The organism is Dactylosporangium salmoneum (assembly GCF_039532525.1).
Lineage (GTDB): Bacteria > Actinomycetota > Actinomycetes > Mycobacteriales > Micromonosporaceae > Dactylosporangium > Dactylosporangium salmoneum.
Genome location: NZ_BAAARV010000073.1, coordinates 56616 through 104245, shown reverse-complemented (window position 1 = coordinate 104245; position 47630 = coordinate 56616). Strand labels below are relative to the sequence as shown.

At 71.6% G+C, this 47630-nt stretch carries 27 protein-coding genes, 1 tRNA gene and 1 pseudogene (1 of these 29 only partly in view); 7 read left to right on the top strand and 22 right to left on the bottom strand.

The annotated features are described in order from the left end of the window. Positions 1-92 precede the first annotated feature (92 nt). A complete protein-coding gene (locus tag ABD352_RS37645) occupies positions 93-1091 on the top strand; it encodes a diguanylate cyclase domain-containing protein (RefSeq protein WP_344617334.1) in 999 nt (332 codons plus the stop codon). Between the two features lie 12 nt (positions 1092-1103). Here ABD352_RS37645 and ABD352_RS37640 read toward each other — a convergent pair whose 3' ends face one another. The 5 genes from ABD352_RS37640 to ABD352_RS37620 all read right to left on the bottom strand — a co-directional run bounded on the left by ABD352_RS37640 (position 1104) and on the right by ABD352_RS37620 (position 3634). Then, positions 1104-1556, bottom strand: coding sequence for a response regulator transcription factor (locus ABD352_RS37640; protein WP_344617333.1), 453 nt, complete (start codon positions 1554-1556; stop codon positions 1104-1106). A gap of 27 nt (positions 1557-1583) precedes the next feature. Continuing rightward, the gene (locus tag ABD352_RS37635; RefSeq protein WP_344617332.1) at positions 1584-2027 is read right to left on the bottom strand and encodes a hypothetical protein; all 444 of its coding nucleotides are present in this window, start codon (positions 2025-2027) and stop codon (positions 1584-1586) included. Then, positions 2024-2833 carry a hypothetical protein gene (locus ABD352_RS37630; protein WP_344617331.1) on the bottom strand — a complete coding sequence of 270 codons (810 nt, stop codon included), beginning with the start codon at positions 2831-2833 and terminating at the stop codon, positions 2024-2026. Before ABD352_RS37630 ends, ABD352_RS37635 begins: the two co-directional genes overlap by 4 nt. Next, the gene (locus tag ABD352_RS37625; protein ID WP_344617330.1) at positions 2830-3156 is read right to left on the bottom strand and encodes a hypothetical protein; all 327 of its coding nucleotides are present in this window, start codon (positions 3154-3156) and stop codon (positions 2830-2832) included. The genes ABD352_RS37630 and ABD352_RS37625 overlap by 4 nt, the downstream gene beginning before the upstream one ends. 82 nt (positions 3157-3238) lie before the next feature. Continuing rightward, on the bottom strand, positions 3239-3634 hold the full coding sequence (locus tag ABD352_RS37620; RefSeq protein WP_344617329.1) for a VOC family protein: 396 nt from the start codon (positions 3632-3634) through the stop codon (positions 3239-3241). Between the two features lie 85 nt (positions 3635-3719). Here ABD352_RS37620 and ABD352_RS37615 point away from each other — a divergent pair. Beyond that, positions 3720-3793 (top strand) — tRNA-Pro (locus ABD352_RS37615). A gap of 450 nt (positions 3794-4243) precedes the next feature. Here ABD352_RS37615 and ABD352_RS37605 read toward each other — a convergent pair. Together ABD352_RS37605 and ABD352_RS37600 are read right to left on the bottom strand one after the other, a co-directional pair. Beyond that, positions 4244-5395: a WD40 repeat domain-containing protein gene (locus tag ABD352_RS37605; protein ID WP_344617328.1), complete on the bottom strand. Its 1152-nt coding sequence runs from the start codon at positions 5393-5395 to the stop codon at positions 4244-4246. A gap of 540 nt (positions 5396-5935) precedes the next feature. Further along, positions 5936-6157, bottom strand: coding sequence for a hypothetical protein (locus ABD352_RS37600; protein WP_344617327.1), 222 nt, complete (start codon positions 6155-6157; stop codon positions 5936-5938). A 44-nt stretch (positions 6158-6201) separates the two neighbouring features. On the opposite strand from ABD352_RS37600, the gene ABD352_RS37595 reads away from it, so the two are divergent. Then, positions 6202-6549: a hypothetical protein gene (locus ABD352_RS37595; protein ID WP_344617326.1), complete on the top strand. Its 348-nt coding sequence runs from the start codon at positions 6202-6204 to the stop codon at positions 6547-6549. Positions 6550-6733: 184 nt separating this feature from the next. On the opposite strand, the pseudogene ABD352_RS37590 reads toward ABD352_RS37595, so the two are convergent. Together ABD352_RS37590 and ABD352_RS37585 are read right to left on the bottom strand one after the other, a co-directional pair. After that, positions 6734-6925: pseudogene (locus tag ABD352_RS37590) on the bottom strand (IS1380 family transposase); the annotation flags it as partial. 21 nt (positions 6926-6946) lie between these two features. Then, entirely contained in the window at positions 6947-13273 is a 6327-nt protein-coding gene (locus tag ABD352_RS37585) for an RHS repeat-associated core domain-containing protein (RefSeq protein ID WP_344617325.1), read from the bottom strand. A gap of 396 nt (positions 13274-13669) precedes the next feature. Between ABD352_RS37585 and ABD352_RS37580 the strand changes: the two genes are divergently transcribed. Then, positions 13670-14467, top strand: coding sequence for a hypothetical protein (locus ABD352_RS37580; protein ID WP_344617324.1), 798 nt, complete (start codon positions 13670-13672; stop codon positions 14465-14467). Between the two features lie 17 nt (positions 14468-14484). On the opposite strand, the gene atzF is transcribed toward ABD352_RS37580, so the two are convergent. The 5 genes from atzF to ABD352_RS37555 are packed head-to-tail and all read right to left on the bottom strand — an operon-like array spanning position 14485 to position 22669. Further along, positions 14485-16155, bottom strand: a complete 1671-nt coding sequence (gene atzF / locus ABD352_RS37575) for an allophanate hydrolase (RefSeq protein ID WP_344617323.1) — start codon at positions 16153-16155, stop codon at positions 14485-14487. Beyond that, positions 16152-19646 (bottom strand): 5-oxoprolinase/urea amidolyase family protein, encoded by a 3495-nt coding sequence (locus tag ABD352_RS37570; RefSeq protein WP_344617322.1) that lies wholly within the window; start codon positions 19644-19646, stop codon positions 16152-16154. The genes atzF and ABD352_RS37570 overlap by 4 nt, the downstream gene beginning before the upstream one ends. A gap of 4 nt (positions 19647-19650) precedes the next feature. Continuing rightward, complete coding sequence (locus tag ABD352_RS37565) at positions 19651-20289, bottom strand: urea amidolyase associated protein UAAP2 (protein WP_344617321.1); 639 nt, start codon at positions 20287-20289, stop codon at positions 19651-19653. Next, a complete protein-coding gene (locus tag ABD352_RS37560; RefSeq protein ID WP_344617320.1) occupies positions 20286-21083 on the bottom strand; it encodes an urea amidolyase associated protein UAAP1 in 798 nt (265 codons plus the stop codon). Before ABD352_RS37560 ends, ABD352_RS37565 begins: the two co-directional genes overlap by 4 nt. Continuing rightward, positions 21080-22669 (bottom strand): amino acid permease, encoded by a 1590-nt coding sequence (locus ABD352_RS37555; protein WP_344617319.1) that lies wholly within the window; start codon positions 22667-22669, stop codon positions 21080-21082. Before ABD352_RS37555 ends, ABD352_RS37560 begins: the two co-directional genes overlap by 4 nt. A gap of 191 nt (positions 22670-22860) precedes the next feature. Here ABD352_RS37555 and ABD352_RS37550 point away from each other — a divergent pair, with 191 nt between their 5' ends. Continuing rightward, a complete protein-coding gene (locus ABD352_RS37550) occupies positions 22861-23475 on the top strand; it encodes a TetR/AcrR family transcriptional regulator (protein WP_344617318.1) in 615 nt (204 codons plus the stop codon). 340 nt (positions 23476-23815) lie between these two features. Here the strand turns inward: ABD352_RS37550 and ABD352_RS37545 are convergent, their stop codons facing one another. From ABD352_RS37545 to ABD352_RS37530, 4 genes are all read right to left on the bottom strand, one after another. Beyond that, a complete protein-coding gene (locus tag ABD352_RS37545) occupies positions 23816-24061 on the bottom strand; it encodes a hypothetical protein (RefSeq protein ID WP_344617317.1) in 246 nt (81 codons plus the stop codon). Between the two features lie 395 nt (positions 24062-24456). Further along, complete coding sequence (locus ABD352_RS37540) at positions 24457-26568, bottom strand: MBL fold metallo-hydrolase (protein ID WP_344617316.1); 2112 nt, start codon at positions 26566-26568, stop codon at positions 24457-24459. Continuing rightward, a complete protein-coding gene (locus ABD352_RS37535) occupies positions 26561-32710 on the bottom strand; it encodes a hypothetical protein (protein WP_344617315.1) in 6150 nt (2049 codons plus the stop codon). The genes ABD352_RS37540 and ABD352_RS37535 overlap by 8 nt, the downstream gene beginning before the upstream one ends. A gap of 612 nt (positions 32711-33322) precedes the next feature. Then, a complete protein-coding gene (locus tag ABD352_RS37530) occupies positions 33323-34438 on the bottom strand; it encodes a hypothetical protein (RefSeq protein ID WP_344617314.1) in 1116 nt (371 codons plus the stop codon). 647 nt (positions 34439-35085) lie between these two features. Here ABD352_RS37530 and ABD352_RS37525 point away from each other — a divergent pair. Further along, positions 35086-36876: an MOSC domain-containing protein gene (locus ABD352_RS37525; RefSeq protein WP_344617313.1), complete on the top strand. Its 1791-nt coding sequence runs from the start codon at positions 35086-35088 to the stop codon at positions 36874-36876. Positions 36877-36990: 114 nt separating this feature from the next. On the opposite strand, the gene ABD352_RS37520 is transcribed toward ABD352_RS37525, so the two are convergent. Beyond that, the gene (locus tag ABD352_RS37520) at positions 36991-37206 is read right to left on the bottom strand and encodes a hypothetical protein (protein WP_344617312.1); all 216 of its coding nucleotides are present in this window, start codon (positions 37204-37206) and stop codon (positions 36991-36993) included. A 50-nt stretch (positions 37207-37256) separates the two neighbouring features. On the opposite strand from ABD352_RS37520, the gene ABD352_RS37515 reads away from it, so the two are divergent. Next, positions 37257-38024, top strand: a complete 768-nt coding sequence (locus ABD352_RS37515) for an SDR family oxidoreductase (RefSeq protein ID WP_344617311.1) — start codon at positions 37257-37259, stop codon at positions 38022-38024. Positions 38025-38215: 191 nt separating this feature from the next. On the opposite strand, the gene ABD352_RS37510 is transcribed toward ABD352_RS37515, so the two are convergent. The 3 genes in view from ABD352_RS37510 to ABD352_RS37500 are tightly spaced (each overlapping or abutting the next) and all read right to left on the bottom strand, a layout consistent with a single transcriptional unit that may run on beyond the window. Beyond that, positions 38216-43483, bottom strand: coding sequence for a non-ribosomal peptide synthetase/MFS transporter (locus ABD352_RS37510; protein ID WP_344617310.1), 5268 nt, complete (start codon positions 43481-43483; stop codon positions 38216-38218). Further along, the gene (locus ABD352_RS37505; protein ID WP_344617309.1) at positions 43480-46668 is read right to left on the bottom strand and encodes a non-ribosomal peptide synthetase; all 3189 of its coding nucleotides are present in this window, start codon (positions 46666-46668) and stop codon (positions 43480-43482) included. The genes ABD352_RS37510 and ABD352_RS37505 overlap by 4 nt, the downstream gene beginning before the upstream one ends. After that, positions 46665-47630 carry the end of an amino acid adenylation domain-containing protein gene (locus ABD352_RS37500; protein WP_344617308.1) on the bottom strand. 3786 nt of this gene lie beyond the right edge of the window, so the window shows 966 of its 4752 coding nt (coding positions 3787-4752); the start codon falls outside the window, past its right edge; the stop codon is at positions 46665-46667. The genes ABD352_RS37505 and ABD352_RS37500 overlap by 4 nt, the downstream gene beginning before the upstream one ends.

The window sequence follows — 47630 nt, the reverse complement described above, 5'->3', positions numbered from 1 at the left end:
CCCGACGCCTCAACGACGAACTCAACCAGGACCAGAAGTAGTCCTTCAGTTACCCAACACTCTCTAAGGCGCTCGGCGGGCGGATCCGCTGGTTGTTCCTGCTCTTCGGGGTGTTCAACCTGGTCATGGTGTTCCCCCGGCTCATCGTCGGGCACGAGGCGTCGCCCGAGACCCGCGCGGGTGCGGGGGCGGCCGGGGCGGCCCTGCTGGCGTGGTGGCTGGTGCGGTACCGCCAGGGCTCGTTCCCCGTGTGGGCCGCCCCGCTCGAGGCCGTCGCGCTCGCCCTCGTCGGCATCGGCGCGCACGACTGGGTGGAGACGCTCGGGCTCACGTTCGCCTTCGTCGCCTTCCGGGGGCTCTACGGCACCTGGCGCCACGGACTGGTCTACACCGTGATCATCTTCGCGGCGGCGCTGGGCGCGGTCGCGCTGACCGAGCCCGTGCACATCCCGGCGATGCTCAAGCAGGCTCCCGGGGTACCGATGCTGGCGATCTTCACCGCCGTGGTGGCTGAGGCGACCGCGCGGCAGGAGCGGGCCGCGGCCCGGGAGCGGGTCTTCGCGCGCCTCGGCGCCTCGCTGGCCACGACCACCGACGCGGCCGTCGTGGCCCAGCACACCGCCGAGGCGGCCGTGCGGCTGCTGACCGGGCTGCCGGGCGCCTGGGCGGCGACGATCCGCGCCCGCCCGGACGGCGAGGAGGTGGCCGCGGTCGACGGCCCGGCCCCCGGCACGCTCTTCGCGAGCGGCGGCCCGGCCCCTGGCGCGCTCCCCACGGGCGGCCCGGCCCACGGCACGCTCCCCACGGGCGGCCCGGCCCACGGCACGCTCCTCGGCCTCGACGCCCCGGACGACGCCCCGCTGGTCGCCGAGCGGATGCTCGCCGCGATCCGCGCCCCCGTGCACGCCTGCGGCGTGGAGCTGACGGCGAGCGTCAGCATCGGCCTGGCCACCTGGCGCAACCACGCCGAGATCGACCAGCTGCTGCACGACGCCGACGCCGCGATGTACGCGGCCAAGCAGGCCGGCAAGAACCGCATCGCGACCATGGCCGACGGCGTCGTGAAACTGCTCAGTCCAGTCGGCGCCTGACCGCCGTCGCTGTCACCACTGGAAGCTCCGGCCCAGGTCGCTGCCGGTGTTCGGGTCCACGGGCGTCGGGTGCACCCGCAGCAGCGACTCCACGCTGCCCAGCAGCGCGTCGAGGCTGAACGGCTTCACCATGTGGTGCACCGCGCCCGCCATCACCCCGCTGCGCACGACGTCGGGCTGCGAGAGCGCGGAGAGCAGCATGACCGGAATCTGCGCCGTCTCCGGGTCGGCCTGCAACTGCTCGCACGCGGTGAGCCCGTCCTGCCCCGGCATCATGATGTCGAGGATGACCAGGTTGGGCAGGCAGGCCACGGCGGCGTCCACGGCGGACACCCCGTTGTCGGTCTCGATGACCTCGAAGCCGGCCTTGACCAGCTTGTACGCCACCATGCCACGCAGATCCGGATCGTCGTCGACGATGAGGATGCGTGCCTTTTGCTTCTCGGATGCGACGGCCGTGCTCATCAGCGCCTCCACTTGGGGGATGTCCCATCAAGCTTCGGCTCCGGTTCGTGCGGCCTGAGTGCCGCCCGGTTGCCAGATCGTGCGTTTCAACGCCCGCAGCTTTCGCCGGTGCTCCCGCAGCAGCGCGTCCGCGGCCTCTTCGACCCTTGCGATATGTCCGTTTCCCGCGATGCTTACCCGCCAGTACCGCATCCCACGAACGGATATCGTCACGCTGCCGTCTTCCGATCGGCCGGTGGCGGTGATACGTCCGCGTTGCGCGACATATCGCTCGGCCCGCCACCCGATCGGCGCCGGCTCGGCGTTGAGCCCCGCGGCGTCGAGCACGGCCCGGGCGTGCGCGGCCCAGAGCGCCCGCCCGAGCGACTCCAGATCCCGCTCCAGGTTGCCCGCGTCGCGTACCGCGATGCGAACTCGTTCGAGCCCGAACAGTTCCCCGGCCACCCCGCCGGCCGCGGCCCGCACCTTCATTGCCATCCGAACAGTTCCGGCCGGTCGCTGACGGTTCTCGACGTGTCCCCCAGCGCCCCCGCCACCGCGTCGAGCCGCTCCCGCACGTGCCCGAGCAGCATCCGGATCGCCTCCCGCACCCGCTCGACCACCTCGAAGGGATCGTCGGCGCTGAACGAGGTCTGCGGCGCCTCCCCCGGCGGCGTCGCCGCGAGCACCTGCGCGACCGCCGCCACCCCGCTGGCCGCGAGCGAGGCCCCACCGGTGAGCGGCACCGCGACGACCGCCGCCACCGAGGCCATCACGGTGAACGTGACTGTCCACTCGGTACGCGTGCACTCCTTGCAGGCCGCCAGCGCCTGCAACGCCCGCTCGGCGATCTGCTCCGCGTCGTCCCGGGCCCGTGCCCAGATCTCGGCCTGCGCCACGACCGCCCGGTGCAGCACCACCCCGACCGCATACTGGTTGCGCACGAACGCCGGCCACGGCTCGAGGAAGTTCTGCCGGAACCGCTCGGCCGCCGAGCCGGTCCAGAGATGCAAGGACGCAGCGGTACCGCCGATCCGCGCGAGCTCCACATTGGCCGGACGGTCGACCCCGTCCCCTGTGGACAGTCCACGAAGGACACAGTCGACCTCCGCGGCGAGACTGGCAAACCGGCCCGGATCGGGGAACCCGCCGATGGCCCGGAACGCGTCGGGAACATCGGCGAACTCCCGCTCGACCGCGGCCCGCCGCGCGGCGTCCGTCCCGAGCCCCGCCTGCGCCACGGCGACCGCCATGCGCTGGACCTCACGGGCGCGCTCCATGAGCCCCTCGTACGTCACCGCGGCCCCTCCGCGTTCCCGCCCCGAAGCCGGTCGAACTCGGCCCCGGCCGCCGCGTCGGCCCGCGCGTACTCCGCGGCGGCGACGCACACGGCCGCGGCCGCCTCCTCGATCTGCCCCTCGGCCGCCGCCAGCACGCTGACCAGCTGCGCCCGCAGCACACACCAGTGCCGATCGTCGTGCCGTACGCCCCCGAATCCGTCCGCCGCCCGCCGGTACACCCCGGCAAGCGCCGGCAGGTCGACCCGCCCGGCCCGCCAAAGCCGATAGATCTCCACCCCGAGCACGTCGTCCCCGCCCCCTGTCGCTTGCCCTCTGCGCATGCCCTCTGTCGCTTCGCGCGACGGAGGCTAGGGTCACGGGCCGCCTCATGGCGAGTCTGTTTTGTACGGATTTGTCACGATTCTAAGCAGGTCCGAGCAGGTCCCACCGGTTCCCAGCGATATCCCGGAAGACGACGATCCGCCCGTACGCCTCCACGCGCGGTAACCCCTCGAACGTCACCCCGTGTTCAACCATCCGCGCGTAGGTAGCGTCGAAGTCCTCCACCCGAAGAAAGAACCCAACCCGCCCGGCCGCCTGCTCCCCCACCCCGGCCAACTGCCGCTCCCCGTCGGCCTGCGCGAGCAGCAGCCCAGTCCCCCCGCCGGGCGGCCGCACCACCACCCACCGCTTCGCCCGCCCCCCGACCGACGTGACCGAGGGCGAGTCCTCAACCAGCTCAAACCCGAGCACCCGGACAAAGAACTCAATAGCCGGGTCGTACGCCTCCACCACGATCGCCACAAGATCAAGCTGCATCCCCGAAGCCTACGGGGATACTGCGTGGGCACCCGCCTGAGGCATGCGCTAAGCTGTACCGGCTGCGGGCGAGAGCAAGCAGCACCGGGACATAGCGCAGTTTGGTAGCGCACTTGACTGGGGGTCAAGGGGTCGTGGGTTCAAATCCCGCTGTCCCGACGCAGGTCAGAGGGCTGATCCACTTCTTGGGTCGGCCCTTTTCGGCATCCTGGGGACCAGATCGGTCAAGTTCGGCTCGTGTAGCTCACTTTGACCGCCGGTCAAGTTTGAGCGGGCAGAGTTTGTTTGCTTGCCGAAACGTTCTCTGTCTGGATCAAGGCGCCGCTGACGCGGCGCACGGCGGCGCCAGGGGCCGCTCCGCGCGTAGCGCAACCGGTCCGCCCGCACCCGCATCCCGGTGACGGGCACTAACGACCACCGCTTCCTGCTCGAGGGCGGCGTGTTCACCCAGGACCTGGGTGGACATCTGGATCTCCTACAAGCGCGCCAACGAGGTCGACGCGGTGCGCCTGCGCCCGACCCCACACGAGTGCGCCATGTACTACGACGTGTGATCTCGACTCGTCCGCGGCGGCCCGCTCCCCTTGGGGGGCCGTTGCGTTGACGGGATCAACGCGACGGGGTGGTCGAGGGCAGGGCCCGGTCGGTGACGCTCCACAGCTTGGCCGTGTCATCCCAGCTGGCGGTCGCCAGGGTCAGCCCGTCGGGGCTAAACACCACGCCCGCCACAGCTTCGGTGTGGCCCGTGAGGGTGGCGATCGGCGTGGGGTGGGCCGGATCGGCGATGTTCCACAGCTTCGCCGTGTGGTCTCCGGCGGCGGTAGCCAGGATGCGGCCGTCGGGGCTGAAGGCCACGGCGTGCACGAAGTGGGGTTGCTCGGGGAGCGTGGCGATCGGTGCCGGGTGGGCCGGATCGGTGACGCTCCACAGCTTCGCTTTGAAGTCCGTGCTGGCGGCCACGATGCGTCCGTCGGGGCTGAACGCCACCGTTTTCGAGTACTCCGGGCCGGTCTGGCCGGTGAGGGCGACGGTGGGGTGGGCCGGATCGGCGAGACTCCAGAGCCTGACGGGGTCGGCGCCGCTGGCGGTGGCCAGGGTGCGTCCGTCGGGGCTGAACGCCACCGAGCTCACGGGCTCGGTGGCGACGGCGAGGGTGGTGGTGAGCGTGGGGTGGGCCGGATCGGCGAGGCTCCACAGCCGGACCGTGGTGTCCCCGCTGCCGACGGCCAGGGTGCGCCCATCGGGGCTGAACGCCACCGACCACTCGGTGGTGCCGTGGTCATGGGTAAAGGTGGCGGCGGCGGTCGGGTGGGCCGGGTCGGTGACGTCCCACAACCGGACCGTGGTGTCCCCGCCGGCGACGGCCAGGGTGCGCCCATCGGGGCTGAACGCCACCGAGCTCACGGTTCGGGTGTTGCCGAAGAACGTGGCGGCGAAGGTGGGATGGGCAGGGTCGGCGAGGTTCCACAGCCTGACCGTGCTGTCGTGGCCGGCGGTGGCCAGGGTGCGTCCATCGGGGCTGAACGCCACCGTGAGCACGTCCTGAGTGTGACCCGTGAGAGTGGCGATGGGCTGCCGGACGGGCGGGCGGGCGGCCTCACCAGGGCGGTTCGGGCGAGACCGGCCGGCGACAGCGAAGGCGCCAGCGCCCGCGGCCAGGACGACGACGGCCAGGCCGGCGGCAAGCCAGCGACGCGAGCGCCGTGGCCCAGGGACGGGGGACGGCGGTGCGGACGGTGTCGGGAGCCCGGCGCTGGCCATGCGCGAATCATAAATCGACAGCGGTGAGGCAGGCGGCCCGCAACTCATCGAAGGCGAACACCCGGTCAGGGAACCCTGCGGTCACTTCGTCGCTGCGGGCCAGTTTAGCCTCGACGTTCGGGGCGTCGGTCTCCTTCCGCGTCTTCGTCCGCTGGAAGGTGATGTCGTGCTGGTGCAGGAACGCACGCAGCCGTCCCCGACCAGCACACGCCGCGGGCCGCGGTTACAGGCCAAGTAGTCGGCGGTCTTGCGCCAAGCCGGCTTGCGGAGCCAGATACTTGGGGACCGCCGGGGGACCACACGTGGTGCACGGTTGCGGGCGACATGCTTACAGCCGCACATCTTCATCACGCGTATACCGTGCCTGACGTGCGGAATTGCTAACTCCAATGGCCTGGGGGTCAAGGGGTCGTGGGTTCAAATCCCGCTGTCCCGACAAAAGAATACGCAGGTCAGAGCCGATTTCTTGGAGACAGGACATCGACTCTTGTCGTCTCCGGCCTCCGTTGGGGAGAATCCTGGAAGACGATCTTGTTACGGTCATCCCTTCCCCTCTCCGGTGAGCAACCGGTCCAGCACCTGCACGGGTGATCGAGGGTTCAGCGCCCGACGGGCCGCAAGGGCCTCCCACACGCCCGTCAGGGTTTCCAGCAGCCGCGTGACCATCTCCGGCGTGACGTGCTCGTACGCCTCCTGCACGGTGTGCCTCGCATGCCCCATGTGCAGGTCCATCAGCGGCGCGGGTGTGCCGCAGCTCACCATGAGCGTCTTGTACGAGTGGCGCAGCCCGTGCGGTGTCAGCCCCGGTGCGATCGGCTCAGCTGGCCGTGACGAACGCGTTCGTCCTGCTGCGCCTGCTGCCGATGAGCGACCGGGACAAGAATGTGGAAATCCTGGCGTTGCGCCATCAGGTCGCCGTGTTCGAGCGGCAACTCGGCAACGCCAGACCCCGGTTCGACCCGATCGATCGGGCGTTCCTGGCGGCGCTCCTGCACCGGCTTCCGCGCAGCGTGCTTTGTCGGTTGCGGCTGCTGGTGCGCCCAGACACGGTCCTGCGGTGGCACCGGGACCTGCTCGCACGCCGCCACGCGGCCCGGTCCCGGCCCAAGCGGCCGGGCCGGCCGCGGACCGCGCCTTCGATCTTGGCCTTCTAACTGGCGACGATCGATGGTCTGACCCGTTCCAGGTGTCCCACGCGGTGGCATCAGCGCTCGTCGTTGCTGTGGACCATGCGCATTGCCTCCGCCGCTCGATCGAGGGCTGCGCGAAATGTGCCCCGAGCGAACTGACACTTCTGCCAGCCCTCATAAACACCCCCGACCCACGCTCGCAGGAGACCGCAGAGCCGTGCAGCAGCCGGTAGCGCAGCTTCGTGGGCTCGGCGGTGGCGAGGTCGCCGGCCAGGAGCAGCATCTGGGTTTAGGCGATCAGGTCGATGGCGGTGAGGGCGAGGTGCAGCCAGGCGGCGTTGATGGTGAAGACGCGGAACGGGAACCGGCCGAAGCCGGTGTCCTTGCCGCATCTGATGCGGCAAGGACACCGGCGCGCTGGTCAGAGGCTACAGGTCAGGTCGATTTCCACACGGCCGGCGACTTGCATGCTGCCGGGCAGCGCCGGGTTTGTCGACGTTCCCAAATATATGAATTCCAAATGTACGTTCATCTGGATTCCGGAAAGACCGGACGTTAGATGACCGGCGGGCGCGGAGACTCGCAGAAGGGAACCGGGGAGCAGGTCGGCGCTGTTGCCTGATCTGTTGAGGCCAATGCCGCGTGCCTGGACCGAGTAGTCGCCGCCAAACCAAGCCAAATTTGCACCCGCTCCCTGGTGCGGATTCGGAACCGCTGAGATTCCGATCAGCAATGATCCCGATGGCGTCGATCCCAACTGAATTTCAACGTCACCGTTGGCGAGATGGTGTATCCCTGCGCAGGCTGCCTTGCCCGAGAGGTCGCTGCTGTTGATCGGGTCTCCGTAGACATAGACGTAGCTGTTGGCGCAGCCGCCGGCGACGGGGTCGACGCTGAGGAAGCGGCCCTCGGATGCCTGGTAGGCGCGGGCGCCCAGGATGGTGATGCCGAGGGCGTCGTCGGTGAGCTTGCCGTTGGCGCCGAAGGCGCCCAGGGTATTGCCGCCGTTGGCGTTGCCGGTCGGCGGGCCGGCGATGCGCTGGCCCCATGGGTCGTAGCTGACCGGCCCGGTGACGCGGACGCCGGAGGTGCTGGCGGTCGCGGTGACGTGGCCGTGGAGGTCCGGGTACGACCATACGTTGCCGCTGGACTGCACTGTGACGGTCACGCCGCCCGGCAGGGCGACGAGCTGCTGGACCACGGTGTTGGAGGCGTCGAGGGTGGCCGCGGACCGGTCGGTGAAGCCGGCGTAGGCGTAGCGGACGGTAGTGCCGCCCGCGGTGTGGGCGATGACCCGGTCGAGCGCGTCGTAGGTGTAGCCGCTGCCGCCGGCGGCGGTCATGCGGTCCGCGGCGTCCCAGGTGAGGGTGGTGCCGTGGTCGTTGGTCTGGTTGCCGTGCGCGTCGTAGGCGTACTGACTGTTGGTGCCGGCCGAGGTGATCGACGCGACGAGCTGGTCGGCGCCGTTGTAGCAGTAGTGCGTGCTGCTCGCCGAGCCGCCGGTCGGCGTGGTCGTCACGCTGGTCCGGTTGGTGTTGGCGCCCTGGCCGGGAGAGGTGCAGTTGTCGCCGGCGGGGTTGGTGCCGTACCCGTAGGTGGCCTGCGCGCCGGGCAGGTAGGCGCTGGCCAGCCGGCCCGCGCTGTCGTAGGTGTAGTCGGTCGCGCTCGCCCCGGCGGGGTTGGCGTTGGTGAGGCTGGTGCCGTCGATGTTCTGCAGCTCGCTGGTGATGCGGCCGGCCGCCGAGCGGACGATCTGGTTGCCGGTGATCAGCGCGCCGGACGAGGTGTTGTTGAAGGTCAGGCCGCTCTGGTTGCCGTAGACGTCGTACGTCAGGAAGCCCGTCGTGCCGTTGCCGTAGGTCACGGAGGACAGGCGGCCGTTGCCGGCGTCGTAGTGGTTGGCGGCCTGCTGGGTCCCGTTGACGGTGACGGTGTTGACGTTGCCGCTGTTCGGGTCGTAGGCGGTGACGATCGAGCCGCCCGGCCCCGAGATCGCGGTGTTCTGGCCCGCCTGGTTGAACGTGGTGGTGCTGGTCTTGCCGTTGGCGTCGGTGTAGCTCACCCACCGCCCGAGCAGGTCCACGGTGGACGTCACCGTGCCGTTGCCGTCGGAGACGCTGGAGACGAGCGGGTTGCCGCCCACGGCGTAGGTGTAGGTGACGGTGCGGGCGGGGGCGCCGTTGAACGCCGGCCAGGTCTGGCTGGTGATGCGGCCGCCCGCGTCGTACGTGGTGCACTGCCACGACACCGTGCCGATGCTCGTCGACGGCCCGACGCGGCGGCCGGCCTTGCGCCCGTTGGCGTCGTAGACGAACTGCTGGACCCGGGCCGGCGCGCCGGCGCTGGGCGCCGGGTCTGTCTGCGTCTGCAGCAGGCCGCCCTGCGGCGTGCTGGCGGATACCCCGCAGACCGCGGCGAGCGGGCCTGCGCTACCGCTGTAGTACGTGTAGGTGGTGGCGGTGCCGGCCGGCAGCGTGTTGGAGGTCTTGCGCAGGTATGTCGACGCGCTCGGCGTCTCGTAGGTGTTGGTGGTGGTGAGCCCACCGACGGTGGTCGAGGTGGCCAGGCCGTACTGCGGGCCTAGGTTCGCGTTGCTGTAGCTGGTCGTGGTGGTCACGCCGTCGGAGTCGACGGTGCTCGTCGTGAGCCGGTAGCCCGGGCCGAGGTCCGAGGCGGGCACCACGTGCCAGCCCGGGTCACTCTGTGACTCGAACACGATGGCGAACTCGTTGAGCTGGGTCGCCGAGCCCTGGAAGTCCACCTGGATGGAGTGCACGCCGCCGGCGGCCCCGGTTCCGCCGTCGAGGTCGTCCTGGCGGAGCTGGCCGGGGACGAAGCCGAAGGTGTCCGTGCCGGCGTGCATCACGACGTGCCCGTCGAGGGAGAAGGTGAACGGCTGGCTGGTCATGGTCGAGACGTTGTAGGCGCCGCCGGCGAGGGTGATGTTGCCGGTGAGGCGCAGGCTCCAGTGGCCCGAGGCGTCGGAGCCGACCGGCGGTGCGCCGGCGTCCCAGTGCGCGCACAGCCCGGGGTTCGGCCGCGGCCCGCACAGCGATTGCGGCTTGGCGCCGCCGACGCCGGTGGTGTGCAGCGCCGCGGTGCCGGCCCCCTGCCCGTTGGCCCAGTAGGTCGCGGCGAGGCCGGTCATGCCCTCGTCGTAGCCGTTGTGGGTGTGCGGTACGGCCGGGATGCCGCAACCGGCGGTGCCCTGCGGGTTGGCCACCGGCAGGTACCCCTGGATCGGCGCGATCGGGATGATGCGGGAGTCGGGCCAGCCGCCGCTGAAGCAGGCCAGTGGTGCAGGCCCGTAGGTGTCGGTGACGTCGCCGCGCGTGTTGTACACCACGCTGGTCTGCTCGCCCGCCGCGTCGACCGAGGCGATCTGCTGGTCGGCCCCACACGCGCCGAAGAAGCACGTCTGATTGGGCGCGATCGCGTTCATCCAGACGGCGGCCGTCGAGCGTCCTGACGAGTCGTACTGCTTGATGATCCGGCCGTGCGAGTCCCACATGGTGCGCTGCGCGTAGCCCGACGACGGGGTGAACCCGGCGATGGCCACGTCGGTGTGGTCGCTGGCGTAGGTGTAGGTGCGGGCGGGCCGGGGTGCGCCGGTCGTCGGGGCGGGCTGGATGACCTTGGCGACCCGGCCGCTGCTGTCGTAGCAGATCTGCGTGTCCACCGGGGTGACGGCCAGGCCCGTGGTGCCGGCCGGGCAGTTGACCGCCGTGCCGGGCGCACCGCCGGCGGCGACGTAGCTGTAGGCCAGCGCGTCGCGGATGTCGGCGAGCTTGTTGTCACTGTCGTAAGCCAGCGTGGTGGTCTGGCTGCCCGGGTGGTTCACCGCGGCGATCTGGCCGTTGCTGTTGTACCCGAAGGTCGTGGCGGTGCCGTCGAAGTAGCCGACCTTGCACAGCAGGCCCGCGGGGGCCGGGTTGACGCCCGGGCAGGACGGGTCGCCGCCGTAGGTCAGGTTGACGGATCGCCCGGAGACCGGGTCGGTGATGGTGCGCAGCAGGGCCGGGGTACCGCTGTAGGTGTAGCGCAGCGCGGCCGGGTGCAGGTCGTCGGCGACGGTGACCATCGAGGCGAGGCTGCCGTCGGCGTTGAACGTGTACAGCAGGCCACCAGAGGTCAGCTGGAGGTGCCCGTTGCCGTCGACGTTGAGCAGGTCGTGGCTGCCGGGCACGGTCTCGTAGACGTTGAGCGAGCTCCGCACGAACGTCGCGGTCTGACCGTCGGCGGACTGCAGCACGACCTGGCCGCCCTGGTCGTCGGCGTGGACCCAGGTGACCTTGGACGGGTTGGCGAGCATGGTCCAGCCCGGCGGGAGGCCGGTCGCGGCCGGGGTGAGCCAGCCGCTGGGCACCACGAACGCCGACGGCGTGTTCGGGTCGGTGATGGCGGTGTTCTTCGCCCACAGCTGCGCGGTGCCGAACCCGTAGTGGTTGGTGTCCCAGTCGTCGACCTCGATCTGGAACTGGCCGGGCCCGTTGAGCACGGTCGAGCCGTACGACGCTCCGGTGGTGCCGGCCGTGCCGGCCCAGTTGTCGTACGTGGGTGTGGACGAGTTGTTGAGGTAGACGCGCATGCCGCCGGTGGTCAGGCCGCCCAGTTTCCACGTTCCGGACGGCAGGGTCAGCACCCCCGTCCAGCGCGCCGCGAACGGCGTCGTGGCGCCGAGCCCGCCGACCGGTGGGGTGCCGCTCCACGTCGCGTTGACCCCGGCCTCGGTCCGCTCCGCGAGGGCCGCGCCGGTGACGGCGTGGCTGCCGCTGTCGGCGTAGTAGTGCGCGGTGATGCCGTAGTTACCGCCCTTGGCTACCGACGCCTCCGCCGAGTCATAGCTCAGGGCGAGCCCGGCCGACCCGGAGACGGTCTGCATACCGGGCGTGCCGACCGTCACGGCAAGGTTGCCGGTGAGCAGGTTGACGGTCTCGCTGGCCGGCGCCGTGTGCGGCGACGGCGAACCCTTGCTCGGGCTGGGAGAGCCGGCCGGCGGGCTGCCGACGGTGTCGGTCGGCGACGGGCCGCCGCCGGCGAGACGCTGCCGGATCTGGAAGTTCACGGACCAGCCCGCGGCGGCCGGCGGCACGTAGCTGAAGTCGGTGGTGTCCCACTGCTGGGTGATCGCGTTCTGGACCCGCGCGTAGTAGGTCACGCCGTCGTGGAGGCTGCCCGGCGGCACCCTCCAGCTGGTCTGGTTGTCCAGCCAGCCGGAGTCGACGATGATGCCGGTGCCGTCCGGCGAGGTCGAGATCTGGAAGTCGTAGGCGACGTACGACTCGTTCGCCACGGGCGCCGCGGTCAGCGTCGGCGTGGTGCTCGACAGCACGCTGCCGGTCGCGGGCGAGGTGACGGTGGTGGGGGGCGGCTGCTGCACGTAGGAGAACACCGCGTACGTCCGGGCCGGGTCGAAGGTGGCCAGGCTGCTGCCGCCGGCCAGGACGTGGTCGGCCGAGATCCCGAACCACCATCCGTCGGTCCGGCCCTTCATGTAGGCCAGGAGCTGCGGATTCGCGGTGACCCCGGCGAAGAAGCCCTCGTCCATGTCCGCCGGGTCCTGCATCACCAGCTGACCGGCGCCCATCCAGTAGTAGTTCGGGGTGTCCGATGCCGACAGCGGCATGCCGTACACGGTCTCGCCGAACAGCATGCAGGCGACCGTGCAGTACGACAGGAAGCTCGCCAGCGACAGCTGCCACGGCCGCCCGCCCGGCCGGACCGGCGGCAGGGTCGGGGCGGGAAAGTACACGCCGCCACGCCACACGGTCGAGGTGCCCTCCCGGCCGACCTTCATGACGTTGTTCTGGACGGCGCCGAGGTTGCTGGCACTCACCATCCGCGTCGCGTCGATCGTGCCCCCGAAGGTCGGGTCGACGACGACCGGGAACGCCGAGGCCGGCAGCCCGGCCAGCCAGCTCTGCGACACCGACACGCGCACCACGTCGCCGGCGACGCTCAGCCGCACCTTCGACTCCGCGGTCCGGTCCTCCCGGGTGGCGGTCGGGGACGTCTTGCGTTCCGGGTCCTTGTACCGCGGCAACGCGACCGTCGTCGTCGGCGCCGGGAGTGACCCGACCACCTTGCCGCCCGCGACGATGTCCACGCCGCCGGAGCGGTTCGCGACGGGCTTGCCGCCGGAGACCTTGAACGCGAAGCTCGCCGGGGCCTGCGGTCCACCGAGGACCAGATCCTCCTTGACCCCGCTCGACGTGACCTGGTCCCTGAGGTCGACCAGCGGCCAGATGCCCCGGTACGTCGCCGTGTCACCGGACACCGACGGCTGCAGGCCGGGGTCGCTGACCTTCTGCGGGGCGAAGCCGATGGTGTGCTCGCCGAGCGTGACCTGCTCGGCGCCGCCCGCGGCGCCGGCCGGGCCGAGCGTGACCTGCCAGCTGTTCGCGGTCGCCTGCCACCACCCGGGCTTGCCCGGCACGGGCGAGAGGGTCGAGTCGATCGGCGACCACACGCCGGATGCGGTCTCGTAGAACTGCGGCGTCAGGTACTGGCGCACCGACAGGCTGCCGTCGACGTTGCGCCACGTCGACGAGTACGTGGTGCGCTGGGTCAGCAGCTCGCCCTCGGGCGTCGGCTGCTTGTGCCGCGCCACGTCCGTCGCGGAGCGCCCAGCCGGCGCCTTCACCACCGGCTTGGCCAGCGGCGCGGACGGCAGCAGCCCCTGCGGGGCCTTCTGCTTGGCGGGCGCGGCGACGGCCTGGGATGCGCCCGGGACCAGGGTCAGCGGCACGGCTAGGGCCGCTAGGACAGCAAGAACCGACAATCGTTTCGTCGTTCGCACGATGAACTCCCCGTGGTGGGCGATATGCGGCGCAGCTTTGCACAGATATTGATCTCTAGCCGATGATCCAAGGCGGCATTCAATCGACGTTCATCTGTCGTGCGCCCGCCGTCGGCACCATCGGTGACAACTCCCGACATTGCGGGCACCGGCTAGCGGGCCAAGATCACCTCAACGCCGGGAATGACGAGGCGGCGGCGGCCCCTTTGCCACTCCCGAGCACCTATGCATCCATTGTGGACAGCTGCGTGGAAGATTTGCCGCCCGTACTGAGTCGCGTTTCCGCGCACATGTGAGTATTCGTACTCAGGCGGCCGGCCCGGACCGGTCAGTAGCGTCCCCTCCATGCACATGCTCATCGCCGGGTGGCGTCGATGCGGAGCGCGACGGACGGCGGTCGTGCGGCTGGTCGGCGCGCTGACCGCGGCCGCGGTCGCGCTGGCGGGCTGCGCGACCGGGCCCGTCGACGGCAACACGTTGGCGCGCGACGCCGCTGAGTGGACGGCGAAGCAGCTCAACGACAAGTTCGGCCGGCGCATGCGGGCCCGTGACGCCGAGTACATCGCCGCCACCGAGATCCCGGCCGAGCCTCAGGACGTCGGGGAGGTCCGGGTGACACCGCTGGCCTGGTCCGGGCGGACCAGCGGGGACGAGACGGCCACCATCGACGTCCGGTTCGCGGCGACGGTGCCGAGCCGGGAACCGGCCTCGTTCGGCGATCGCGGCAACACCGCCGGCAGCGCCACCCGCTGCTACCGCTACGAACTGCAGCTGTACCGCGACACCGGCTACCACGAGATCCGGTGCCCGCAGGGCGTGACGCCGCCGGCGCCCTCGGCCTCGCCGGTCCTGACGCTGCCGCCGGACGCCAATGACCGTCTCACCGCGGCGCTGCGCAGCGCCACGCCGGACACGCTCGCCAACGTGGTGCGGGCCGCGTTCCCGCAGGACGGTATCCGCGTCGACACCGTCATCTACCAGGACACCATGGTGGCCGCGGTCGGGGTACCGGCCGAACGGGACTGCCTCGTGATGATCCGCACCCCCGACGGGATGCTCAAGCAGGTCTCCTACGATCGCATCCAGCTCGAGCCGGGCGAGACCGGCTGCAACACCCGCCTGTACACCAACCCGCCCCGGTAAACACCGCCGACCCCGCGTCAGGTCTGCGGATGGGACGCCATGTAGGCGAGCCAGCCGCCGTATGCGGTGATGTCGGGGGCCTGCTCGACAGCCACGGCCTCACACAGGAAGCCGGTGACGGTCGAGCCGTCCTCGAGCTGCACCTGGCCCAGCGCCATGGGGGTGGGCAGCGCGGCCAGGAACGGGCCGACCGCGGCCTGTGGCAGCTCCCACAGCTCGCCTTCGATGGCGCCGCCACCGTCGGTGACGCGGACCAGTCCCGGTTTCGGTGGTGCGGTGGCCAGGGCGTGCAGCCGGTACTGCGGTGCGGTGCGGACCGGGCGGAGCAGGCGGCCACCCGCCCCGGTGAGCTGATGGTTGAGCGGCTGTCCGCTCAGGTGCGCGCCGACCACCATCACCGGCAGTCCTCGGCCGCCCCTGCCCGCCGGGGCCTCGCCGGTCAGCAGTGCGGCGATGTCGCCGGCGACCGCGTCGGCGAAGCCGCGCGCGACGACCTGGACGCCGAAGTTGGTGCCGCCGGCCTCGCCGGCCGGCACGGCGACGGCGCTGAGGCCGAAGAGGTTGCAGAAGTTGGTGTAGGTGCCGACGGCGGCGTTGACACCGATCGGGTCGGCGTCGACCTCGGCAATCGTCGGGTGGATCGGGGCGGTCGGCAGCAGCAGCGCGTCCGCGTCGCCCCAGGCGGTCATGGCCTCACGGCGCAGGTGCGCCAGCCGTTCGGTGTCGGCGACGAGCACGTGGGCGGGGATGTCGCGCGCGGCACCGATGATCGCCCGGACGGTCGGGTCGATCTCGTCGGGGTGCCCGTCGATGAAGTCGCCGACGGCGGCGTACCGTTCGGCGACGAACCCGCCGTTGTAGAGCAGTTTCGCCGCGGCGAGGAACGGTGCCAGCCGGATCGGGCGCAGTCGGGCGCCGCGGGTCTGCAGGGACGTCGCGGCCTGCTCGAACGCGTCGAGCCACGCCGGTGCCATGCCGGTCAGCTCGCCGCGGTCCGGCACCGCGACGATCGGGTGCGGCGGCGCGGCCAGCGGTGCGTCCGCCGGGAACACCGGATCGCTCATGATGGCCATGGCCTCCGTGCCTTCGGTGACGGTGCGGGCGAAGACGGTGACGCAGTCGAAGCTGCGGCAGGCCGGCACCACCCCGTCGGTGGGGACGAGCCCCGGTGTGGGCTTGACACCGACGATGCCCTGGAACGCGGCGGGCACCCGGCCGGAGCCGGCGGTGTCGGTGCCGACGGCCAGGTCGGCGATGCCGAGCGCGACGGCGACGGCGGAGCCGGAGCTGGACCCGCCGGCGACCCGGGCGGGGTCGCGGGCGTGCCGGACCGCGCCGTACGGGCTGCGTGTGCCGACGAGGCCGGTGGCGAACTGGTCCAGGTTTGTCTTGCCGAGGATCAGTGCGCCGGCGTCGACGAGGCGCTGCACGGCGGGGGCGCTTCGTCCGGGCCGGTAGGCGTACGCCGGGCAGGCCGCCGTGGTGGGCAGGCCCGCGACGTCGATGTTGTCCTTGACCGCGAGCAGCCGCCCGGCCAGCGGCAGGTGTTCTCCGGCGGCGAGGCGGGCTTCCACGGCAGCGGCGTCGGCGAGCACGTCACGCTCCGGGCGCAGCATGATCCACGCTTCGGGTCGTTCGCCGAGGGCGAGCCGGGCGTAGGCGGCGCGGACGCGGTCGGTCGGTGTCATGCCAGCACCACCAAAGGGCTGCCCGGTGCGACCTGGGTGCCGGGAGTGACGAGGATGTCGATGACCGTACCGTCGCGCGGTGCGGTGACGACGCTCTCCAGTTTCATCGCCTCGAGGGCCAGCAGCGGCTGCCCGGCGGCCACGCGGTCGCCGGGGCGGACGTCGACCCGCCACACGCTGGCGACGAACGGGGCCTCCACCAGTGCGCCGCCGTCCGGCACGGACACTGTTGCGGCGGCGGGCGGCGCCTGCGGTTCGGGGCGGGGGTCGAACTCGCCGGCCGCGGCCCAGGCTTCGCGTTCGGTGCCGAACGCGGCGGCCTGCTTCGCCCGGAAGGCGGCGATGGAGGCGGCGTTGTCGGCCAGGAAGGCTTCGTGATCGGCGAGGCGGAAGGTACCGTCGTCGATGCGCAGCCGGTGCCGCCCGGCGGCGACGTCGGCGCGCAGGTCGAGCAGTTCCTCGGCGCCGACCGGGTACCACTGGATGCGGTCGAAGTGGCGCAGCAGCCACGGGTCACCGGTTGCGCGCTGCCAGCGGGACCAGACCTGCACGGTACGGCCGACGAACTGGTAGCCGCCGGGGCCTTCCATGCCGTAGATGCACAGGTAGGCACCGCCGATGCCGACGGCGTTCTCCGGGGTCCAGGTCCGGGCCGGGTTGTACTTGGTCGTGACGAGCCGGTGCCGCGGGTCGAGCGGGGTCGCGACCGGTGCGCCGAGGTAGACGTCACCGAGGCCGAGGACCAGGTAGCTGGCGTCGTAGACGGTGCGGTAGACGTCGTCGACCGACGCCAGGCCGTTGACCCGGCGGATGAACTCGATGTTCCACGGGCACCACGGGGCGTCGTCGCGGACACCGTTGATGTAGCGGGCGATGGCCTCCCGGGTGGCCGGGTCGTCCCAGGACAGCGGCAGGTGCACGGTCCGGCTGGGCACGGCCAGGTCGCGGGTGGCGGGCAGGTCGGCCTTCAGCGCGCGGACCAGTCCGAGCAGCTTGCGCACCGGCAGCCGGGCCGGGTCGACGTGGACCTGCAGCGAGCGGATGCCCGGGGTGAGGTCGACGACGCCGCCCAGGCCCTCGGCACGCAGCCGGTCCATCAGGGCGTGGGCGCGCATCCGCAGGCCGAGGTCGAGGGTCATCGGGCCGTACTCGATGAGCAGGTTGTCGTCGCCGGAGCGCCGGTAGGTGACATCCTCGTCGCGGGCCAGGATGCCGTCGTCGGCCGGCTGCAGCAGCGGTGTGCAGTCGAGGTCGGAGACGGGCACGAACCGCACGGTGTCGCCGGGGGCGAGCTGGCCGAGCTTCCACCGGTCGGCGGTGATGACGGTGGCCGGGCAGACGAACCCGCCGAGGCTGGGTCCGTCCGGGCCGAGCAGGATCGGTACGTCGCCGGTGAAGTCGACGGCGCCGACCGAGTACGGGGTGTCGTGGATGTTCGACGGGTGCAGCCCCGCCTCGCCGCCGTCGGTGCGCGCCCAGCGCGGCTTCGGGCCGATCAGCCGGACGCCGGTGCGGGCGGAGTTGAAGTGCACCTGCCACTGCGCGGCGTAGAACGCGTCGATGTCCTCGCGGGTGAAGAACTCGGGGGCCGCGTGCGGCCCTTCGGTTACTCTGAGCCGCCAGTCACCGCCGATCACCGGTCGCTGCGCCACCGGTACGGCAGCGGTGGCTGCTCCGGTCGGTGCTGCCGTGCGCAGCACGTCGCCCAGGCGCAGGGTTCGGCCGCTGTGCCCGCCGAACTGCCCGAGGGCGAACGTCGCCGCACTGCCCAGGTACGCCGGGACGTCGAGCCCGCCGGTGAAGAGCACGTAGGTGCGCAGGCCGCCGCCGGTCGCCCGGCCCACGTCGAGGACCGAGCCGGCGGGCACCCGGACCGGCTCCCAGCGGGGCACCGGGACGCCGTCGACGGTGACCGGCATCGCGGCGCCGGTGACGCAGATGGTGGTGTCGGCGGTGAACCGTAGCGCCGGTCCGTCGACGGTGCACTCCAGGCCGGGCGCGCCTTCGGGGTTGCCGAGCGCCTTGTTGCCGAGCCGGAACGAAAGGTCGTCCATCGGCCCGGACGGTGGCACACCGACCTCCCACAGCCCGGTGCGGCCCGGCCAGTCCTGCACGGCCGTCAGCGTGCCGGCCCGTTCCACGACGATGCGCGGCTCCATGTCGTGCACGCCGGTGAGGGTCGCCGTCGCGTGCCGGGCGGCGAGCACGTCGCCGTGGCCGGCCGCCGCCCGCAACAGGCCGAGGTTGGTTTCGATGCCGTCGACGCGGGTGGCGAGCAGGGCGGTGCGCAGGTTGGCGAACGCCTCGTCGCGGGTCGCTCCGGTCACGATGACCTTTGCGAGCATCGGGTCGTACGCCGTGCTCACCTCGGTACCGGCCTCGACCCAGCCGTCGACCCGCACGCCGGCCGGGAACTCGACATCGGTGACGAGGCCAGCGCTGGGCCGGTGGTCCTGGGTGGGGTCCTCGGCGTAGACCCGGGCCTCGACGGCGGCGCCGGCCCCGCCCCGGCGGGGGGTGTCCAGGACGGTGTCGTCGCCCTGGGCCAGGCGCAGCATCCACTCGACCAGGTCGATGCCGAGGACCTCCTCGGTGACCGGGTGCTCGACCTGGAGGCGGGCGTTGACCTCGAGGAAGGACGCCTGTTCGCGTTCGGCGTCGTAGACGAACTCGACAGTACCCGCCGACCGGTAGCTCACCGACGCGCACAGGGCCGCCGCCGAGGTGTGCAGCCGCTCACGCACGGCGTCGGACAGTCCGGGCGCGGGCGCCTCCTCGATCACCTTCTGGTTGCGGCGTTGCAGGCTGCAGTCGCGGTCGCCGAGCGCGACGACGCGGCCGTGGCCGTCGCCGAAGACCTGGACCTCGACGTGGCGGGCCCGCCGGACGAAGCGTTCCAGGAAGACGCCGCCGCTGCCGAAACTGGCGACGGCGAGGCGCTCCACGCGGTCGTAGGCGGCGGTGAGCTCGGCTGGTGTGTGGCATGCCTGCATGCCGATGCCGCCACCGCCACCGGTCGCCTTGACCATCACCGGGTAGCCGATCCGGCCGGCGGCGGCGAGAGCCTCGTCGAGGCCGGACAGCAGACCGGTGCCCTCGATCATCGGTACGCCGGCCGCGTGGGCCAGCTCACGCGCGGTGTGCTTGGCGCCGAATGCGGTGAGCTGGGCGGGTGTCGGCCCGACGAAGGCGAGCCCGGCCGCTTCCACGGCGGTGGCGAAGGCGGCGTCCTCGGAGAGGAATCCGTAACCGGGGTGCACGGCACCGGCGCCGGTGGACAGCGCCGCGTCGAGCACGCGGTCCACCAGCAGGTAGCTCTGCCGGGCCGGGGCCGGCCCAAGCCGTACGGCCTGGTCGGCCAGGCGCACGTGCGGGGCGCCGCGGTCCGGGTCGGAGAAGACTGCGACCGTCTTGAGGCCGAGCCTGGCGGCGGTGCGGATGATGCGGCAGGCGATCTCGCCGCGGTTGGCGACCAGCAGGGTGTCGAACACGCGGCTACTCCCCCGTGATGATCATGCGGACCGGCGTCGGGTCGAAGCCGTTGCACGGGTTGTTGATCTGCGGGCAGTTCGAGATGAGGACCAGCACGTCCATCTCGGCGCGCAGCGCGACCCGCAGGCCGGGGGCGGAGATGCCGTCGACGATGCCGAGGCTGCCGTCCGGGTCGACCGGCACGTTCATGTACCAGTTGATGTTGCTGACCAGGTCCCGTTTGCCCAGGCCCCACCGGGCGCCCTCGATGAGGAAGTTCTCCACGCAGGCGTGCTGGTGCTTGGTGTGCTGCCCGTAGCGCAGGGTGTTCGACTCGCGGCTGCAGGCGCCACCGACGGTGTCGTGCCGACCCACCTCGTCGCCGACGACGGTCATCAGCGCCCGGCCTTCGCTGGAGCGCAGCACGCTGCCGGTCGTCAGGAAGATGCCGCCCTGCGCGGCGATCGTGTCCGGCGCCGAATAGCGTTCGCTGGTGTCCTCGGCGTTGTAGAGCAGACAGTCGACGGCCTGGTTGCCGTACAGATCCACGATGGTCAGGACCTGGCCGCGGCGCACGATCGCCGACCACGGCGCGCGGGCCGCGACGGTCTCGTCGAGCACGATCCGGCCGGCGACCAGCGCCGGTGACGCGGTGGCGGTCATGCGATCCCCCGGGCGGTGAGGTAGTCCGCGGTGTTGAGCAACGCGCGCTCACCTTCCGGCGTCCGCGACCACAGGGCGTCGCTCGGCGCGGTGGGCAGGCCGGGCCGGGCCTCGATGCGTACGGGTGTGCAGGTGTACGCCTCGCGCGGATCGAGCGGGTGCGGCACGTTGGCCAGCAGCACGATCAGCGGCATCTCCGCGCGCAGTTCCACAGTCGCCATGGCCCCGGCCGACCCGAGCCAGATGCACGCGCCGTCGTCGCCGACGCGGACTCCCTGGAAGAACGAGATGCATGGCGGCAGGTCCCGGCGGGTCAGGCCGTGTTTGGCGGCGGCCAGGGTGAACAGCTCCCGCCCGGCCGGTGTCGTGCCGTGCGGCGAGCCGTCGCCGTACCGGTCGGTGTTGCTGGTCAGCGTGGAGGTACCGCAGAAGGTGTCCGAGCGGTCCCGGGCGCCGGCCGTCACCGAGGCGAGGACGCGCCCCTGGTCGGACAGCAGCAGGTGGCCTTCGCCGATGTACGCCTGCCACAGGACTTTGACGGTGTCGGCGACGTTGAGGCGCTCCCACGGCTCGTCGGCGTTGAACGCCAGCACCGACACGCAGGCGTCGCCGTACAGGTCGGTCAGGCGCAGTGTGGTGCCGCGGGCCAGCCGTTTGCCGGCGTAGCCGCCGCCCGGGACGGTCTCGGCCCAGCTGAGGCCGTCACCGGCCGGGACGGTGGGCATGCACTCCACCACGGTGCCGCCCTGGGCGCGGGCGTGTTCGCGCGCGCCGGCGGTGGTGGCGGTGCTCATGCGGTCTCCCCCGCGGCGACGGGCGCGGGGACGGGCGCGGCGAAGTCCAGCCGCGGGTGCAGGGTCGCGACCCTGGCGCGATAGCGCAGGTAGGCCAGCGCTCCGGCGAGCAGGGCGGCGCCGACGAACAGCAGCGAGAAGTAGTGCAGGTACCAGTGGGTGCCGGCCGGGTCGTAGACCTCCTGCCGAGGCCAGCCCAGGTTGAGGATCATGCCGATGCCGTACAGCACGGCCGCGGCGTTGACGACGATGCCGAACCGGCCGAGGGAGAACAGTTTGCCGCCGCGTTCGGTGGCGCCGGCGCCCTCGCTGCGCGGCCAGCCTCGGCCCCGCCGGATCAGCAACGGGACCGTGACCAGGGCGTAGGCGATGTAGAGCAGGACGATGCAGACGCTGGTCAGGGCGGTGAACAGGGCGGCCTGGCCGATGTTGACCAGCAGGACCGCGGCCGCGCCGACACCGACGACGATCGCCGGCAGCGCCGGCGTACCGGTGCGCGGGTTGACCTTGCTGAGCGCGCCGGAGAACGGCAGGACACCGTCGCGCGCCATCGAGAAGATCATCCGGCTGCCGGCGGTCTGGATCGCCAGGGTGCAGACCGCGACGGCGATCGCCACGTCGACCAGCAGGACCCGGCCGCCGGTCTGGCCGAGGCGGCTCGTCAGCACGTACGGCAGGCCTTCGGTGGCCAGCCGGCCATCGGTCAGGCTCGGCGCGGCCATCAGCGCGACCAGCAGCATCAGGCCGCCGCCGATACCGGAGGCGGCCAGCGCCCGCAGGATCGTCCGCGGCGCGATGTGCCGCGGGTCGCGGGTCTCCTCGCTGAGCTCGCCGGCGCTGTCGAAACCGACCACCACGTACGCGGCCATCAACGCCGACACCAGGAACGGACCGACGTAGGACAGGCCGCTGCCCAGACCGCCGGTGTCGAAGACCACGCCCGGTCCCCGCTCGACGTTGAACAGCAACAAGATCACGACGGCCGCGACACCGATGATCTCGAGGGTCACACCGGTGCTGTTGACGATCGCCATGAGCCGCACGCCGCTGACGTTCACCAACGTGGTCAACGCGATCAGGACGGAGCCGAGGACGACGGCGTTGGTGGCACCGCTGGTGGAGGTGAGCGCGGGATCGCCGCCGACGAGCTGGAAGCCGGACCAGATCTGCGGAAGCACCACCTGCAGGGCGATCGCGGCGGCGGCGACCGTGACGATCTGCGCGACGATCATGACCCAGCCGGCGAACCAGCCGATCGTGGCGTTCGACAACCGGCGCGACCACTGGTAGATGCAGCCGGAGAGCGGGTAGCGGGCGGCGAGCTCGGCGAAGTTGAGCGCCACCATGAACTGGCCGGCGAAGACCAGCGGCCAGGTCCAGAAGAAGGCTGGGCCGCCGAACGAGAACCCGAAGGCGAAGAGCTGGAAGACCGTCGTGAGGATCGACACGAAGGAGAAGCCGGCGGCGAAGGACGCGTAACTGCCGATGCTGCGGCGCAGTTTGGGCTCATAGCCGAAACCACGCAGGTCCACGGCGTCAGCTCCGTCGCCCGCCGGCGGTGGCGCCAGGGTGGGGGTAGTGGACAAGACCGCCTCCTCGATGCAGGCGGCGGCGGGTGCTGGCCGACCCGCCGCCCGAATACCTGTCGGGTGACAGATTTACCGGCGTGAGATCGACGGTCGTTTCCCCGCCGTAAACCTTCGATTGCCGGATGTGTCGGCGCGGTTACGTCGCAGCCGGATCGACCGGAACATCGACCGCGTGCGACGATGCTGGCGTGAGCTCCGCACCTTCAGTCGGTCGTCCCCGCTCCGGAGCTCGGCGCCTGCCTGTCGGTACGGCGCGGGAAGAGATCCTCGACGCCGCGGCCGAGCTGTTCGCCGAACGGGGGTACGCCGCCACGTCGACCCGCATGATCGCCGAGATGGTCGGGGTGCGGCAGGCGTCGCTCTACTACCACTTCAGCACCAAGGAGCAGATCCTCGCCGAACTGCTCGAGTCGACCGTCGGCCCGTCCCTGGCCTACGCCGAGCGACTGGCCCAGGAGGCACTGAGCCCCGCCGATGCCCTCCATGCGCTCGTCCGGTACGACGTCGGGGTCCTGCTCGGCGCACCCTGGAATGTCGGCATCCTCTACGCCCTGCCCGAGATCGCGACCGAACCGTTCACCCGCTTCCGCACCGACCGCGAGCAGCTCAGGGCCGCCTACCGCCGCCTGGTCGCGGCCGTCGCCGGCGCCTCTTCGCCGGACGCCGACGTGACCGGCGACCTGGTCTTCGGCATGGTGGAGAGCGTCATCGGCATGCGCCGCGACCTGCCGGCACTGCCACCGCCGGGCCGGCTCCAACAGACGGTGGCCGCCGCGGCATTACGTCTCGCCATCGGCCCGTGAGCCGGCCGGATTGACGCAACGGGCATGAACCTTCGTCACTCGCGGACCCTGCTCCGGCTTCGGCGTCACACCAGGACCTCCCCGCCGTAGCGGTAGCCCGTTGGCAGCCGCAGCGGCCGGCCTCGTACTGCCGGTCGGGCTCGCCGAGGCGTCCCGGGTGCTGCGCCCCGGCGGGACCCTCCTGCGGGCCTGGCACTCCGCCACCTCGGGCAGCCCGATACGCCGCCCACTGACCAGGAGCGAGCGGTGGTGGAGCGGGCTGGTCGACGCGGTCCGGGACGAGTTCGGCGACGCCCGGCGCCACGAGTTGCGCTACCTCACCGTCTGCACGGCTATGGCCTCACCTGCCGACGAGCCGGCCTGCGGCACCGCCACGCCGCGGGTTTCGTGTGGCGCTCGGTGCATCGCTGCCGCCGACCCGGGTGGCTCGGAAGCCGCGGAGGTGCAGGCTGTTGCTGACGACGACCGACGAGAACGCCATGGCTGCGCCGGCGAGCATCGGGCTAAGCAGCCGGCGGGCCACGAGCGGCAGGAGCGCGCTGACGACAACGCCGACGGGCAGGTCGGCGATATCGGCCAGCGTCACGCTCCCGGTTGATCCGGAAATACGGGCGCGGCCCGCGGTTCACGACACGTGCCATGTGCTGTTGTTCCGCAATCAGTGCTGTTGTCTCAGCCAGGGGGCATACCGGCTAACGAATCCAGTTCGCGGTGGCCGCCTGCAGGTTGACATAGAAGTCCAAACGGCCGGGCAGCTCCATGGTGGCTACTGGGGTCAAGGAGTCGTGGGTTCACATCCCGCTGTCCCGACGCGGCCAGAGGGCTGATCCACTTCAAGGTGTCCAGCGCAAGAGAACCGGATCACCGCCGCTGAACACCAGCCCAGCGGTCGAGAACCGGCCCAGGTCGGCGTGGTACGGGTGTGCGCCGACCTGGATGAGACCCGGCCGGGCCGGTGATGCCGTTCTGTCCGCGATCACGCTAAGGGTGCCAGACGGTCGTGGGCGATACCGTCGCCTGTCCACGCCGTGCCAGCCGCTCCTCGAATGCCCGCTGCCCTTGCCGGGTTCCGTGGACCAGCATCACGCTACCGGGTTCGATGTCCCGGATCACCTCGACTAGTTCGTCCTCGGACGCGTGCGCGCCGAGCTGGCAGTCGATGATGCGGGCCCTGACCTCCACAAGGCTGTTGCCGCCGGAGGCTGCCGGCAGGTCGATCTTCCCACCGCCGGTCGAGGCCAGGTCGCGCAGCTGCGAAGCGACCGAGTCCCGTGCTTGGAAGCCCACCAGCACCAGCGCCGACGTCGGGTCCGGTAGAAGGGCCCGGGCCCAGCTGACGGCCGGCCCGCCGGCCAGCATCCCCGACGTCGCGATGACCACGCCGCTTTTCAGCCCCTCGACGTACCGTGCGGTCATGCCGCGCGGGACTCGGCTCACCGATGTGCCGAAGATACGCAGCGGCGATCCGGACGGGCCTGGGTGTTGCTCGTACACCTCGGTGACGTCCCGCGCCAGGCCGTCGACCAGCACGTCTATTCCGGGCAGTTCGCTCGCGCAAAGCAAGGCGATCTCCTGCGCTCGGCCGAAGGCGAACGCCGGGATAAGCACCCGGCCGCCGCCGGCGACGATACCGGTCACCGTCTCGACGAACTCGGCGACATTGACCGATCGCGGTCTTTTCCGCCCCTGCCCGGCATAGGTGGATTCCAGGAGCAGGAGATCGGCGCGGCGCGCGCTGGCCGGCACCTCGATGCCGCCGACGGAGTACTGCGCGGTCTTCGACACATCGCCCGACACCACCACGCGGCGCGCGCCCGCGTGAACCACGACGCCTGACGCGCCGAGGATGTGCCCGGCGGGGAACAGCTCGATCGCCAGGTCGCCTACGTCTCGCCGGATGCCGTGGCCAAGGGGGGCGAGCGCCTCCAGCGCGGCCGTGACGTCCTCGGCCTCGTAGAGCTTGCTGGGATGCTCGTCCGTGGGAACTGCTTCCCGGGCCTGCGTGCGCAGCGCGTCCGGCCACAGCACGGCCAGGAGATCGATCGTCGCGGGGGTCGCGTAGACCGGTATTCGCGGCTGTTTGCGGAGTACGATCGGCACCCAGCCGGCGTGGTCGTTGTGCGCGTGCGTGATCACGATGGCGTCGATACCACGGCGAAGGGCCTCGCCAATACGAGGCGGGGCGTGCTCTGCGACGGCTCGTGCGCCGGGCCGAATGCCCGCGTCGATCAGCAGGCGGGTACTGCCCGCGGTGACCAGGACGCAGGAGCCGCCGATCTCGGTTCCGCCGCCGAGGACCTCAACCTGCAAGGTCCGTTCGACCCCGACGATCGGCTCGACCGGAGCCGGCCGGGCCAGCGCGGCGAGAAGGCCCGGTAGCCAAGCGGCCGCTTCGGGTACGCCAGCCTGCCGGGCGGCAGCCGCCAGGGCTGCGGACGGCAGGGACCCGGACTGCGGCAGTGGTTCACCGGCCTGCACGTCCCGCGCATCGACCAGCGGTGCCGTCAACAGGCGCAGGAGCCGTTCGGCGACGAGGCGCGGACGCTCCGCTTCGGCGCGCATGCGCTCCAGCTGTACGCGACCTGCAGTGAGCTGGCCGTGCAGCCGGGTGACCTCGTCGCCGAGTTCGGACAGCCTGGACTGGGCCTCGGACAATTCAAACTCGACGGTCGAGGTTCTGACCCTGGCCCGATCTCGCTCCCGGCGGACCTCGTCGAGCTTTCGTTGCTCCCGCTCCCTGCGGATCCGCTCCTTGTCGTGCCGTCGCGCATCCACGTCGCGGGCGTCGAAACGCTCACGTAGCCATTCGATGCCAGCCGCGGCCAGATCGGGCTCGTCGGCGAGGAGCAGGCGCGCCATCGGCGACTCCGCGAGCAAGGACGCCTGGTCACGGTCATACATGAGCGTGCGCACGGCCGATCGGAGGTGCTGCCCCCGCGCCAGCAATCCGAGGATCGCTTCGACACCTTCACGGCCGGCCAGGATGGACTCGTTCGAGCCAAGGCCGGGGCGGTAACGGCGCACGAGTTCCACCACGGTAGTGAGCACCGTCGTGATGCCTGGGTCGGTCGGCAGGCCGCCCAGATCACTCATGGCTCGCTGCCGTACGACGGATCGCGTCCAAGTGCACCGGCTCGAGTTGGATCACGTTCTTGTCGATGTCGAACAGTCCCAGCACGCAGAGGACGTCGAACAGTTCCTGCGGGCCAGCGAAGCCGGCGATCGTCGACTCCAACTGCTCCCCGAGCATCTCGACAAGGACGGACTGGTCTTGGACGCCGACGGGCACGATCTCACGCGCGGCGTCGAGCGCGGCGAGCAACGCCCGCACAACCGGGTCGTTCGGGTCGTCGAGACCCAGGTCGGCGAGCAGGGCCGCCGCACCGCGCCCGGCCCACCAGCCGTCAAACCAGGCCAGCAGTTGCTCCGCGTTAAGGTTGCCGTCGACGCGGGCCTTGTGGGTCACGCGCTCAAGTAGCAACGGCCACCCGCCCACCTTGGCGTCCAGCGTTCGCTGGTCTGCGGCGTCATGAAACGCCAGGTTCTCCTCTTCGCACCACAGACGCAGTCCGTCCCGGCCTAGCCGGCTCAAGGCGACGCGCTGGTCGATACGGATCCAGGCCGGCGCGGAGGTGAGCCCTGCCATGATCACGACCCGCCAGGCGCGATCGACCTCCCGGTACAGGTTGTACAGATCATCCGCCGACATTCTGGTTGCATCGACAAGCGTCAAGGAGCGCGGGTGCAGGCCGACACTGTGGCGGATCTGTTCGATACTGGGCTTGGGGAGCCGACGCACCTCGTCGACGGACAACTGGCCGCGCATCGCTTCCAGGGCGCGCGGCACGAAATGGATGCCGTGCGCCCGGGTGCCCACGACGAGCAGCGGGCCGCTGGCCTTGGCGATCCGATCGACCTGCAGCTCCGTCAGCGGCGACCGCCACGTGCAGCCGTCGCCGAGGTCGCGGCGGAAGTGCAGCCGTCGCGACACGCTGGGAACCTCCAGCTGCTCAGGTGCCGAGAAGAGCCGCTGCAGGACGCTTTCGTGGTCACCGAGCAGGCGCAGCACCGTGGGGGTACGGATCCGGTAGCGACTTTCGTCGCGGGCTAGGACCCCGAGATCCACGCACTCGTCGACCAGGCTCGCGACCAGGTCACTCGGGCTGTCGAGGAAACCCGCCGGCCAGTACATCCGGCAGCGCTGCGCGATCTCCTCCACGGGCAGGCCGGAGGAGCCGGCCTCCTCCTCGTGGGCGGCCAACGCGAGGACCAGCGCGATGACCCGGTATCGGTGGTCGAGATCGAGCGTGAGGTTGTACTTCTGGACGAGTTGCCCATGCAGGCCGGCGTTGTTGATCACCGCGGTGACGTCCTCGTCGGTGATGACGCCCGGCGGCTCGTCGTCGGTTACGGGCCGGCTGAACGCCTGCGTCACCAGTGCCTGGCCGAGGATCTGCAGCAGCGCCGGAATGTTGTTGGTGTACGCCATGATGCGCGCTGGCGCGGTCTGTGGGTTGTCGAACCGCAGGCCGAGCGTCGCGAGCGGCTGGATGATCATGTCGTAGGCCTGTTGAGGCCCCAGCGGTCCGATCAGGATGGGTTGCCCGAAGTGCGACAGCGGCTGGTTGGGCACTGCGCTGAACCGCGCCGTACGATGCAGGCCGGCAAGCACGATCTTGACGCGCCCCGCGCTGCCTGGGTCCTGCATGATCCGGCGGAACCAGTCGATCTCGACGAAGTACTGCTTGGAGTCGGCCTCCAGGAACGCATCGGCCTCGTCGAGTAGCACGAGCAGCGTGCGGCTCGGGTCGTCACGCAGCCAGTTCCGGACACCGTCGTAGACACCACGCGCGAGGTCCTCCTGGGGCAACGCGTCGGGCAGGACGTCATATTCGGCGAGCTTGTGCCACAGTTCCGGCCACAGCTTCCCCGCCTGGCCGTCGCTGCCGATCGAGAAGATGCTCAGGTACGCGGCCACGCTGCTGCGGTTCCGCCGGACGAACTCCCGCTGCGCCGCCCGAAGCAGCGCTGACTTGCCCAGCTGCCGGCCTCCGTACACGATCGAAGACCCGTCCATGGCCTGGACCTCGCGGAGTTCACGACTCCGGCCGAAGAACATCTCCTCGGCGGCATCGCCGGCCTTGTCCTGATACGGATTTGCTGCGGTGAAGGGCAGGACGATGTCCACGAACGGACCACGCAGCGCCTCTGGCTGCATCACCAGGTAGGCCAGCACTGCGGCGTCGATCAGCAACACTGACGGCCGGGGGCGCCCGCGTGTGGCCTCCATGAGCACCCGCCGCTCGGCCGGCCGCATCGGCGCTCCCAGCCACACGACGAGCACCGTGTGGTCCTCACTCTGATCGCGCAGCGACTCGATGAGCCGCGTGGCCGACTGCGCGGAGTGCAGGACCAGGACCCGCAGCGTCGCGCCGTCAGGACTCATCCGCGAGCCGAGCACCGGATTCGCCGCTCGCCCGGCGATCCGTACGTCGGTGAGCGTCCACCACCGGCGCTCCTTCGTCTCATTGGAGTCGGGAATGGCGCTCTTGAAGTCGATTCCGGCCTGGCTCAGCACCTCAGCGAGCGCACGCTGCGTGTCGAGGCCGTGCGCGCGCAGTCTCCGCGCCGAAAGTCCCAACCAGGACTCCAACGACCGTGCTCCAGCACGTCGGCGGCGGTCGTCGAGCGTCTTGACGGACATCTCGGTCGCCTGATGGAACGCCTCCAGGCCAGCATCGATCGCGTCCTGCTGAAGCCCGCCGAGCAAGGACTCCAGCAGCGCTGGGTAGGTCACGAAAAGGTCGGGTACCGCCGGGAAGAACCGGCTCAAATGGCCTGCGGACCGGTCCGGAGCGGGGAGGTCGCGCCCGGCCCGTAACTGCTCCAGATACTCTTCGGCACCGGCGATCTCGCCCTGACGCGCCATCGCCTTCAGACGCTCCTGATGCGCGGCCACCTTGACCTTGTCGAACGCCTCGCGATCGATGGCGGCAAGCATCCGCTCGATGACTCGGACCCTGGTGTCCAACAGCTCATTGGTGAGCAGGGCGACCTCGTCCTCGATTCGGCGGTAATCCCGGCGACCATGGGTTTCCAGTCGTTCCACCTCTACCGCGTAGACCGACCATTGGTGCTCGTCCAGCACACCCGCCATGCGCTCCTGCTCGACCAGGCGTTTGAGCGCCTCGACCGCAGGGCGGATCTGCGCGCCCCGCTCCGCCTCGTCGGCCGCCCAGCGCACCGCCAGGGCCTCGGCCAGATCCGGATCGACTACCCGTGCTTCGTCGATGAGCCGCTGTGCGATGTCGTGGTCGCCAAGGCGCGTCCGATGCGTGTACAACTCGTCAAGGTCAAGCGCAGGCCGCGACGCGACGTGAAGCAGTTGATCGAGATGCGCGGACCCAAGCTGCTGATCGGGGCGCAGCCTGTCCTGGTCGAGAAACAGATCGGTCGCAACGAGCTCACGGTTGACAACGTAGTCCGCAGACAGCTCCGAACCAGCCGGATCGGTCGCCGCCTGCGCGTTGAACTGATCGTAGACGCGCTGTACGAGCTCACCGATTGCGCCGGCAGCGGCCGCCGCCTCCAGCCTGCCCCGGGCACCCTCCTCGGCTTGAAGCCGCTGGATGTCCTGCCGCACATCCTCCCGGCAGCGCAGGATTTCACGCCGGATGCGGTTTACCCTTTCAGCGGATGGATCGGAGTGCTGATCCTGCCACTGCCCGATCCGTTCCATCGTCCCAACCCACTCGGACGCGACGTTCAGCGCATCGCGGTACTGGGTCCTGAGCTTCTGTCGCGCGCCGGCCTCGATCTTCGCCTGCCTCCGGCCCCGTTGCCTGGAGTATTGATCGTCGATCTGGCGGTCTTCTTGGCCTTGCGCTTCCAAGATCTTCTCGCGTACCTCGGTCAGCAGTACGGCATCGTTGCGCATCACGAGCCGCAGCAGCGATCCCAGCAGTCCACGCTCGCTCATCCACGCCTGGTAGACGGCACTCGCCGGCGCATACTTGATACTGCGCGACCGCGCCGTGTCCGTTAGATAAGCAGCGCGCGTCGCGTGCCGCGCGGCCTCCTGCTCCAGATCGAGAGTGGTGGCCATCGTCGTGCCAGTCTCCTGAGCTACGACGATGCCGCTGCGGGTCGCGTCCGACAGAGCCCTTCCCAACACGGTTAGACCTGCGAAGTCTTCGATGGCCAACTGCAGGTCGTCGAGCACTGGGACCAGCTGTGGCATGTGCGTCGATGCTGCCACGCTCACCGTCGCCCCCCAGCCCAGGAGCTGCCCAGCCCGATCATCGGCCAGGTTGGCTCGAGTGAGCCGCTCCGCGCTGGCCGCGAACGCTGCGGCGACAGACCCTGCCGACGCTCGCATGTTCGCCGCAAGCGCGGCGGCCCGGCGCGCGGCGACGACGGCCGGCGGCCGGCCGATGGCTTCCGCGATGCAGGCGGCCAGCCCGAACCGGTGACGCTCGATCAGCTCGGTCCGCACCTCGGCGAATTCTGACGCGTCGGCCGGCTCCGCATCGCCGTGAACATCGTCTGTGTCCGGGGACCGCAGCTCGGCCGACTCGGGTGCGAGGTCCGGCTTGTACTGCGGGAAGTTCGCGGCCGGTGGCGCCACTGCCTCGGGCTGTCCCCCGTGCCCAATGGCGTCCGCCGGCGCGGTGCCCAGGTGCTCGTCCTCGGCCGCGGCAGCGCCCTGCTCCGCCGGCGGCCTAGCCGGCTCGTGTTCCGCGTGTCCGGTGTCAGCCGCCTCATCCCGCTCGGGTGCGGCGAACAGCCGGTCGAAATCCTCGTCGAGTAGCTCGTCCAACTCTGCGTCCAGAGCGTCAATGGCGTCCGGGGCGTCACCGGACTCCGAAGGGACGCCGGCGGACTCGGCTGCCGCCGGCGGCTCCACCGGCGACGCCGGAACTGGCGTTCCCGCCCCGCCATCCTCCGTGCCGTCCATGTCCGGATCGGCGTCAATGGCCACCGGAGCTGACGCAGACAGCCCCGATGCCGCCGCCGCGAATGCGGCCGGGGGGAGCGACAACAGACCGGGCCGCATGACCTCCTTGATGACTAAGGTCGACAGCGGCTTCGGCAAGGTCTCGTCGAGACCTAGCCGCCCGGCGTGATCACGCGCCTCATCGGGCGACGTGACGGCCAGTACCACGAAATCGTAGAACGCCCTCAGGTGCTGCAGTTCGGCCTCGTCAGGAGTCGTGGTCCGAACCCGCTCAATCACCGCCCGGAGCTCGTCGAGCGGCTCCGCCAGGTTCGGCGGGGTGGACAGCTCGCTCAGGTGACGCAGCCAGTCCGAGCGGCGCATCCGCTCGATGGCCGCCACAGCTGCGCGGACGGCGTTCAGGTCCGGGGCGACAAGCTCGCCCGCATGATCGGCGAGCTGTTGCGCAATTTGCTGCACGGCACCGTCGAGCGAACTGAGGGCGGCGATGTCACTCTCGGCCGGGAGCCGACCCGATGCCAAGGCAGCGACGATACGTTCGGCGGCCTGCCGACCGAGGTTCCAGCACTGCTCCAGCCGCTCGAGCGCCACACCGGGCTCGAACGGCTCCGCCGTCGCCTCGCTCTGCCTTTCGTGTGTGCCGCCGCGCTCAAGGTCGGCGACGTCAACGACGTACTGCGCGGGCAACGCCGGGTACTGCGCGCGTAGTGTCTCGTAGACGCCGGACAGCTCGGGTCGCTTCCGGGCGAGAAATCCGAGCGCCGCCGCTGCCGCCGAGCTTCGGTGCGCGATGGCGACGGCGAAGCCGACCGGGCGCAGGCTTTCAGGCACCGTCCGAATTCCACGGAAGTAGGGTTCATCGAACTGGTAAGCGACCCGGGAGGTGTCGGACTCGACGAGCGTCCTCCAGTCGTCCGCGCTCAGCGTGAGCCGCCGGAACACCTCAACGACCGGGAACAACAATGCCCGCAACGCGTGCGAGGACGCGGTGGCCTTGTCGTGGCGGAGCCGAACCAGCAGTTGCCCGGCCATACCGGCGTTGACCCGGCCCGACAGGTTCAGGTTGATAACATGCAGCGCCACCCGGGCCACCTCTGGACCGACGCGCCGCAGCAGCGTCAGCATGTCCTCGTTGGACACCTCTTCAAGCAGCCGCTGCGCGACACTATGTGGATCGACAAGCGCCAGGACATCGCTACCGGTCGGCCAGCCCACGGGTGTGGGCGCCTGCACCTCGTCGTCGAACCTGACCTGCAGTCCGCTGCGCCGGCCGCCCACAAGCCACACCTCCAGAAGTCGCTGAAGATCTGTTTTACTGCACTACTCACGGCCAGGGGAGCGTCAAACGGACGAACGCGGCCGGACTACCGTGTGGCTGCCCGCACCGGACGGTCCTCCAGTTCCGGATGTGTCCGCTGGGCCTCGGCGACGCCGCGCGCATCACCCGCCACATGGGATCGACCGCGTCGCGTCGGTTGAGCTGTAGTCCGACGCTCGGTGCACCGACCCCTTTACCCGAGCGGTTTATGCTTGTGGCGACCTGGGAGGACGTGCCTGAGCACGTCGCTGCTGCCTCCGACTGCTGGGGGTCAAGGGTCGTGGGTTCAAAATCCCGCTGTCTCGACGCAGGTCAGAGGGCTGATCCACTTCTCGGGTCGGCCCTTCTGTCGTGCTGAGGACCAACTCAGTCAAGTCTGACGGTCCGGGGCGCATCGTGACCGCTGATCAAGTTCGAGCGGGCAAGGTTGTTGCCTGCCGAAACCTTCGCTTCCCGTATCAAGGCGGCTCTGACGGGCCGCTTCGCCCGGCCTCGGGGGTCAGCGCGGGCGCCGCGCCGCCTCTGGGCGTGACGGCCGACGGCGCCGCGTCCAGCCCCCGGCCGGTTCGCGTTCAGGCGTCGTCCACGATCCGCCGCATGAGCTCCACCGGCAGGCGCGGGTTGGCGGCCGCCCCGCCCGTCGTCGACGGATCGTCAAACAGCTCCAGCAACCGCTCGAGCGACAGCCGCGGATCGGCGGCCGCTATCTTGCGGACCCCGGCCACCGGATCGCGGCTGAGCCGCTCGATCAGCTCCGGCGGGGCGTCGGGATCGAGCTGCGCCAGCGCCCGGGCCTGGGCCTCGGGCGCGTCCGCCAGCCGGGCCAGCCCGACGCGCCGGAAGCTGGGATGATCCAGCAGCCGCCCCCGGGTGATCATCGTCCGGGCCTCGAGGTAGGTTTCGAGCACGGTGTCGCCCGGCACGTCCCGCTGCCTCTCGCACAGCAGCAGCCGGACCGCGAAGTCCGCATCGCCGGCGAGCACCGCGACCAGCTCCGGCGCCAGGTGCGGATTCCCGGCAACGCTGCGGCGCAGCCCGATGTGCGCCGAGTACACGCACCGCCGCTGCTCCTCCCGGTCCCGGGTCCGCGCGGCCCACCGGGCGGGGACGATCCGATCCCAGGGCTCGACGCGGTAGTCGATGGCCGCCCGCTGCTCCTCGGTGAGCTCGCGCCGCATCGCCACGACCATCCGCACCAGCTCCGAGGGGTCCACCGCCAGCCGCGCGACGATCTCGGCGGGCAGCCGCGGATCGGTGGCGGCGTGGGCGCGGTTGCCTTCGTGCTCGTCGTCGGCCAGCGCCACGGCCTCGCTGACGTCCCCCGCCGGCTCCTCGTCCGCCGGTTCCTTTTCCGGCGTCGACCGCCCCCGCAAATCCTCCGGCGCCCACCCGTTGTCCCACATGCACTCCCGCAGCTTCGGGTGCCGCTCGAGCAGCCGCTCGTACGCCCAGCGGGGCATCCCCTGTCGCAGCGGCCACCAGAACCACTCGGGCCCGAACGCGAGCGGGGCCAGCACGCCCGGCGCCGGATCCTCGACCAGCCGGGCCCGCTGCTCGGACCCGAGGAAGGGCGCCTCGGCCAGCAGCCGCCGCACCTCAACGTTCGGATGCCCGACGAGCGCCTCGACCTGCTCGTCGGTCCAGTCCTCGCGGTACAGCAGGGTGGAATACTTTTCGGGCCACCGCACGTCGGCGAGCCGCCGCAGCAGCTCGGCGGGAATGGCCGGGTTGCGGGCCAGCCCGGTGAGGCGCGCCCTGGTGGTTTCGTCCTGGTGGTTGACCGACGTCTCGTTGCCGTTCAGCGGAGACCTCCCCGTTCGCCGTCACACGGACGAGAGGTCACCGTAGAAGAAGTTTGCGCAGGTCAACAGGGCTGCACGACCGATTCATCAGCGTCGTTGGTGGCGGTACACTGACAACAGCTCCAACCTCGCGTCGGGGCCACCGTCGTTGCAGACCGAGCGGTCGTACGGCCGGCCGCCCATGTCGTGCCGCTACGAGCCCGGCGGCTCAGTCCGGGGCGGGTAGGCAGCCGCCGTCGGCGATGGCGGCGCCGGATTGTGCTGCACGTCGTAGCCGACACGCTCGACCGGCCCGTGCACCCCGACACCGACATCGTCGACGCGGGCGGGCGCTCGCTGCTCGTCGCGCAGCTGTGCGTGGCGCTGAGCGAAGCCCCTCGGCGTCGAGGTCCCATACGTCACGGTGGCCCTCAACCGCACCCCAGCCGGCATCGCCGCCGCGGGCGGCGATTCCCCCGGGCTGCGATCGCGCAACTCCCCCGATGCTGGCCCTGTGGTGCGTTTGGCGGCAGTTCGCTGGGTAGCCTCACCCGTTGACACAGGCGAAGGGAACGCTCGTGGCGACGTTGGTGGCGGTCAATGTCGGCCTGCCCAAGGATGTCTGCTGGCATGGAAGGACCGTGCACACGGGCGTGTGGAAGCAGCCGGTCGCCGGGCCGCGGATGGTTCGCCGGCTCAACATCGACGGGGATGGCCAAGGGGATCTGGTGGGCCACGGCGGTGAGCACCGTGCTGTCCTCGTGTACCAACTCGACTCCTACCGCTACTGGGAGGAGCGGCTCGGCCGGACCGACTTCGTGTACGGCCAGTTCGGCGAGAACCTCACCGTCGACGGGCTACCCGATGACGAGGTGTGCATCGGCGACCGGTACCGGATCGGCGGCGCACTGTTTGAGGTCTCCCAGCCACGGGTGACCTGCTACCGGGTGGGCTTGCGGATGAACGAGCCGCAGATGGCCGCGCTGCTGGTCGCCCACCGACGGCCGGGGTTCTATCTGCGCGTCTTGACCGAGGGGCAGGTGACGGCGGGCGACGAGATCGTCAAGGTGGCGGACGGCCCCGAGGGCATCACTGTCGTGGACATCGACGAACTCCTGTACAAGCCGGGTCACCCGCGCGAGGAGCTGGTCCGGGCGTTGCGCATCCCCGCGCTCAGTCCCGGCTGGCAGGGATCGCTGCGGGCGCTGCTGGACCAGGCCGACAGCGGCCGGCCCTCGCTCGGCAACACCGGCCTGACGTCGGCGGCCGGTGTACCGCCACCAGCGTGGAGCGGTTTCCGCCGCCTTCGCGTCGTCGATATCGAGCCGGAAAGCGCGAGCGTGTTCTCGCTGCGTCTGGCCGCTCCCGATGGGGGGTCGCTGACCAGCGCGCTGCCCGGCCAGTTCGTTGTGCTCCGGTTGCCGGCCGGGCCGGCTGGTGCGCCGATCGTACGCAGCTATTCGTTGTCGGGCCGGCCCGGTGCGGCCGAGTACCGGATCAGCGTCAAGCAGGAGCCATTCGGCGCGGCCAGCGGCTACCTTCGGACCCACATCGTCGGTGGTGAAATGCTCGACGTTGCGGCACCACGAGGCACCTTCACGCTGCGCGACGGCGATGGCCCGGTGCTGCTGCTGTCGGCCGGTGTGGGCGCCACCCCCGTAGTGGCCATGCTGCACGCCCTCGTCGCACAGCGTTCCGAACGCGAAGTGTGGTGGCTGTACGGGGCGCGCAACGGCGGCGAGCACCCGTTTGCCCGGGAGGTCCGGTCGCTGCTCACCCAACTACCCCACGCGCACTCGCTCGTCTGCTACAGCAGACCGGGACCGGGCGATCGGCCGGAAATCGATTACACCTCCACCGGGCGTCTGACCGCCGGGGTACTCGGCCGGCTCGGGGTGCCTCACGAGGTCGACGCGTACCTGTGCGGACCACCCGCCTTCATGCAGGAGGTGCCCAGGTGGGTCGAAGAGTACGGCGTCGATCCGGTCCGGATCCACACCGAGACCTTCGGCGCCGGTCCAGAGATCACCCCTGGCATCGCCCCGCACGCGGCCACGGTCCCACATCCGCCGGCCGGTCCACCCGGCACCGGACCCGCGATCACCTTCGCCCGAAGCGGCCTGACGGTCAACTGGGACCCGCAGTATCCGAGCCTGCTCGAACTGGCCGAGGCGTGCTCGGTGCCGGTCCGGTGGTCGTGCCGTACCGGTGTCTGCCACACCTGCGAAACCGGCCTTCTGACCGGCAACATCGACTACTCGCCCGAACCGGTGGAGCCACCGGCCGAAGGCAACGCACTCACCTGCTGCTCCCAACCTGACACTGACGTCGTCCTCGACCTGTAGGCCGGCACGGATACGCGCCGCCCGGCCTACGCGCGGAAGGCGCGGGCTGACCGCCGCTGCGGCAGGGGCTGCGCACCCGCGCGGTGCGCCCGGCGCTGATCGGTTGTGCCCCTGTCAGCCAGCTGCCGGCGTCGCGGGAAGCGTTGCGGAGTAACGGTTGTCGCCGTCGAACGTCGCGGTTCGCTGCTGTACCAGGTTACCGTCCGGGGTCTTGAGCCGCACGATGCTCCAAGTCTGCTTGGCGCACGAACCAGGTGTACTCAGACGGTTGCCGGGCATTACAGCGCCGAGCACTCCGCCCGAGCCGCTCATCGTCATCATGCGCGGCATCCGGTCACCTGAGGGCACGTCCAAACTTCCAAAACCCCTAGGAGAGCAGCGTGACGAATGTCCAGCAGGACGGGAAGGTCGCACTGATCACGGGCGCGACCGGGGCGATCGGCGCGGCCGCGGCCCGGTTGCTGGCATCGCGGGGTATGCGGATTGTGGCCAACTACCGCAGCAGCCGCGACAAGGCAGACGACCTGGTCGCCTCGATCAGGTCCGCCGGCGGCCAGGCGATGGCCGCGCAAGCCGACGTGCGCGACCGGTCCGCCGTAGTCGGCATGCTCGAGCAGGCCCGGGCCGCCATGGGCGAGGTGGAGGTCCTGGTCCACAGCGCCTTGATGCCGTACGCCATCAAGTCGTTCGAGGAGATGTCGGTCGACGAACTGAGCGGCAAGGCGGAACAGGAGATCCGAGCTGCCTCCGTGGTGACGAAGGCCGTTATGCCCGGCATGACCAAGCGCGGCTACGGCCGGATCGTCTACCTGGGCACCATGGAGAGCGCGCTGCCGCTGGAGGGCATGATCGCGCTCGGGACCTCGAAGGCGGCCCTGAGCTCGTTCACCCGCTTTGTCGCGCAGGAACTGGGGCCACGTGGGATCACCGTCAACGTGGTGGCCCCAGGACCGGTGGGCGGTCACCTGCACAATGTCGCCCTCGAGCAGGATCAGGAACACAAGCAGCGCCTGGCGGCCCAGACGGCGCTCGGCCGGTTCGCCTCCCCCGATGACGTGGCCCGGGCCGTCGCCTTCTACGCCGGTGACGACAGCGAATTCATCACCGGCACCACCGCGCCGGTCAACGGCGGCATGGCCATGGACTGACCCATCCTGGAAACCGTCGGCCAGCGCAACCACCGGCGTTGGCTGTGGCACTTCGAGCTCGTGGCCTTCTCGTGCCGGATCGGGCTGACCAAGCCGGACCCCGCGGCATATTGCTGGTGCTGCCGCGAGGCCGGCCTGGTCCCCGATCACGCGTTGTTCGTGGACGACCGCGTCGGGAACATCACGTCGGACTACACACGCACCTGTTCGTCGGCCTGGGCCTGGACCTCGTCCAGCGAGTCGGGGATCTCGGCACCCGCTGAGGCGTCCGGCAGGTCGTCCTCCATCCGGTGCAGGGGACGGTAGGCCAGGCCCAGCGCGCCCCAGATCACCAGCAGCACGCCGCAGGCGAGCAGGATCAGTCCCGTACCGCGGCCATCCCCGACCCCCACGACCAGCCCGACCGTGTCCGCGAGCGCGCCCCCCGGCCGCAGCAGCGGCGTGACCGCGTCCGTGAACGGCGGTGCGGTCAGGAACGCGACCGGCGTCATCGCCACCGCCAGCATCTGGTTCGTGGCGAGCACCCGGCCCTGCAGCTCCAGGCCGACCTTGACCTGGATGATCGCGAGCCAGTGGGCGTTGAGGACGGTGAGCGAGCCGTACCAGATGAGACTGCCCGCCGCCGCGAGCGCCGTCGACGGCCGCAGCCCGACGAGCGCGGCTCCGAGACCGACCCCGATGACGAAGCCCACCATGCCCGTGGCACGGCGTTCGGCGCCGCCCCACAGCACCATGGCCAGCGCGCCGAGGCCGGCCCCGACGCCGCTGAACGCGGTGACGAGGCTGACCGCCGTCGTGCCGCCGAACGCGTACACGGTCGGCACGGTCACGGCGAGGGCGAGCATCGCGAGATAGTTCTCGACCACGAAGAACACGATCATGATCATGAGCGGGCGACGTCGGACGAGGAACCGCCAGCCGCCGACGATCGCGCGGACGAAGGTCTCCTCCTGCCGGCGGAAGAGCCGGTCGGGCAGGCGCACCAGCAGCAGCGTGCCGACGCCGACGAGCAGCGACACCACGTCGACCGCGACCACCCACGGCATGCCCAGCGCCGTGATCAGCGCGCCGCCGGCCAGCGGGGCGATGAGCATGCCGATGCCCGGGCCGAGGTTCGCCAGCGCGTTGGCCTGGCCCAGGTAGGGCTTCGGCACCAGCTGCGCGACCGCGGCCAGGTAGGCGGGCCGGTGGAAGGCGGTCACCGCGGACAGCAGCCCGGCCAGCAGCCCGACGCTCCAGATCTCCAGGCGGCCCAGCGCCAGCAGGGTGACCACGGCGGACATGACCACCGCGCCCGCCCCGTTGCAGGCCAGCATGATGCGCCGCCGGTCGATCCGGTCCGCCACGGCCCCGCCCACCGGCAGCAGCAGGATCGAGGGCAGCAGGGCCAGCATGGTGACGAGGGCGTAGTCGGCGACGCGGCCGTTCTGCTGGTACGCCCAGACGCCCAGGGCGAACGAGCTCAGCGCGGCACCGATCAGCGAGGTGGTCTGGCCGGCCGTCATGACGTAGAACTCGCGCAGGTCGCGGCGGGCCCGGCCGCCGGTGACCGCGGTGCTGACCACCTCCGGCGTCCGGCCCGCGCCCCACTCCCGCAGCGCGTCGGCGATCTCGGCGGCCGCGGCCGCCGCCTGGTGCTTGAGGAAGTAGTGCCCGGCCCGGGGCAGGACCGCCAGCCCGACGTGATCCGCGAAGGCGCCCCATTCCGCATAGCGTTCCTGGTACAGCTCCGTCGAGCGGTCCCGCGCCCCGATCAGGCACAGCACGGGCGCCCGCAGCCGCCGCCGGTCGGGCCGGGTCAGCTCGCGGGTGAACCAGGTCTGCGACTCGTCCACGTCGTGCCGCAGGCTGCGCAGGATCACGTCGGCGTCGAGGCCCTCGTCGTCGTCGAGGCCGCCGAGCGTGCGCAGGAAGTCGCGGTACGCCCGGTCGGAGGTGAACCACGTGGCGTGGAAGCGCCGGTGCAGCCAGGAGGACACCCGCCCCGGCAGCCGCGCCGCCGGGAAGCTGCCGCCGACGACCAGCCCGGCGACCTCGCGGCCGTCGGACTCCAGGCGCAGGGCGAGCTCGGTGGCGGCCGCCGAGCCGACGCAGTGGCCGTAGACCAGCACCGGGCCGGTCGGCAGGTCCGCCACCACGCGGTCGATCAGCTCGGCCATCGGCAGCGGCGGCTCGTCGGGCCGGGCCGGGTCGTGCCCGGGTAGCTCGATCGCCAGCACGGCCGCGCCCGGGAGGCGCTGCGCGAGCTCGGTGGCGAGCGGCCCGTACGCCGCGGCCGAGCCGCCGCCGTAGGGCACGCAGACGACGGTCAGCGTCGCGTCGGCCGGGCCCGCGAGGCGGTGCAGCAGCCCGGTCGAGCCGGTGTCGCCGTCGAGATAGGCGGCCAGCTCGCGCACGGTCGGGCGGGTGAACAGGTCGATGACGCGCAGCTGCGGGTCGATGGCCCGCACGGCGCGCACGGCCTTGAACGAGTCGCCGCCGAGGGCGAAGAAGTCGTCGTCCAGCCCGATCTCGGCACCGTCGAGGACCTCGGCCCAGGCCGCGGCGACCCGCAGCTGCGTCGGGGACTCCGGCGCGACCCGGGTCGCGGCGCCCGGCGGCTGCGGTGCGGGCAGCGCGGTCCGGTCCACCTTGCCGTTGGCGGTCAACGGGAGCCGGTCGAGGACCACGAACGCCGACGGCACCATGTAGTCCGGCAGCCGGTCACGCAGCGCGGCCCGCACCACCCCGGGATCGGCCGTGGCGGGCGTGATCCAGGCGGCCAGCCGGCGGGTGTGCGCCTCGCCGACGGGCAGTACCACGGCCTCGCCGACGCCGGGGACCCCGCGCACCGCGGAGGCGACCTCGTTGAGCTCCACCCGGAAGCCGCGGATCTTCACCTGGTCGTCGACGCGGCCCAGGATCTGCACCAGGCCGTGGGCGTCGACGCGGACGCGGTCGCCGGAGCGGTACCAACCCTGCTGAAAGCGGTCGTCGACGAGGTTCAGGTATCCGCGGGCCACGCTCGGGCCGCCGATGCGCAGCTCGCCCGGCACCCCGTCCGGCACCGGCCGGCCCGCCCGGTCGGTCACCCGGCACTCGACGTTCGCGAACGGGCGTCCGATGGGGACGGTGCCGATGCGGCGGTCGGCCGGAACCTCGCGCACGTCGCAGCCGAGCACGGAGACCGTCGTCTCGGTCGGGCCGTAGTGGACCTGCACCTCGAGGTCCGGCCGGACCCGCTCGATGCGGTCGACGAGCTCCCACGGGCACGGCTCGCCGGCCAGGACGAGCAGCTCCCGGGGCAGCAGCGCGGCGAGGTCGCCGTGCGCGGCCAGCAGCTCCAGGTGGCTCGGGACCAGCTTCATCGCATCGACCGGATGCTCGGCCAGGTAGGCCGCGAACGCCTCCGGGTCCGTGGCGGTCTCGCGGTCCACGAGGTGCGCCACGCCGCCGGTGGCCAGCGCCCCGAACAGGTTCGTCATGCCGAGGTCGGCCGCGTGGGTGGACACCAGGGCGTAGGAGCCGTGGTGCCCGATGCGGTCCGCCACCGCGTGCAGGTAGTGCGCGATGTTGCGGTGCTCGACCATGACGCCCTTGGGCCGGCCGGTCGAGCCGGACGTGAAGATGAGGTACGCGAGGTGGTCCATCGGCACCACCACGGCCTCGGCCGGCTCGCCGGTCACGTCCGCGACCACGATCGCCTCGCGGCCCGGGACGCGGCACGGCTCACGGCCCGCGAACGCCGCCTCGGTGAGCACGAACCGGACCTGCGCGGCGTCGAGGATCTCCGCCACGCGGCCGTCCGGGTAGCCCGGGTCGACGGGCAGGTAGACGGCGCCGGCCTTGAGTGCGCCGAGCATCGCGACGGGCAGGGCCGTCCCGCGCTCCGTGAGCACCGCGACCGGCTCCTCGGGCCGCACGCCGGCCGCCAGCAGCCGGGCCGCCACCACCCCGGCGCGCCGGTCCAGCTCCACATAGGACAGCCGGCCGTCCGCCGCGACCACCGCGGTCGCGGCCGGCGTCGACTCCGCGTGGCGGGCGATGAGCTCGTGCAGCGGCCGGTCCAGCGGGTAGGACACCCGCGGGCCGTCCGGCCCGGGCCGCACGCCGGGCTCCAGCGCCAGCTCGCCGACGGGGCGGTCGGGCTCGGTGACCAGGCCCGTCAGCAGCGCCAGGAACCAGTCCACCAGCCGCCGGACGGTCTCCTCGTCGAACAGGTCGGACCGGAACACCAGCGGGCCGCGGTAGCCGTCGTCCACGCGCAACAGCGTGAGGTTGAGGTCGTACTTGGCCGTGTGGATCGGCAGCTCGACGCCCTGCGCGTCCAGGTTCGGCAGGCGCGGCGCCGCGGCCGGCTGCTCCAGCACGTTGAGCAGCACCTGGAAGATCGGCGTGTGACCGAGGTTGCGCTCGGGCTGCAGCCGCTCCACGATCCGCTCGAACGGGGTCTCGGACTGCGCGAGCGCGTCGATCGCCATCTCGCGGACCCGGTTGAGCAGCTCCCGCCCGGTCGGGTCGCCGGAGCAGTCGGTCCGCATGACCAGTGTGCCGATGAAGCAGCCGATCATCTTCTCGACGTCGGGGTGGTGCCGGCCTGCGACCGGGACGCCGATCGGGATGTCGTCCGTGCCGCACACCCGGGCCAGCAGGGCCTGGAGCGCGGTGAGCAGCACCATGAACGGGGTGGCCCCGCAGGAGGCGGCGAGGCCGGCGATCGGGCCGGCCAGCGCCGCGGGCACGTGCACCGGCACCTGGCCGGCCCCGTGGCCGGCCACCGCGGGGCGGGGCCGGTCGGTCGGCAGGTCCAGCACCGGCGCCAGGCCCTGCAGCCGCTCGACCCACCGGTCCAGGGCCGCCGCCGACGGCTCGAGGCCGGCCTGCCAGCGGGCGTAGTCGGCGTACTGCAGCCCGGGCGCGTCCGGCGCCGGGCGGCCGTCGAGGCGGCGGGTGTACAGGTCGGCGATCTCGCGCAGCGCCAGATCCACCGACCACTCGTCGAAAGCGATGTGGTGCACCACGAGCAGCAGCACGTGTTCATCCGGCCCGTCGCGGCGGATCAGCGCCCGCAGCGGCGGCTCCTCCTCGAGCCGGAACGCCCGCCGCCGGAACGCGTCCAGCTCCTCGTCGGTCTCGACGGGCACGTCGTCCGCGCCGCCCAGCACCGCGGTCGGCACGCCGTCGCGGTCCACGAACCGGGTGCGCAGCACGTGGTGGCGCACGGCCAGGTCCCGGATCGCGGCGGTCAGCACGGCCACGTCGAGCGGGCCGGTCAGCCGCACGGTGGCCGTCACGTGGTAGGCGCCGCTGTCCGGCTCCAGCTGGTGCAGGAACCACAGCCGGGCCTGCGCCGGCGACAGCGGCGCCGGCGAGTCCTGGTCGGGGGACGCGGGAATGGTACTGGCGGTGCGGACGGCGTTGCGGCGTGCCGCGGCCAGCCGCTGCTGCAGCAGCGAGCGCTGGGCGTCGGTGACCGTCACGCCTGCGTCCCCTCGGCCAGCAGCAACGCCTCCAGCGCGGCGGCGAAGTTCGCCAGCACCGGCTGCTCGAACTGCAGCCGGACCGGCACCGGGAAGTCCAGCGCGTCGCGGAGCCGGCCCACGACCAGCGTCGCCGACAAGGAGTGCCCGCCCAGCGCGAAGAAGTTGTCGTACACCGACAGCTCATCGCGCTGCAGCACGGCGCTCCACACCTCGGCGACCAGCTGCTCCGCCTCGGTGCGCGGCGCGACCCGCTGCTGCACCTCGTCCCGCGGCTCGGGCAGCGCCGTGCGGTCGACCTTCCCGGAGGCGTTGACCGGCAGCGCGTCCAGCGTCATCCAGCGGCGCGGAACCATGTAGTCGGGCAGCGTCGCCCGCAGCAGGGTCTCCAGGGCCTGCGTGTCCGGCGTCGACCCCGGCTGCGGCACCACGTAGCCGACGAGGTGCGCGTCGCCGGTCGGGTCGGCGACGGTCACCACCGCCTCGGCCACGCCCGGCGCCGAGCGCAGCTGCGACTCGATCTCGCCGAGCTCGATGCGGTGCCCGCGCACCTTCACCTGGTGGTCGCGGCGGCCGAGGAAGTCCAGCAGCCCGTCGGTGCGCCAGCGCACCAGGTCACCGGTGCGGTAGCAGCGCTCGCCGGGCCGGACCGGGTCGGCGACGAACGCGGCCTCGGTCAGGTCGGGCCGGCCGTGGTAGCCGCGGGCCACACCGGCTCCGCCGATCCACAGCTCGCCGATGGTCCCGGGCAGCGCGAGGCGACCGGCGGCGTCCACCACGTACACCCACTCCCCCGCCATCGGGATGCCGATGGGCACGGTGTCGCCGACGGGGGCGGTGACGCGGTACATCGTGGACACCACGGCGGTCTCGGTCGGGCCGTAGCCGTTCCAGCACTCGCCGAGCCGGGCCGTGAGCTCGCGGGCGAGCGCGGGGTCGAGGGCCTCGCCGATGGCGACCCCCCGCACCTCCGGCGACTGCCAGCCGGCCGCGACGAGCATCCGGAACGTGGTCGGGGTCGCGGTCATCACGGTCACCTTGGACTCGACGATGCGCTGCGCCACGAGGTGCCCGTCGACGGCCACGCCGCGCTCCAGCAGCACCAGCCGGGCGCCCTTGCCGAGGCCGCACCACAGCTCGAACCCGGCCACGTCGAACGAGAGTGCGGTCAGGCCGAGCATCACGTCGTCGGGCGTCACCGGCACCAGCTCGCAGTTGGCGGCGACGAACGCCGCGACGGCGCCGTGGCTGAGCTCCACCCCCTTGGGACGGCCGGTCGAGCCGGAGGTGTAGAGGATGTACGCGAGGTCGTCGGGGCCGGTCGCGGGGAGCTCGCCGGGCTCGGCGGCCAGCGCGTCGGCCAGGTCGACGAGGACGGCGCCGGTGCCCTCGACGAGCGGGCGGGCCACGTCCAGCGTCTCCGCGGCGGCGAGGACGACCTTGGCGCCGGAGTCGCTGAGCTGGTACCGCAGCCGCTCGGCCGGGTGGTCGGGCTCCAGCGGCACGTAGGCCGATCCGGCTTGCCAGACGCCGACCAGCGCGGCGGGCAGGTGCCGGTCGCGGGGCAGGCAGATCCCGACGGGCGCGCCGGACCCGGCCCCGTGCGCGCGCAGCGCGGTCGCGATCCGGGCCGCGGCCACGGCCAGGTCGCCGTAGCTCAGGGTGCCGTCGGAGGCGTCGACGGCGACGGCCGCCGGGCGGGCGTCGGCCTGGGCGAGGACCGCGTCGAGCACCGTGGCGGGCGCGTCGGCGGGCAGGTCGGGGCCGGTGCCGAGGGCCACCAGGTCGGCCCGCTCGGCGTCGCCCAGCAGGTCGAGCTGCGAGAGCGGGCGGTCGGGCTCGGCCAGCATCCCGTCGAGCAGGGCGAGCAGCCAGCGCGCCCAGCGCTCGACCGTCGCCCGGTCGAACAGGTCCCGGCGGTAGTGCAGCTCGCCGTCGTAGCCGCCGCCCTCGGCCTCCAGCGACAGGCTCACGTCGAACTTGTTGAAGTCGAGCGGGGGGTCGAGCCGCTCGGCGCGCACGCCCGGCAGCACCGGGTCGCGCTGGGCGGTCTCGAGCAGGTACAGCATCGACTGGAAGATCGGCGTCGTGGCGGTGGAGCGCTCGGGCGCCACGGCCTCCACGACCCGCTCGAAGGGCGCGGTGGCGTGCGCGAACGCCTCGAGGGTGGTCTCCCGGACGCGGCCGAGCAGCTGCCGGCCGGTTGGGTCGCCGGACAGGTCGGTGCGCATCACGAGCGTGTTGATGAAGCAGCCGACGACGCCCTCGGTCGCGCGGTGGTGGCGCCCGGACTCGGGCACGCCGACAGCGACGTCCTCGCTGCCGCAGAGCCGGCCCAGCAGCGCCTGCCAGGCCGCGAGCACCACCATGAACGGCGTCGCGTTGCACTCCCGGGCGGTCTCGCGCATCCGCTCGGCCAGGGCCGGGGACAGGCTGAACGGCAGGTAGCCGCCGCTCCAGTCGGCCACCGCCGGGTAGGGCCGGTCGACGGGGAGCGCGAGCACCGGGGCGAGCCCGGCCAGCCGCTCGACCCACCAGCCGACGTGGTCGTCCGCGGTCCGCGTGGCCTGCCACTCGGTGATGTCGGCGTACTGCAGCCGCGGCGGGGCGGGCGGCGCGCCCTGGCCGAGCCGGGCGGCGTAGAGCGCGCCGATCTCGTCGAACAGCAGGCCATGCGACCACGCGTCGGTGGCGATGTGGTGCACGGTCAGGGCCAGCACGTGGTGCTCGGCGCCAAGCCGGAAGAGCACGGCCCGCATCGGCGGCTCGCGGTCGAGCTCGAACGGCCGGCTCACCTCGGTCCGCAGCGCCGCGTCCAGCCCCGGCTCGTCGATGTCCGCCAGGGACAGTTCGATCCGGTCGGCCGGACCGGCGACGGCGTGCCCGGGCGGCGCGATGACGCTGCGCAGGACCTCGTGCCGGGCGGCGACCTCGCGCAGCGCGGCCAGCAACGCGTCGGCATCGAGCGGGCCGGTCAGCCGCAGCACCGTGGGCACGTGGTAGATCGACGGGTTGGTCTCGAACTGCGCGTTGAACCACAGCCGGGCCTGCGACGGCGACAGCGGCTGCGGCGCGTCCGGGTCGGACCGGCGCGGGATCTCCGCGTCGGCCCGGGCGGCGGCGCGGGCAGCCGCGACCCGCCGCTCCATGAGGGCCCGTAGGTTGTCCTGGTGAGACAAGGTCATCGCTTTTCCCTATTGCCGGTGGCCGGTTCGGCCACGATGTCGTCCATGACAAGCCGCTCGAGTTGCCCCGCGAAGTTCGCGAGCACCGGGTGGTCGAACAACAGCCGCACGGGGACCGCGCAGCCGAGCGTCTCGCGCAGCCGGCCCGCGACCCGGGTCGCGGCGAGCGAGTGCCCGCCGAGGCCGAAGAAGCTGTCGTCGGCGCCGATGCGATCGGTGGTGAGGATCTGGGCCCAGACGTCGGCGACCAGCTGCTCCATCATCGACTCGGCCGGCCGGTGCGGCCGGTCCTCGCCGGGCTCGGGCAGCGCGCCGAGGTTGACCTTGCCGCTGGGCGTCATCGGCAGCGCGTCGAGCACCACCCAGCGGTGCGGCACCAGATAGGAAGGCAGGCTCGCGCGCAGGTGGGCGGCGGCCTGCTCGGCGGTGACCGGGCCGGCGACGTAGCCGACGAGGTGCGCCTCGGCGCCCTGGCCCCGCGCGGTGACGACCGCGTGCTCGACGTCGGGGTGGGCGCGCAGCGCGGCCTCGATCTCGCCGAGCTCGACGCGGTAGCCGCGAATCTTCAGCTGATGGTCGCGCCGGCCGCAGAACACGATCTCGCCGTCCGGCCGGCGGCGGACCAGGTCCCCGGTGCGGTAGCACCGCCCGCCGGGCACGACGGGGTCGGGCACGAACGCGGCCTCGGTCAGGTCCGGCCGGTTGTGGTAGCCGATGGCCGGCCCGGCGCCGCCGATCCACAGCTCGCCCGCGACGCCCGCCGGGACGAGCCGCTCCAGCGGATCCATGACGTAGAGCCGCTCGCCGAGCATCGCGTGCCCGATCGGCACGGCGTCGCCGACCTCGAGGACGCGGTACGCGGTCGACAACACGGTGGCCTCGGTCGGGCCGTACACGTTCCACAGCTCCCGCACCACCGGCAGCAGCTCGCGGGCCAGGGCCGGGTCGAGCGTCTCGCCGCC

What these genes read in the sequence shown, in the direction of transcription:
- ABD352_RS37640 (WP_344617333.1), bottom strand. Translation starts at nt 1,556, where the DNA reads ATGAGCACGGCCGTCGCATCCGAGAAGCAAAAGGCACGCATCCTCATC.
- ABD352_RS37635 (WP_344617332.1), bottom strand. Translation starts at nt 2,027, where the DNA reads ATGAAGGTGCGGGCCGCGGCCGGCGGGGTGGCCGGGGAACTGTTCGGG.
- ABD352_RS37625 (WP_344617330.1), bottom strand. Translation starts at nt 3,156, where the DNA reads ATGCGCAGAGGGCAAGCGACAGGGGGCGGGGACGACGTGCTCGGGGTG.
- ABD352_RS37620 (WP_344617329.1), bottom strand. Translation starts at nt 3,634, where the DNA reads ATGCAGCTTGATCTTGTGGCGATCGTGGTGGAGGCGTACGACCCGGCT.
- ABD352_RS37605 (WP_344617328.1), bottom strand. Translation starts at nt 5,395, where the DNA reads ATGGCCAGCGCCGGGCTCCCGACACCGTCCGCACCGCCGTCCCCCGTC.
- ABD352_RS37600 (WP_344617327.1), bottom strand. Translation starts at nt 6,157, where the DNA reads ATGGTGAGCTGCGGCACACCCGCGCCGCTGATGGACCTGCACATGGGG.
- ABD352_RS37580 (WP_344617324.1), top strand. Translation starts at nt 13,670, where the DNA reads ATGCACATGCTCATCGCCGGGTGGCGTCGATGCGGAGCGCGACGGACG.
- atzF (WP_344617323.1), bottom strand. Translation starts at nt 16,155, where the DNA reads ATGACACCGACCGACCGCGTCCGCGCCGCCTACGCCCGGCTCGCCCTC.
- ABD352_RS37565 (WP_344617321.1), bottom strand. Translation starts at nt 20,289, where the DNA reads ATGACCGCCACCGCGTCACCGGCGCTGGTCGCCGGCCGGATCGTGCTC.
- ABD352_RS37560 (WP_344617320.1), bottom strand. Translation starts at nt 21,083, where the DNA reads ATGAGCACCGCCACCACCGCCGGCGCGCGCGAACACGCCCGCGCCCAG.
- ABD352_RS37540 (WP_344617316.1), bottom strand. Translation starts at nt 26,568, where the DNA reads ATGAGTGATCTGGGCGGCCTGCCGACCGACCCAGGCATCACGACGGTG.
- ABD352_RS37520 (WP_344617312.1), bottom strand. Translation starts at nt 37,206, where the DNA reads ATGCCGCGCATGATGACGATGAGCGGCTCGGGCGGAGTGCTCGGCGCT.
- ABD352_RS37505 (WP_344617309.1), bottom strand. Translation starts at nt 46,668, where the DNA reads ATGACCTTGTCTCACCAGGACAACCTACGGGCCCTCATGGAGCGGCGG.